At 70.1% G+C, this 54,948-nt stretch carries 48 protein-coding genes; 19 read left to right on the forward strand and 29 right to left on the reverse strand.

What is annotated here, in order from left to right; genetic code table 11:
* Nucleotides 1-168 precede the first annotated feature (168 nt).
* Together AB0H43_RS38075 and AB0H43_RS38080 are read right to left on the reverse strand one after the other, a co-directional pair.
* Nucleotides 169-699 carry an isochorismatase family protein gene (locus AB0H43_RS38075; RefSeq protein WP_360008309.1) on the reverse strand — a complete coding sequence of 177 codons (531 nt, stop codon included), beginning with the start codon at nucleotides 697-699 and terminating at the stop codon, nucleotides 169-171.
* A gap of 18 nt (nucleotides 700-717) precedes the next feature.
* Nucleotides 718-1,554, reverse strand: a complete 837-nt coding sequence (locus AB0H43_RS38080) for an arginine deiminase family protein (protein ID WP_360008312.1) — start codon at nucleotides 1,552-1,554, stop codon at nucleotides 718-720.
* Between the two features lie 59 nt (nucleotides 1,555-1,613).
* Here AB0H43_RS38080 and AB0H43_RS38085 point away from each other — a divergent pair, with 59 nt between their 5' ends.
* Nucleotides 1,614-2,825 (forward strand): MFS transporter, encoded by a 1,212-nt coding sequence (locus tag AB0H43_RS38085; protein ID WP_360008315.1) that lies wholly within the window; start codon nucleotides 1,614-1,616, stop codon nucleotides 2,823-2,825.
* A 284-nt stretch (nucleotides 2,826-3,109) separates the two neighbouring features.
* On the opposite strand, the gene ctaD is transcribed toward AB0H43_RS38085, so the two are convergent.
* The 6 genes from ctaD to AB0H43_RS38115 form a co-directional block, all read right to left on the reverse strand.
* A complete protein-coding gene (gene ctaD, locus AB0H43_RS38090; protein WP_360008317.1) occupies nucleotides 3,110-4,801 on the reverse strand; it encodes a cytochrome c oxidase subunit I in 1,692 nt (563 codons plus the stop codon).
* A 179-nt stretch (nucleotides 4,802-4,980) separates the two neighbouring features.
* Nucleotides 4,981-5,319 (reverse strand): hypothetical protein, encoded by a 339-nt coding sequence (locus AB0H43_RS38095; RefSeq protein ID WP_360008320.1) that lies wholly within the window; start codon nucleotides 5,317-5,319, stop codon nucleotides 4,981-4,983.
* Nucleotides 5,320-5,429: 110 nt separating this feature from the next.
* The gene (locus AB0H43_RS38100; RefSeq protein WP_360008322.1) at nucleotides 5,430-6,431 is read right to left on the reverse strand and encodes a proline racemase family protein; all 1,002 of its coding nucleotides are present in this window, start codon (nucleotides 6,429-6,431) and stop codon (nucleotides 5,430-5,432) included.
* Nucleotides 6,421-7,311 (reverse strand): dihydrodipicolinate synthase family protein, encoded by an 891-nt coding sequence (locus AB0H43_RS38105; RefSeq protein ID WP_360008325.1) that lies wholly within the window; start codon nucleotides 7,309-7,311, stop codon nucleotides 6,421-6,423. The genes AB0H43_RS38100 and AB0H43_RS38105 overlap by 11 nt, the downstream gene beginning before the upstream one ends.
* Nucleotides 7,304-8,677 (reverse strand): NAD(P)/FAD-dependent oxidoreductase, encoded by a 1,374-nt coding sequence (locus tag AB0H43_RS38110; RefSeq protein ID WP_360008328.1) that lies wholly within the window; start codon nucleotides 8,675-8,677, stop codon nucleotides 7,304-7,306. Before AB0H43_RS38110 ends, AB0H43_RS38105 begins: the two co-directional genes overlap by 8 nt.
* Nucleotides 8,678-8,916: 239 nt before the next feature.
* Nucleotides 8,917-9,993 (reverse strand): FAD-dependent oxidoreductase, encoded by a 1,077-nt coding sequence (locus AB0H43_RS38115; RefSeq protein ID WP_360008331.1) that lies wholly within the window; start codon nucleotides 9,991-9,993, stop codon nucleotides 8,917-8,919.
* An 82-nt stretch (nucleotides 9,994-10,075) separates the two neighbouring features.
* Between AB0H43_RS38115 and AB0H43_RS38120 the strand changes: the two genes are divergently transcribed.
* The 5 genes from AB0H43_RS38120 to dtd all read left to right on the forward strand — a co-directional run bounded on the left by AB0H43_RS38120 (nucleotide 10,076) and on the right by dtd (nucleotide 14,197).
* Entirely contained in the window at nucleotides 10,076-11,236 is a 1,161-nt protein-coding gene (locus AB0H43_RS38120) for a helix-turn-helix domain-containing protein (protein ID WP_360008334.1), read from the forward strand.
* Nucleotides 11,237-11,266: 30 nt separating this feature from the next.
* The gene (locus tag AB0H43_RS38125) at nucleotides 11,267-12,472 is read left to right on the forward strand and encodes an MFS transporter (protein ID WP_360008337.1); all 1,206 of its coding nucleotides are present in this window, start codon (nucleotides 11,267-11,269) and stop codon (nucleotides 12,470-12,472) included.
* A 37-nt stretch (nucleotides 12,473-12,509) separates the two neighbouring features.
* Nucleotides 12,510-13,112 carry a TetR/AcrR family transcriptional regulator gene (locus AB0H43_RS38130; protein WP_360008340.1) on the forward strand — a complete coding sequence of 201 codons (603 nt, stop codon included), beginning with the start codon at nucleotides 12,510-12,512 and terminating at the stop codon, nucleotides 13,110-13,112.
* A gap of 138 nt (nucleotides 13,113-13,250) precedes the next feature.
* On the forward strand, nucleotides 13,251-13,721 hold the full coding sequence (locus tag AB0H43_RS38135; protein WP_360008344.1) for a hypothetical protein: 471 nt from the start codon (nucleotides 13,251-13,253) through the stop codon (nucleotides 13,719-13,721).
* 53 nt (nucleotides 13,722-13,774) lie between these two features.
* Nucleotides 13,775-14,197 carry a D-aminoacyl-tRNA deacylase gene (dtd, locus tag AB0H43_RS38140; protein WP_360008345.1) on the forward strand — a complete coding sequence of 141 codons (423 nt, stop codon included), beginning with the start codon at nucleotides 13,775-13,777 and terminating at the stop codon, nucleotides 14,195-14,197.
* On the opposite strand, the gene AB0H43_RS38145 is transcribed toward dtd, so the two are convergent.
* Complete coding sequence (locus AB0H43_RS38145) at nucleotides 14,194-15,690, reverse strand: MFS transporter (protein WP_360008348.1); 1,497 nt, start codon at nucleotides 15,688-15,690, stop codon at nucleotides 14,194-14,196. The genes dtd and AB0H43_RS38145 overlap by 4 nt on opposite strands.
* A gap of 89 nt (nucleotides 15,691-15,779) precedes the next feature.
* On the opposite strand from AB0H43_RS38145, the gene AB0H43_RS38150 reads away from it, so the two are divergent.
* A complete protein-coding gene (locus AB0H43_RS38150) occupies nucleotides 15,780-16,376 on the forward strand; it encodes a TetR family transcriptional regulator (RefSeq protein ID WP_360008430.1) in 597 nt (198 codons plus the stop codon).
* Nucleotides 16,377-16,517: 141 nt separating this feature from the next.
* Nucleotides 16,518-18,488: a peptidoglycan recognition family protein gene (locus AB0H43_RS38155; RefSeq protein ID WP_360008350.1), complete on the forward strand. Its 1,971-nt coding sequence runs from the start codon at nucleotides 16,518-16,520 to the stop codon at nucleotides 18,486-18,488.
* 68 nt (nucleotides 18,489-18,556) lie between these two features.
* Here AB0H43_RS38155 and fabG read toward each other — a convergent pair whose 3' ends face one another.
* From fabG to AB0H43_RS38170, 3 genes are all read right to left on the reverse strand, one after another.
* On the reverse strand, nucleotides 18,557-19,342 hold the full coding sequence (fabG, locus tag AB0H43_RS38160) for a 3-oxoacyl-ACP reductase FabG (RefSeq protein ID WP_360008353.1): 786 nt from the start codon (nucleotides 19,340-19,342) through the stop codon (nucleotides 18,557-18,559).
* 54 nt (nucleotides 19,343-19,396) lie between these two features.
* A complete protein-coding gene (locus tag AB0H43_RS38165) occupies nucleotides 19,397-20,896 on the reverse strand; it encodes a sugar transferase (RefSeq protein ID WP_360008355.1) in 1,500 nt (499 codons plus the stop codon).
* A gap of 368 nt (nucleotides 20,897-21,264) precedes the next feature.
* The gene (locus AB0H43_RS38170; protein ID WP_360008357.1) at nucleotides 21,265-22,938 is read right to left on the reverse strand and encodes a carbohydrate binding domain-containing protein; all 1,674 of its coding nucleotides are present in this window, start codon (nucleotides 22,936-22,938) and stop codon (nucleotides 21,265-21,267) included.
* A 183-nt stretch (nucleotides 22,939-23,121) separates the two neighbouring features.
* Here AB0H43_RS38170 and AB0H43_RS38175 point away from each other — a divergent pair, with 183 nt between their 5' ends.
* The 3 genes from AB0H43_RS38175 to rocD all read left to right on the forward strand — a co-directional run bounded on the left by AB0H43_RS38175 (nucleotide 23,122) and on the right by rocD (nucleotide 26,310).
* Nucleotides 23,122-24,192: an AI-2E family transporter gene (locus AB0H43_RS38175; protein WP_360008359.1), complete on the forward strand. Its 1,071-nt coding sequence runs from the start codon at nucleotides 23,122-23,124 to the stop codon at nucleotides 24,190-24,192.
* 103 nt (nucleotides 24,193-24,295) lie between these two features.
* Nucleotides 24,296-25,108, forward strand: a complete 813-nt coding sequence (gene ddaH, locus AB0H43_RS38180) for a dimethylargininase (RefSeq protein WP_360008362.1) — start codon at nucleotides 24,296-24,298, stop codon at nucleotides 25,106-25,108.
* Entirely contained in the window at nucleotides 25,105-26,310 is a 1,206-nt protein-coding gene (rocD, locus tag AB0H43_RS38185) for an ornithine--oxo-acid transaminase (RefSeq protein WP_360008364.1), read from the forward strand. The genes ddaH and rocD overlap by 4 nt, the downstream gene beginning before the upstream one ends.
* Nucleotides 26,311-26,420: 110 nt before the next feature.
* Here rocD and AB0H43_RS38190 read toward each other — a convergent pair whose 3' ends face one another.
* From AB0H43_RS38190 to AB0H43_RS38205, 4 genes are all read right to left on the reverse strand, one after another.
* Nucleotides 26,421-27,458, reverse strand: coding sequence for an FHA domain-containing protein (locus AB0H43_RS38190; RefSeq protein WP_360008366.1), 1,038 nt, complete (start codon nucleotides 27,456-27,458; stop codon nucleotides 26,421-26,423).
* A 48-nt stretch (nucleotides 27,459-27,506) separates the two neighbouring features.
* Complete coding sequence (locus tag AB0H43_RS38195; protein WP_360008368.1) at nucleotides 27,507-27,905, reverse strand: SHOCT domain-containing protein; 399 nt, start codon at nucleotides 27,903-27,905, stop codon at nucleotides 27,507-27,509.
* Nucleotides 27,906-27,926: 21 nt separating this feature from the next.
* Nucleotides 27,927-31,463 carry a hypothetical protein gene (locus AB0H43_RS38200; protein WP_360008370.1) on the reverse strand — a complete coding sequence of 1,179 codons (3,537 nt, stop codon included), beginning with the start codon at nucleotides 31,461-31,463 and terminating at the stop codon, nucleotides 27,927-27,929.
* 85 nt (nucleotides 31,464-31,548) lie between these two features.
* The gene (locus AB0H43_RS38205; protein ID WP_360008373.1) at nucleotides 31,549-32,001 is read right to left on the reverse strand and encodes a rhodanese-like domain-containing protein; all 453 of its coding nucleotides are present in this window, start codon (nucleotides 31,999-32,001) and stop codon (nucleotides 31,549-31,551) included.
* 94 nt (nucleotides 32,002-32,095) lie between these two features.
* Here AB0H43_RS38205 and AB0H43_RS38210 point away from each other — a divergent pair, with 94 nt between their 5' ends.
* The gene (locus tag AB0H43_RS38210; RefSeq protein WP_360008374.1) at nucleotides 32,096-33,082 is read left to right on the forward strand and encodes a helix-turn-helix domain-containing protein; all 987 of its coding nucleotides are present in this window, start codon (nucleotides 32,096-32,098) and stop codon (nucleotides 33,080-33,082) included.
* Here the strand turns inward: AB0H43_RS38210 and AB0H43_RS38215 are convergent.
* Nucleotides 33,069-33,431 (reverse strand): hypothetical protein, encoded by a 363-nt coding sequence (locus tag AB0H43_RS38215; protein ID WP_360008377.1) that lies wholly within the window; start codon nucleotides 33,429-33,431, stop codon nucleotides 33,069-33,071. The two genes, AB0H43_RS38210 and AB0H43_RS38215, sit on opposite strands and share 14 nt — an antisense overlap.
* A gap of 63 nt (nucleotides 33,432-33,494) precedes the next feature.
* Between AB0H43_RS38215 and AB0H43_RS38220 the strand changes: the two genes are divergently transcribed.
* Entirely contained in the window at nucleotides 33,495-34,088 is a 594-nt protein-coding gene (locus tag AB0H43_RS38220; protein WP_360008380.1) for a DUF308 domain-containing protein, read from the forward strand.
* Here AB0H43_RS38220 and AB0H43_RS38225 read toward each other — a convergent pair.
* A complete protein-coding gene (locus tag AB0H43_RS38225; protein WP_360008382.1) occupies nucleotides 34,069-34,908 on the reverse strand; it encodes a patatin-like phospholipase family protein in 840 nt (279 codons plus the stop codon). The two genes, AB0H43_RS38220 and AB0H43_RS38225, sit on opposite strands and share 20 nt — an antisense overlap.
* A 59-nt stretch (nucleotides 34,909-34,967) precedes the next feature.
* Here AB0H43_RS38225 and AB0H43_RS38230 point away from each other — a divergent pair, with 59 nt between their 5' ends.
* Nucleotides 34,968-35,357: a helix-turn-helix domain-containing protein gene (locus tag AB0H43_RS38230; protein ID WP_360008385.1), complete on the forward strand. Its 390-nt coding sequence runs from the start codon at nucleotides 34,968-34,970 to the stop codon at nucleotides 35,355-35,357.
* Nucleotides 35,354-36,088 carry an extracellular solute-binding protein gene (locus tag AB0H43_RS38235; RefSeq protein ID WP_360008388.1) on the forward strand — a complete coding sequence of 245 codons (735 nt, stop codon included), beginning with the start codon at nucleotides 35,354-35,356 and terminating at the stop codon, nucleotides 36,086-36,088. The genes AB0H43_RS38230 and AB0H43_RS38235 overlap by 4 nt, the downstream gene beginning before the upstream one ends.
* A 1-nt stretch (nucleotide 36,089) precedes the next feature.
* On the opposite strand, the gene AB0H43_RS38240 is transcribed toward AB0H43_RS38235, so the two are convergent.
* The 9 genes from AB0H43_RS38240 to AB0H43_RS38280 all read right to left on the reverse strand — a co-directional run bounded on the left by AB0H43_RS38240 (nucleotide 36,090) and on the right by AB0H43_RS38280 (nucleotide 47,779).
* Complete coding sequence (locus AB0H43_RS38240) at nucleotides 36,090-37,289, reverse strand: ABC transporter ATP-binding protein (RefSeq protein ID WP_360008391.1); 1,200 nt, start codon at nucleotides 37,287-37,289, stop codon at nucleotides 36,090-36,092.
* A gap of 114 nt (nucleotides 37,290-37,403) precedes the next feature.
* Entirely contained in the window at nucleotides 37,404-40,037 is a 2,634-nt protein-coding gene (locus tag AB0H43_RS38245) for a glycosyl hydrolase family 18 protein (RefSeq protein ID WP_360008393.1), read from the reverse strand.
* A gap of 223 nt (nucleotides 40,038-40,260) precedes the next feature.
* Nucleotides 40,261-41,649 carry a trypsin-like peptidase domain-containing protein gene (locus AB0H43_RS38250; RefSeq protein WP_360008396.1) on the reverse strand — a complete coding sequence of 463 codons (1,389 nt, stop codon included), beginning with the start codon at nucleotides 41,647-41,649 and terminating at the stop codon, nucleotides 40,261-40,263.
* A gap of 77 nt (nucleotides 41,650-41,726) precedes the next feature.
* Nucleotides 41,727-43,268 (reverse strand): HAMP domain-containing sensor histidine kinase, encoded by a 1,542-nt coding sequence (locus tag AB0H43_RS38255; protein WP_360008398.1) that lies wholly within the window; start codon nucleotides 43,266-43,268, stop codon nucleotides 41,727-41,729.
* A gap of 19 nt (nucleotides 43,269-43,287) precedes the next feature.
* Nucleotides 43,288-43,986 carry a response regulator transcription factor gene (locus AB0H43_RS38260; protein WP_360008401.1) on the reverse strand — a complete coding sequence of 233 codons (699 nt, stop codon included), beginning with the start codon at nucleotides 43,984-43,986 and terminating at the stop codon, nucleotides 43,288-43,290.
* An 86-nt stretch (nucleotides 43,987-44,072) separates the two neighbouring features.
* Nucleotides 44,073-44,657, reverse strand: a complete 585-nt coding sequence (locus tag AB0H43_RS38265; protein WP_360008403.1) for a PadR family transcriptional regulator — start codon at nucleotides 44,655-44,657, stop codon at nucleotides 44,073-44,075.
* Between the two features lie 3 nt (nucleotides 44,658-44,660).
* On the reverse strand, nucleotides 44,661-45,449 hold the full coding sequence (locus AB0H43_RS38270) for a DUF4097 family beta strand repeat-containing protein (protein ID WP_360008406.1): 789 nt from the start codon (nucleotides 45,447-45,449) through the stop codon (nucleotides 44,661-44,663).
* A gap of 708 nt (nucleotides 45,450-46,157) precedes the next feature.
* Nucleotides 46,158-47,036, reverse strand: a complete 879-nt coding sequence (locus AB0H43_RS38275; RefSeq protein ID WP_360008409.1) for a lysophospholipid acyltransferase family protein — start codon at nucleotides 47,034-47,036, stop codon at nucleotides 46,158-46,160.
* Nucleotides 47,033-47,779 (reverse strand): GNAT family N-acyltransferase, encoded by a 747-nt coding sequence (locus AB0H43_RS38280; protein ID WP_360008411.1) that lies wholly within the window; start codon nucleotides 47,777-47,779, stop codon nucleotides 47,033-47,035. Before AB0H43_RS38280 ends, AB0H43_RS38275 begins: the two co-directional genes overlap by 4 nt.
* A 231-nt stretch (nucleotides 47,780-48,010) precedes the next feature.
* Here AB0H43_RS38280 and AB0H43_RS38285 point away from each other — a divergent pair, with 231 nt between their 5' ends.
* The 3 genes from AB0H43_RS38285 (at nucleotide 48,011) to AB0H43_RS38295 (ending at nucleotide 52,653) form a co-directional block, all read left to right on the forward strand.
* Nucleotides 48,011-48,643 (forward strand): hypothetical protein, encoded by a 633-nt coding sequence (locus tag AB0H43_RS38285; RefSeq protein ID WP_360008414.1) that lies wholly within the window; start codon nucleotides 48,011-48,013, stop codon nucleotides 48,641-48,643.
* 111 nt (nucleotides 48,644-48,754) lie between these two features.
* Nucleotides 48,755-52,474, forward strand: a complete 3,720-nt coding sequence (locus AB0H43_RS38290; protein WP_360008416.1) for a multifunctional oxoglutarate decarboxylase/oxoglutarate dehydrogenase thiamine pyrophosphate-binding subunit/dihydrolipoyllysine-residue succinyltransferase subunit — start codon at nucleotides 48,755-48,757, stop codon at nucleotides 52,472-52,474.
* Nucleotides 52,474-52,653: a DUF6104 family protein gene (locus tag AB0H43_RS38295; protein WP_360008419.1), complete on the forward strand. Its 180-nt coding sequence runs from the start codon at nucleotides 52,474-52,476 to the stop codon at nucleotides 52,651-52,653. The genes AB0H43_RS38290 and AB0H43_RS38295 overlap by 1 nt, the downstream gene beginning before the upstream one ends.
* A gap of 109 nt (nucleotides 52,654-52,762) precedes the next feature.
* On the opposite strand, the gene AB0H43_RS38300 is transcribed toward AB0H43_RS38295, so the two are convergent.
* Nucleotides 52,763-53,017 (reverse strand): WhiB family transcriptional regulator, encoded by a 255-nt coding sequence (locus AB0H43_RS38300; RefSeq protein ID WP_360008422.1) that lies wholly within the window; start codon nucleotides 53,015-53,017, stop codon nucleotides 52,763-52,765.
* Nucleotides 53,018-53,392: 375 nt separating this feature from the next.
* On the reverse strand, nucleotides 53,393-54,307 hold the full coding sequence (locus tag AB0H43_RS38305; protein WP_360008425.1) for a diacylglycerol kinase family protein: 915 nt from the start codon (nucleotides 54,305-54,307) through the stop codon (nucleotides 53,393-53,395).
* 33 nt (nucleotides 54,308-54,340) lie between these two features.
* On the opposite strand from AB0H43_RS38305, the gene AB0H43_RS38310 reads away from it, so the two are divergent.
* The gene (locus tag AB0H43_RS38310) at nucleotides 54,341-54,763 is read left to right on the forward strand and encodes a hypothetical protein (RefSeq protein ID WP_360008428.1); all 423 of its coding nucleotides are present in this window, start codon (nucleotides 54,341-54,343) and stop codon (nucleotides 54,761-54,763) included.
* Nucleotides 54,764-54,948 lie beyond the last annotated feature (185 nt).

Here is a 54,948-nt window from a genome sequence, read left to right on the forward strand (position 1 = left end):
GACCAGCACGCCCTACGACGAAGCCACCGCCTGGACCAGCAACCAGCAAGACCAACAACTCGCCGCTTGACAGTCCAGCCGCATGGGATGTCTAAGCCTGATCATTGCGTCAGCCATGCTGGTTGAACGGACATTTCGCCGCCCGAAACAGCGTGGCTGACGCAATGATCACGAAACGCGGACGCCCGCGGCGGAGAGGTCGGCCAGCGCGGAATCGCGCGAGGAAGGAGCGACGGCAGCGGTGAGCCCGAGCAGCACGGTCGTGTCGAACCCCTCCCGGACGGCGTCCAACGCGGTCGCGCGTACGCAGTAGTCGGTGGCGATGCCGACGACGTCCACGGAGGTCACGTCGCGCATCCGCAGCCAGGCGGCGAGCCCGATGCCGGTGGCGACCCCTTCGAAGCCCGAGTACGCCGCCGCCTGCTGTCCCTTCAGGAAGACCGCCTCGATCTTCTCCGTCTCCAGCTCGGGGTGGAACTCGGCGCCGAACGTCCCGGCGACGCAGTGCACGGGCCACTCCTGGAAGTGCGAGCCCGGGTCGACGTGGTAGTCCTTCGTCGCGACGACGTGGTCGTAGTCGTTCGGCCCGGCCAGGGTCGCCGAGATGTCCCGGGCGACCTGCTCGCCGCCGGTGACGGCCAGCGACCCGCCTTCACAGAAGTCGTTCTGCACGTCCACGATGATCAGCGCACGGCTCATCACCCAATGATCGCACTGTCAGTCGCGCTGCAGCGGACGCGTCAGGCAGGTCGGCCCGCCGTCGCCCTTGGCCAGCTCGCTCGCGTCGATCTCGTGCACCTCGACGCCTTTGGCCCGCAGGGCCGCGGTGACCCGTGGATTACCGGCGAAGATCACCACGACGCCCGGCCGGACGGCGAGGATGTTGCAGCCCAGCGTCTCGTACTCCGCCTCGTCGACCTCGACGGTGGCGACGCCTCGCTCGGCCAGCAGTTGCAGCAGCGGCACCGGCATGATCGGCGGATACACCACGGCCAGGTCGTCGGCGATCGGTGAGATGCCCGACATCAGGTGCAGCACGTGCGCCGGGCCGCGGTCGTGCGGCAGGTCCACGGTCACCAGCTGCTGCCCTTCGGCCGCCAGCCACGCGCGCAGCTGATCGTGGGCCGCCTGGTTCGTGCGATAGCCGCGGGCCGCGACGACCAGGTCGCGGGCGATCCAGCACACGTCGCCGCCGTCCATCACGGAGTCTTCGGCCAGCTTTCCCACGACTGGTACGCCCAACGCGGCGACCAGTTCCGCGCCCTCACGCCGGCGCGCCGGTTTGGCTGAGCGGAACTCGATGACGCCGGAGCCGATGACGAACGCGGGATCGTAGGCGAACACCGCGTCGACCTGCTCCTCCGCCGCGGGCAGGAGATCCACCCGCACCCCGAGGTCGGTCAGGAGCTGCGCGAACGCGTCGTGCTGGCGTACGAGGAGATCCGGGTCGGGAATCCGCCAGCCCGCCCCGGCGAAGTCGCCGGTCGTGGCGGGCCGTCGCAGCGCCGCCCGGCGCAGGTCGGACACGGAGGAGCGTACGCCGAAGTCAGCCATGGACCGGATGGTATTCGGCTTGCGGTCTTGTCACACTCCCCGGGCATGATAGGAGCGCTATGAGTCTCGCACCTTACCGCCACGTCCTCGCCCTGCCCGGCGTACGCCCGATCCTGCTGCTCGGGCTGATCGCGCGCATCCCCATGACGGCGATCGGCATCTCGTTCACCCTGCACACCGTGCTGACGCTGCACCACAGCTACGCCGAGGCCGGTCTGGTGACGACGGTCTACACGATCGCCGCCGCCGTCTCCTCGCCGCTCATGGGCCGGATGCTCGACCGCGGCGGCGTACGCCCCGTGATGGCGATCACCGGTGGTGCGCAGCTCGTGGTCTGGGCGTTCGCCCCCAGCCTCGGCTACGCCGGGCTCCTGGGCGCGGCGGCCTTCGCCGGGCTCTTCGCGATCCCGATCTTCGGCCTGGTCCGCCAGTCGATCTCCGCGCTCGTCCCCGACGAGCAGCGGCGACCCGCGTTCGCCCTCGACTCGATGGGCGTGGAACTGTCCTTCATGGTCGGCCCGGCGGTGGCGGTGGCCGGGGCGACCGCGCTGTCCTCCACGCTCACCATGTACGTCCTCGGCGCCGCGATGGTTCTGGCGGCCGTCGGGGTCTACTGGCTCAACCCGCCTATGCGGTCCGACGCCGAAGAAGCGGCCGCGGAGCAGGTCCGGATCCCGCGCCGGCAGTGGCTGCGGGGGCCGGTGCTCGCCGTGCTCGCCACCGCGGCCGGCATGACGGTCATCCTCAGCGGCACCGACATGGCCGTCGTCGGCATCCTCCGCGAGGCGGGCGCGACCTCGTCGACCGGGCTCGTCATCGCCCTGTGGTGTGCGTACTCGCTGCTCGGCGCGCTGATCTACGGTGCGCTGCACCGGCCGTTCTCGCCGCTGACGCTGGTGGCCGTCATGGGGCTGCTCACCATCCCGATCGGGCTCTCGCCGAACTGGCTGTGGCTGTGCGTCCTGCTCATCCCGGCCGGGCTGCTCTGCGCCCCGTCGATCACGGCGGGCAACGAGGCGATCACCCGCCTGGTGCCGGCGACCTCCCGAGGCGAGGCCATGGGCCTCCAGAGTTCGGCGATGACCGCCGGAGTGAGCCTGGGCGCGCCGTTCGCGGGCTTCGTCGTGGACACGGCCGGACCGGGCTGGGCCTTCGCCGCCGTGGGCGCGGCCGGGATTGTCGTCGTGCTGGCGAGCCTGCCGCTCTACCGGCGGCCGCAGCCGGTGCTGGAGCCCGCCGAGGAGCCCCTCGCCGAGCCCGTCCACGCGTAGTGACGAGCCGGCTAGCCCGTCCACGCGTAGTGACGAGCCGGCTAGCCCGTAGCTCCCGGGCAAGCCGTGTTTAGTGCCTGACCGTGGCGGGTAGTGCGCTGCGGGGGCACAACAAGCGCCGCGCATTCTCCCGAGTGCGCGGCGCTTTGCCGCCCCGCCCGCTGGATCAGGGTTCTCGGTCGACACTCGGCGCACGATCCGACCGGGAGCCCTGATCCAGCGCAGATGCGGCGCATGAAGAAGACCCCGCGCGATGCGCGGGGTCTTCTTGTGGGTGAAGCAGGTCACTCCTCGGGCTGCAGCGCCTTCGGTGTCGTGACCGTCGTGTTGAGCGCCAGGTGCGGGTACCTCGCGTCGAACGCCGGACGCTCCGAGCGGATGCGCGGCATCGTGTCGAAGTTCCGCAGCGGCGGCGGGGACGAGGTCGCCCACTCCAGCGAGTTGCCGTGACCCCACGGGTCGTTCTCGGTCACCACCTCGCCGGCCCGGTAGGACTTCCACACGTTGTAGAGGAACGGCAGCGTGGAGAAGCCCAGGATGTAGGAGCCGATGGTGGAGAACGTGTTCAGCCCGGTGAACCCGTCCGAGGCCAGGTAGTCGGCGTACCGGCGGGGGAAGCCCTCCGCACCCAGCCAGTGCTGGACGAGGAAGGTCCAGTTGAAGCCGATGAAGGTCAGCCAGAAGTGCACCTTGCCGAGCCGCTCGTCGAGCATCCGGCCGAACATCTTCGGGAACCAGAAGTAGACCCCGGAGTACACCGCGAAGACGATGGTGCCGAAGAGCACGTAGTGGAAGTGCGCGACCACGAAGTAGGTGTCGGACACCTGGAAGTCGATCGGCGGGCTGGCCAGCAGAACACCCGACAGACCGCCGAACAGGAAGATCACGAGGAAGCCGATGGCGAATAGCATCGGTGACTCGAAGGTGACCTGGCCTCGCCACATCGTCCCGATCCAGTTGAAGAACTTCATGCCGGTGGGCACCGCGATCATGAAGCTCAGGAACGAGAAGAACGGCAGCAGGACCTGGCCGGTGACGAACATGTGGTGCGCCCACACGCTCATCGACAGCGCGGCGATCGACAGCGTCGCCAGCACCATGCCCTTGTAGCCGAACAGCGGCTTACGGCTGAAGACCGGGATGACCTCGCTGATGATGCCGAAGAACGGCAGCGCGACGATGTACACCTCGGGGTGGCCGAAGAACCAGAACAGGTGCTGCCAGAGCATCGGCCCGTTGGTGGAGGCGTCGAAGACGTGCGCCCCGAGCCGGCGGTCGGCCAGCAGGGCGAACAGCGCGGCGGCCAGCAGCGGGAAGACCATGAGGACCAGCAGCGAGGTCACCAGGATGTTCCAGGTGAAGATCGAGAGCCGGAACATCGTCATACCGGGGGCGCGCAGCGTCAGGATCGTGGTGACCATGTTCACGGCGCCGAGGATGGTGCCGAGACCGGAGATCGCCAGACCGACGATCCACATGTCACCGCCAGGCCCGGGCGAGTTGATCGCGTCGTTCAGCGGGGCGTACGCGAACCAGCCGAAGTCGGCGGCGCCGCCCGGCGTGATGAAGCCCGCCACGGCCAGCGTTCCGCCGAACAGATACAGCCAGTACGCGAACGCGTTCAGCCGCGGGAAGCTGACGTCCGGCGCGCCGATCTGGATCGGGACGATGAAGTTCGCGAACGCGAACACGATCGGCGTCGCGAAGAACAGCAGCATGATCGTGCCGTGCATGGTGAACAGCTGGTTGAACTGCTCCGGCGAGAGGAACTGCAGCCCCGGCCGGGCCAGCTCGGTCCGCATGAGCAGGGCCATCAGGCCACCGATCATGAAGAACGCGAACGCGGTGATCAGGTACATGATCCCGATCTGCTTCGCGTCGGTGGTTCGGATGATCCGCGCGATCGCCGAGCCCTTGATGTTCGGTCGGACCGGCCACTGCCTGGTCTCGATCGGCTTCGGTGCGACGGTTGTCACGAGCGGCCTCCTGTGCTGTTCACCAGCTGGTGTTGTTCGGGCGTCCCGCCATCCGCCAGGGTGTGCGGATCATCGGCGAGGCGTACCACGGACGCAGAATAGTCCCCCACGCGTCACCAGGACGCGTGGGGTGCCCGGACGCGCCGGGCCCGCACCCGCGGGCGGGTGCGCTGACGAGGTCAGCGAATAACGTTCGTGTTGAATGTGCCCAGCTCGAACGCCACTCCGAACCTGATGGCGCCGGCCGCCAGGGCGCCGAGGAAGAGCAGGACCAGACCCCAGGCGATGAGGTGGTCGGCGTCCGGCATCGAGCGGACGGCCTTGAAGACCCGGCGGACGAAGCCGAGGCCCGCCGCCTCGGGCGCGGCGGCCGAGGTGACCGTCGGTTCGGCGCCGAACGAGGTGGCCGGCCGCACCTGACCCCGGGCGTGCAGGAAGATCAGCGTCGCGCCGGCGAGCACCAGGACCGCGCCGAGCAAGGCCATGGTGAAACCGATCCAGTCCGCCATCGTGTTCATCGAGACTTCTCCCTCCCCAAAAGAAACCCCCGCAAATGAAGCACAGGGTAAAGGAAGCGGGCGCGGCCGACCCTCCCGTCGTACCGCGCCCGCCGCTCACCACCCGGGAGTCAGAGTTCGAACCCCGCCGGGAACGGGTCGGTCGGGTCCAGGAGGTACTGGGCGGTGCCGGTGATCCAGGCCCGGCCGGTCACCGTCGGCACGACCGCGGTCCGGTCACCGACGGTGGTCTGCTCCACGAGCCGTCCGGTGAACCGGGTGCCGAGCGGCGACTCGTTCACGAACGGTTGACCCAGCGCCAGGTCGCCGCGGGCGTACAGCTGCGCCATGCGCGCGCTCGTCCCGGTCCCGCACGGCGACCGGTCCACCCACCCGGGGTGGATGAGGGTCGCGGCTCGTGCGTCGGCGCCGTCTTCCCCCAGCTGGTACGCGATGACGTGGCGACAGTCGTCGATAGCGGGGTCGACGGGGTGCGTGGGAGGCGCCTGTTCCATGACGGCGTCCATGATCTTCAGCCCCTTGCCGAGCAGCGCCGGGATGTTCTCCCGGGTCACCGGCAGACCCAGCCGTTCGGCGGGCAACAACGCGTAGAAGTTGCCGCCGAAGGCGATGTCGACGACCACCTCCCCGAGGCCCGGCACCTCTAGGCGTACATCTCGGGAATGCAGGAAGGAGGGGACGTTGCGGATGGTGACCCCGGCAGCGCGACCGTCGCGGACCTCGACCTGGGCCACGACCAGGCCGGCGGGCGTGTCGAGCCGGATGGTGGTGACCGGCTCGACCACCTCGACCATCCCCGTCTCCACCAGGACCGTCGCGACGCCGATCGTGCCGTGGCCGCACATCGGCAGCCAACCCGACACCTCGATGTAGAGGACGCCCCAGTCGGCGTCGGGCCTGGTCGGCGGCTGGAGGATCGCGCCGGACATCGCGGAGTGCCCACGCGGCTCGCACATGAGCAGCTTCCGCAGATCGTCGCGCTCTTTGATGCCGAACAGACGGCGTTCGGCCATGGTCGCGCCGGGGAAGACACCGACGCCGCCGGTGATGACGCGGGTCGGCATGCCCTCGGTGTGCGAGTCGACCGCGTGAAAGACCTTCTTACTGAACATCTGGCTCTCCCAGGGCCTTCTTCATATCGGCTGTCACCTGGGCGTGCAGCTCCGGCGCGAGCGGCAGGCGCGGCGGGCGGCACGGGCCGCCGTAGCGCCCGGCCAGCTCCATGCCGAGCTTGATCGCCTGGACGAACAACGGTCGGGAGTCCCACCGGTACGCCGCGTGCACCTGCCGGTACAACGGGAGCGCCTCGGCGAGGTTGCCTTCGACGCACAGGTTGTAGAGGCGGACGGACTGTTCTGGCAGCGCGTTCGGGAACCCGGCGATCCAGCCGACCGCGCCCTGCGACACGAGTTCCAGGAGAACGTCGTCCGCCCCGGCGAGCACGTCCAGCCCCGGTGCCAGCTCGTGGATGCGGTGGACTCGGCGGACGTCGCCGGAGAACTCCTTGACCGCCTGGATCAGCCCCTGGCCGTGCAGCTCGGCGAGCAGCTCCGGGGTCAAATCGACCTTGGTGTCGAACGGGTTGTTGTACGCCACCACCGGGAGCCCGGCCGCTGCGACGTGCTCATAGTGCGCGACCACCTCGGCCGGGGACGCGGCGTACGCGTTGGGCGGCAGCGACATGACCGCGTCGGCGCCCACCTCGGCGGCCTGCTCGGCCCACCGCCGCGCCTGATGACCCCCGTACGCCCCGACGCCCGGCACCACGCTGACGTCGTCCGGAACGGCCTCGACGACGGCGGTGACGACGCGCGCCCGCTCCTCGTCGGTGAGCGTCTGGTACTCCCCCAGCGACCCGTTCGGCACGATGCCGTGGCACCCGTTCGCGCCCAGCCAGGCGACGTGTTCCTGCAGCCGGTCGTAGTCGATCGACAGGTCCTCCCGGAAGGGTGTGGCGATCGCCACCAGCACCCCGTTCCACGGCTTATTCATGCACTTCCTCCATCTGGTCTTGCGAACCGAGGTCTTCCGCCATCAGCAGGCGCAACGGGACCGGTGTCGCGATCGGGCGATGCGCGTACGCGAGCGGGGCGCAGCCGAGCACGTCGGCGCTGGACAGCCCGCAGAGACGACCCTGGCAGCGGCCCATGCCGGCGCGGGTCAGCAGCTTGACGGCGCGTGGATCGTCGGCGCCGAGCGCCTGGACGGCTCGCACTTCGCCGAAGGTGACGCCCTCACAGCGGCACAAGACGGTGTCGTCGGCGACCCGTGTGCTCCAGCCGGGGGCGAAGCCGTGCACCTCGTGGAGGGCGTCGGCGAAACGGCGTGCGGCGGCGGCCCGCCGACGCCAGGGTTTCGAGGCCACCTGGTACGCCGTTTCGTCGAGGCGCCCCAGGTGGCGTGCGGCGGCGAGCCCCGCCAAAGCGCCGGTGGCGTACGCGGCGTCCGCGCCGCCCACCCCGGTTAGCTCACCCGCCGCGAAGACGCCCGCCCGCGAGGTCCGCAGGTCGGCGTCCACCTGCGCGACCGGGCTGCCATCCCTCGGGTCGACGAGGAGTGCGCAGCCCAGCGCGCTTGCCAGCTCCACCTGTGGGGTGAAGCCGTGGCCGACGGCGATCGCGTCGACGATCTCCGTACGTTCCTTTGTGCCACATCCGAGTTTCGCGATCATGACATCCCGGTCGGAAGTGATCTCTCGCACTTCCCAGCCCGACCACACCGGCACTCGGTGACGCCACAACCGCCCCCGGTACGCGGCCGCCTGCCAGAGCTTGCGCGGTGCGCGTACCACTGTGGAGAAATGACGCAACCAGGCGCGGGGCCGGACCGGATCGGCGACAGCGACCACGTCGACGCCCGCCTCGGCGAGCGAGAGGGCGAGCGAGAGCAGCAGCGGGCCGGTGCCCGTCACCAGCACCCGCCGCCCGACCGTGATCCCCAGTCCCTTGAGTTGGGCTTGTGCTCCGCCGACGGTGACCACGCCGGGCGACTCCCAGCCGGGGAACGGCACGACCCGGTCGTACGCCCCGGTCGCCAGGACGATCGCGCCCGGCAGCAGACTTCTGGTGGTTCGGCCGTCGACGTCGGCGACCTCCAGAGACTGACCGCACTCCTGGCGGCTCAGCCGAGAGCTTCCCCGGCTCGGCGTCGCCCGCCAGATCTCGTGCCGCAGCAGGAAGCGGATGTTCTCGTGCCGCTCGGCCCGCTGAATCAGCTCCGGCGGGGTGTTCTCGCGCACTGTGGACTGACGGAGGTACTGCCCACCCGGCTTCCCGCCCCGATCAACCACCAGCACGTTCACCCCGTGCTCGGCCGCCGCCAGGGCGGCGCTCAGGCCGGCCGGCCCCGCCCCCACCACGACAAGCTCTTCCCGCGTTGGCGCCTCCGCTAACGCCTCCGTTGGCGCCTCCGTTGGCGCCTCCGTTGGCGCCTCCGTTGGCGCTGGATCAGGGATCTCGGTCGAATCTTGGGCCAAGATTCGACCGAGATCCGTGATCTGCTGCGGATCTTGCGAAGAACCGGGCGAGGTCGCGAGGCAGGGGCGTGTCCCGTCCGGTGCCACGCACGCCTGGCACACCCCGATGCCGCAGAACACGCTCATGCGCCCACCCCGTTCGCGACGACGAAGCGCGCGGGCGAGAAAGGCGCGGGATCGAGCGCCGGCGTAGCTCCGGTGAGCAGGTCGGCGATGAGGTCGCCGGTGGCCGGGGCGAGCCCGATGCCGGCCCCTTCGTGCCCGTGCGCGTGCCACAGCCGGTCGGTCGCCGGGTCGGGTCCGATGATCGGCAGGTGATCGGCGGAGTACGGCCGGAACCCGTGATAGCTCCGCATGATTCGGACGTCGGCCAGGAAGGGGAACAGCGCGGCCGCTCCAGCCGCCAGTTTGCGCAACGCCTCCCGGCTGGGAGTGCTGTCGAAGCCGACGCGTTCCCGGGTCGCCCCGATCAGCACCGGGCCGCCGGGGGTGCCCTCGACGACGGTCGAGGTCTGCAGGCCGGCATCGCCACTGGCCACGTTCTCCAGGTACTCGGCCGAGTAGACCTTGTGCCGGATCAGCACCGGTAACGGCTCGGTGACCAGGATGAACCCTCGCCGCGGTTCGACCGGCAGGGCGATGCCGAACTGGGCCGCCCAGGCCCCGGTCGCGTTGATCACGGCGTCGGCGTCCGCGGGCAGGTCGCGTACCTCCGTGCGCAACCGGAGCGTCGCGCCCAGCTCGCGCGCCCCGGCGAGCATGGCCGCCGCCGCCCGCGCGGGCTGGACCTGCATGTCCTGCCGGAAGAACGCGCCGCCCAGGATGTCCGCGGCCAGGAGCGGCTCCAGGTCCCGGACCGCCCGCTCGTCGACCAGCTCGCCCGCCGTCTCGGCCAGGGCCCGCATGCCCCGGCTGGTACGCGTGACGATGAGCCCGCCTTTGCGTTCGAGCTGGATGCCGCCGTCGATGTGGCGGTCGAGGTCGGCTTCCCACTCCCGCCAGAGGGTGTTGGAGCGCAGCGCGAGGTCCAGCTCTGGGCCGGGTTCCTTGTCGGAGACGAGGATGTTGCCCTCGCCGGAGCCGGTGGTGCCCGCGACGAGGCCACCGCGATCGACGACGGTGACGTGCAGCCCCCGCTGGGCGCAGGCGTACGCGCAGGCGGCGCCCACGATGCCGGCCCCGATCACCGTCACTCTCACGCCTTCGACCCTATGCTCGGCCGCTCGCCGGGTCTTCCATCACACGTCGAACAACTGCCACACCTGTTCCTACACTTGTCGTATGCGCGACGAACTGCAGCTGCTCGTGGACCGGATCGCCGACCGGATGGGCCGCCCAGTCCTGGTCGAGGATCGGCGCCAACGGGTGGTCTGCTACTCCGCGCAGGCCGAGCCGCTCGACGACGTACGCCGGAACTCCATCCTGCGCCGGAGCACCACCTCGGAGGTGATCGGGTTCTTCGCGCGCTTCGAGATCACGCGCGCCCGTCACCCCGTACGCACTCCGGCCGAGCCCACGCTGGGGCTGCTGCCCCGGGTGTGCGTACCGGTGTGGCACAGCGACCTGCTGCTGGGCTTCGTCTGGTTCGTCGACTCCCCGGCGCTGTCGGCCGCCGACGTAAGCCGGGCGGTCGGGCTCGCCGAGGATCTGGCGCTCGCGTTGTACCGGGTGAACCTGCTCGGCGAGCTGACCGCTCGGCGCGAGGCCGACGCCGTACGCGGGCTGCTGGCCGACGATCCCGCGGTCCGGGCCGACGCCGCAACCAAGATCGTCGGCGCCGACATGCTGGAGTCGGACGGGCCGTGCACCGCTCTGGTCGTCTCCGTCGACCCCACCGCGGAGTCGGCGGCCGCCGTGGAGCAGGCGCTCGTCGCCACCCGTCGCTACTGCGGCCACCGATACGCCGTCCACCTGGTACGCCCGACCCAGGGTCTGTTGTTGCTGCGGTCGGGCTCGATCTCCCCCGCCGACGCCGCGGCCCATCTCGCCGAGCAGGCCGGCTCGGTCGTCGGCGTCGGCGACTCCGTGGCCCGGCTGGCCGACGTGCACCAGTCCGTCACGCAGGCCGCCGACGCCCGGCAGATCACGGTTACGCAGGCTTCCGGCGGCCCGGATCGGCTGCGTACCCGTGATCCCCAGCATTCGCGGGTGGCGATGTGGTCGCAGCTCGGCGTCTATCGCGTCCTGGCCGCCGCCGGTCTTACCGCGTCGGCGCTGCATCCCGGCGTCGACCGACTGCCGGCCGACCTGGCCGCCACGCTGGAGGCGTACCTGGATCTGGCCGGGGACGCCGCCGCGACCGCGGCGCAGCTGCGCATTCACCGCACGACGTTGTACTACCGGCTGTCCCGGGCGGCCGAACTCTGCGGCGCCGACCTGCGCGACGGGCTGCAGCGCCTCCAGCTCCACCTCGCACTGAAGGCGACGCGTCTCCGAAACTGACTGACGCGTCAGTCAGGGTAGGCTGGCCGGATGTCTGGTCTCGCCGTGGTCACCGCCGCGCGGCGATACCGTGCGCTCTTCGGCGTACCGGGCGTCACCCGGGTCACGATTCCGTCCCTCGTGGGCCGCCTGCCCTATGGGATGTCGACGCTGGTGTTCGTGCTCGCCGTGCACCACGGCACCGGGTCGTACGCCGTCGCCGGCCTGGCGACCGCGGTCAACTCGGCGGCGACCGCGCTGACCGCGCCGTGGCTCGGCCGGCTGGCCGACCGTGGGTACGCCCCGACCGTGCTGGCCGCCGCCGGGATCACCAACGCGCTCCTGCTCGGGGCGTTGATCACGGTGCTGGCCGGAGACGCTCCGGTCGGCGTGATCCTCGCCGTCGCGGCCGCCGCCGGGGCGGCGAACCCACCGGTGTCCGCCGTCACCCGAGTGGTGCTGCCCCGGCTCGCCCCGAACCACGCGAGCACGGCGTACGCCCTCGACGCGGTCTGTTCGGAGCTGACCTACGTCCTCGGACCGGCCCTGATCGCCGTCGTCAGCACGATCGCCGGGCCGTACGCCGCCGTCGCGACGACGGCCACGATGTCGGCCGCCGGTGCCGTCGGCCTCGCCGGGGCGCCTGCCGCCCGATATCGCGTCGACGTGTCCGACGCTGAATCGCGAGTCAGCGAACGACCACGCCTGCTGACGATCGCGCTCACCATCCTGCTCGCCGTGGCGGCCTTGGAGGCGGCGGCCTACGGCCTCATGGAGGTCGCGATCCCCGCGTACGCCGCCGCCCAGGGCAGCCCGGCCGGGGCGGGCGCGGTGATCGCCGCTTGGAGCGCCGGGTCGATTCTGGGCGGCCTCTGGTTCGCCGGGGCGAACCCGACGATGTCCCGCTGGCGTCTGCTCTTGCTGCTCGCCGCCCTGAACACGACGGGATTCGCACTGATCTGCCTCAGCACCGGCCTGCCGAGCCTCGGCGCGATCCTGGCACTGGGCGGATTGGTGATCGCGCCCATGACCGCGGTGGAGATGGGGCTGGTGACGTCGCTCGCTCCGCCCGCCCGGCGTACCGAGGCGTTCACCTGGACGGGGACGGCTGTGTTCGTCGGCTATTCCGCCGGGGCCGGCCTCGCCGGTCTGGTCGCCGCCCGCGGCGGCGGGCTGATCGCCGCCGCCGTCACGGCGACCTCGCTCGTGGCGACCGCGACGGTGCTGGCTGCGACGATGATGCGGCGAACGCGGTGACCCCCACGTCCACTCCGGATGCCATACCGTAGGCACCGTGACACGCCGTTCCGCCGAACTCCGGCTTGACGCCCTGCTGCGCATCGCGGCAGACGTCATCGTGGAACGCGGCTTCGCCCGCACGCGTACGGCTGATGTCGCGGCGGCCGCCGGCGTCAGCCCGTCGCTGGTCTACTACCACTTCCCGAGCAAGGACGCGATGCTCACCCAGGCCTTCGCGTACGTCGCCGAGCAGGATCTGGCCCGGATGCAGGCGGTGATCGAATCCAAGGCCAGCCCGCCGGAGAAGCTCGCCAAACTGCTGCGCCACCTCGCGCCGACCGGCCGCTCGAAGTCCTGGGCGATCTGGATCGACGGCTGGTCCGAGGCGATGCGCGTACCGGAGTTGGAGAAGGTCTCCCGGCGCATGGATCTGCGCTGGAAGGAGGCGTTGACCGCGGTCATCGCGGCGGGCGCCGAAGACGGCTCGTTCACCTGCGACGACCCGGCCGGGGCGGCCTGGCGGATCAACGCCATGGTGGACGGGCTGGCGGTGCAGCTCACCGTCCACGACAAGGTCTTGTCCCGCAAGCAGGCGACCGACTGGGTCCGGATGGCGACTGCGAAAGAGGTGGGCATCGACCCAGCGGTGCTCGGCTGACAAGCCCGAAAACCCCGCAAATTCGGGCATTTCTGGCAGCTTATGCCTCTTGTGGACAGACTGTCAGAAGGTTGACAGAACACTTACGTTTACCTATATAGGGCGTCACGATCAGGTCCGAGTGCCTGTTTCCCGGACATGGTGGAATCGACTTCGCGTCTCCGCCGCGCCATGGGCGCGGCCCTGGCCACGTTCGCCCTGACGGCTCTCGTCAGCGGCATCGCGACCCTCGCCGCCGGCACCGCCGGCGCGGTACCGGCCGTTCAAACCGGCTACACCGGCAGCGGTTACGGGGATCACTCCCATTCGCCGTCGCCGACCCGCAGTAAATCCAAGTCGCCGTCGGCGACTCCGTCCGCCTCGACGTATTCACCTTCGCCGCGGCCTTCGCACAGCAAGTCCGAGTCACCCTCGGCGTCGCCTTCTTCACCGTCGGCCTCGCCGTCGGCGACGTCGGCCTCGCCGACCGCGGCGTCGCCCAGCGCCTCGGCCCTGCCCACCACGGGTACGCGTACCGGCAGCATCATGCTGATCGGGGCGCTCCTGCTCGCCGTCGGGGTGGCGTTGCTCGCCGGCGCACGCGTCCTGCGCCGGGCGACCATTCGCTGAGCGCGCGCCGTCCCGCCGTTTCGTCCCAGCGTGCGTCATGGCACGCTGGGACGATGCGGGCAGTGGTACAGACGGTCTCCCGGGCGAGCGTGACGGTCGAGGGCGAAGTCGTCGGCAAGATCTCCGACGGCCTCCTCGTCCTGCTCGGCGTGACCCACGCCGACACCGGCACGACCGCCGCCACGATGGCGCGCAAGGTGCATGAGCTGCGCATCCTGCCCGACGAGAAGTCCGCCGCCGACCTGGGCGCGCCGCTGCTGGTGGTCAGTCAGTTCACCCTGTACGCCGACACGAGCCGCGGCCGGCGACCGGGCTGGAGCGCGGCCGCGCCCGCCGCCGTCGCCGAGCCGCTGTTCACGGCGTTCGTCGAGGCGCTGCGGGCGCGGGGCGCGACTGTCGAGACTGGACGGTTCCGGACTCACATGCTCGTGGAGAGCGTGAACGTCGGGCCGAACACGGTCATCATCGACCTCTAGGCGGGGACGGGCTCCGAGGCGGGCACCTCGTGCGCCACTGAGTCTTCGGCGGCCGGGATGCGCAGGACGAGCGCGAGGATCACCGTCACCGCCATGCAGCCGGCCGCCACCAGGAAGACGCGGTCCATGCTCGCCACGAAGGCGTCCACGGCGGCGGTGCGTACGGATCCGGTCAGCGTGCCGATCTCCGACGTGGACATCCCCGGCATCCGGGCGGTGAAGCCGCGGCTGAGCAGCGTACCGAACAGCGCCGCGCCCAGCGCTCCACCGAGGTTCTGGAAGAACCGGATCGCGGTCGTGGCCACGCCCAGCTGCGTACGCGGAGCGGCCTGCTGCACGACCCCGATGAGCAGCCCGAGCAGCTGTCCGAAGCCGATGCCGAGGACGAACAGGGCGCCTCGGATGAACCACAGGCTGGTGTCGGCGCCGACGGTGGCGAGCGCCCCGATGGCGAGCGTGCCGAACGCCGTACCCGAGACGCACAGCAGTTTGCTGGAGAACCCCGCCTCGGTCAGTTTGCCGGTCACGATGCCGACGGCGGTGAGCCCCAACGCCATCGGCACGAGATACATGCCGGCCTGGGCGGCCGGAACGCCCCGCACGATCTGCAGGTAGACCATCACGTAGACCATCGAGCCCATCATGGCCAGCCCGATGACGCCCTGGATGGCGAAGCCGACCCGGATCGTGGCGTTGCGGAACAGGCTCAGCGGCAGAATCGGCTCGGCCGCCTTGGCCTGCCGCCACAGGAACGCGGCGAACAACGCGATGGTTCCACCGACGAGACCGAGGATCTGCGGCGAACGCCACGCGTACTCCTTGCCGCCCCACTCGCTGATGAGCAGCAGCCCGACCGCGAACACGGCGGCCAGGCCGGCGCCCAGGAAGTCGATGCGGTGCGGGCGGCCCTTCGGCAGCCGCAGGAGCAGCGCCGACGTGACCAGGACCAGCAGACCGATCGGGATGTTGAGGTAGAAGATCCACCGCCACTGGCCGTGGTCGGCCAGGACGCCGCCGAGGAACGGGCCGGCCGCCATGCCGGCTCCCGCCACGATGCCGCCGAAGTTGCCCACCCGGCCCCGGGCGGACCCCGGACCGCCGGCGAGCTGCACGAGCACCACCATGGTCACGCTCATCAGCCCACCCGCGCCCGCACCCTGGAGCGCCCGGAACGCGATCAGCTGCCCCATGCTCTGGGCCGCTCCGCAGAGCGCCGACCCGGCCAGGAAGGTGAACACCGCGCCGAGGTAGACGATCTTGGCGCCGAACACGTCGCAGAGCTTTCCGTAGAGGGGCAGCATCGCCGTCGCGGCGAGGGCGAACGCGCTGATCAGCCAGGGCAGCCGGTCGACGCCGTGCACCGGGTCGAGTTCGCGCACGATCGGGACGACCGCCGCCGAGACGATGTTGTTGTCGATCACCGCCATGACGATCGTCAGGAGGCCCAGCAGCATCCCGATCTTCTTCTGCTTCTCCGTCATCACCTTCTGCATGGGGTCAGCATGCCCAAGAAACTTTGACCGAGTCAATACTTTTTCTGAGTACATTTTTATATCTGGTACAGTCCAGCCTTGTGGCGGAGATGAGCCTGCGGGAGCGCAAGAAGAAGGAGACCGGCATACGCCTCTGGGTGGCGGCGGTGAAGCTCTTCGCGGAACGCGGCTTCGACGCCGTGTCCACCGCCGAGATCGCAGCCGCGGCCGACGTCTCGAAGATGACCCTCTACAACTACTTCCCCACCAAGGAAGACCTCGTCCTCATGCCGATCGAGGACCACATCGACGAGCCCGCACGCGTCGTCAAGGCCCGCCCGGCCGGGCAGACGCCGGTCGCGGCCCTGCGGGCGCAGTTCCTCGAAGCGCTGGCCGACCGGGATCCGGCCACCGGCCTGAACGACAGCGCTTCCTTCGTCCAGATCCAACGGCTCATCCGGGGGACGCCGTCGCTGCTCGCGCGAGCACTGCACTACGAGATGACCAGGGTGGACACTCTGGCGGAAGCCTTGGCCGAGGCCGGTCCACCGGCCCCGCTCGACCGCGTACGCGCCCGGCAGATCATGGGTGTGATCGGCGGTCTCGTCGAGCACAACGTGGGGCGCGTCCTCGACGGGGAGAAGGCGGACGCCGTCTATCCGGACGCGGTCGAGTTGGCCGAGCGAGGCTTCGATCTCCTCAAATGAGTACGCTCCGTGAGGATTTCTCGTCCGAGGAGTCAGGTACGTAAAGATTTAACAACACGGCACCCCGAAACGATTGACTCTCCCCTCCGGCCGGTCCAGATTGGCCCGAAGAGGATCACTCCATCTTCCGCCGGAGGCACGATGCAACCCCCACAGCGCCGTTTCCGGCTGCTGGCCTCGTTGAGCGCACTCACCCTCGTCGCGAGCGGACTCGCCGCGACCCCGGGTGCGGCCGCCGAGACCACGGCCTCCACCAGACAACAGGTCTACACCGACGCCGCCGCCGAATACGGCGTACCGGCGGACATCCTGCTCGCCGTCTCCTATCTGGAGTCCCGCTGGGACGTCAACGGCGGCCTGCCGAGCACCAGCGCCGGGTTCGGCCCGATGCACCTGACCGACGCCGCGTACGTGACGTCGCTCCCCCGAGAGGTCGAGGCGACCGACGCTCCCGCCGAGGACTCGCGCGGTGACGACTCGCGGACGACGGTCAAGGCCCCGATCGAGCAGCCGGCCGAGGCCGGTGCCGACCCCGCCGCCCTGCAGACCCTGGACGCGGCCGCTGCGGCGACCGGCCTGTCCAAGGAGGAGCTGCGGACCGACGTCGCGGCCAACATCCGTGGCGGCGCCGCCCTGCTCTCGGCGTACCAGCGGGCGTTGAACGCCCCGACCGGCGCGGACAGCGACGTGGCCGAATGGTACGGCGCGGTGGCCCGCTACAGCGGCGCGACCGACGACACCGCCGCGGCTGCCTTCGCGGACGAGGTGTACGCGACCCTGGCCGAGGGCGCGGCCCGGACCACCGACGACGGCCAGGCGCTGGCCATGTCGGCCCGCGCGACCACGCCGAACCGGCAGTGGCTGAACGGCCTGGGCCTGCGGCACCTGGCGCGGCCCGACGGCCTGGAGTGCCCGGTCGGCCTGGACTGCGAGTGGATCCCGGCGCCTTACCAGGAGTTGCCAGGCAACGACTACGGCAACCACGACCTGGGCAACCGCCCGGCCCAGCAGAAGATCGAGTACATCGTCATCCACGACACCGAGGGTTACTACCCGGGCGTCATCAACATGGTGCAGGACCCGACCTACGTGAGCTGGAACTACACGCTCCGCTCGGTCGACGGCCACATCGCGCAGCACGTCAAGGCCAAGGACGTGGCGTGGCACGCCGGTAACTGGTACGTCAACGCGAAGTCGATCGGCCTCGAGCACGAGGGCTTCGCCGCGAACGGCGCCTGGTACACCGAGGCGATGTACCGCACCTCGTCGAAGCTGGTCCGGTACCTGGCCCTGCGCCTGGGCATCCCGCTGGACCGCCAGCACATCATCGGCCACGACAACGTCCCCGGCATCACCCCGGCCAACGTCGGCGGCATGCACTGGGACCCGGGCCCCTACTGGGACTGGGCGCGCTACATGGAGCTGCTCAAGGCTCCGATCCGCGGCATCGCCACCCCGGTCGGCGGCATGGTGACCATCAACCCGAACTACGCCACCAACCAGCCCGCGTTCACCGGCTGCGTGAAGAAGGGCGTGCCCTGCGCGCCGCACGGCTCGGGCTCGGTCGTCCTGCGTACGGCGCCGGACGCCGCCGCCCCGCTGCTGACCGACTTCTACCTGAACGGCACCAAGCCCGCCACGATGCACATCTCCGACCACGGAGCGCGCGTCGAGACCGGCCAGCAGTACGCCATCGCCGACCGGCAGGGCGACTGGGTGGCGATCTGGTACCTCGGCCAGAAGGGCTGGTTCTACAACCCGACGTCGAACCCGGCCGCCGTCTGGTCGACCGGTTTCGTCGTCACCCCGAAGGCGGGCAAGGCCACCATCCCGGTCTACGGCCGGGCGTACCCGGAGGCGGCGGCCTACCCGGCCGGCGTACCGGTGCAGGCCATCGCGCCGCTCACCGGATACACCCTGGCCGCCGGGCAGAAGTACGTCGTGGGCAACATCCTGCCCAGCGAGTACTACCGCGCGGTGACCTTCGACGGGTCCAGCCCCGGTGACTGGACGGTGATCCGTGGCGAGACCATGTACGTCCAGATCCAGTTCGGCCACCGGATCATGTTCGTGAACCTGGCCGACGTGGACATCCGCCCCGCGGTGCTCTAGGTCCCCACCGCTCACAGCGAACGCGGCCCCCGACAACGACGTCGGGGGCCGCGTTCTTCTGCACGGCGCTAGCCGCGCGGGCCGCCGGCGACGTAGATGACCTGGCCGGTGACGAAGCCGGCCCCCTCGCTGACGAGGAAGGAGATCGCGTGCGCGATGTCGGCCGGGTAGCCGACGCGGCGTACCGGGGTCTCGGCGGCCCGGGCCGCCTGGAACTGCTCGAAGTCCACCCCGACCCGGGCGGCGGTGGCCGCCGTCATCTCCGTGACGATGAAGCCCGGCGCGACGGCGTTCGCGGTGACGCCGAACGGGCCGAGTTCGATCGCCAGCGTCTTGGTGAAGCCCTGGAGGCCGGCCTTCGCGGCGGCATAGTTCGCCTGACCGCGATTGCCCAGCGCCGAGGTGCTCGACAGGTTCACGATCCGGCCGTATTTGGCCTGGGTCATGTGCGCCTGCACCGCCCGGGTCATCAGGAACGCGCCCCGCAGGTGGACGGAGATGACGCTGTCCCAGTCGGAGTCGGTCATCTTGAACAGCAGGTTGTCCCGGATGACCCCGGCATTGTTGACCAGCACCGTCGGCGCGCCCAGCTGCTCGGCCACCCGGTCGACCGCCGCCGCCACCGCGTCGGTGTCGCTGACGTCGGCGCCGACGGCAACCGCTTCACCACCGTTCTTCTGAATCTCGCCGACGGTCGTCTGACACGAATCCTCGTCCAGGTCCACGACCGCGACCTTCATCCCGTCGGCGGCCAGCCGCTGAGCCGTCGCCGCACCGATCCCCCGGGCCGCCCCGGTGACGATCGCTACTCGCATGTCTGCCTCCCTCGTCGCAAGCAAAGCTGCCCGCGACATTACCGGCCGGTAGCCCCACTTAACTACCGGCGGTAGTTTAACTATCGGCAGGAGTCAGTACGCACCGCGCGACCGGACGACGGCGCCGACCGTCTTCCACAGGATCGACAGGTCGGAGGTCAGCGACCAGTTCTCGACGTAGTACAGGTCGAGCCGGATCCCGTCCTCCCACGAGAGGTCGGACCGCCCACTGACCTGCCAGAGCCCGGTGATGCCCGGCTTGACCAACAGCCGTCGCGCCACGTCCCCGTCGTACTGGGCGACCTCCCGGGGCAGCGGCGGCCGCGGCCCGACCAGGCTCATGTCGCCCCGGACGACGTTGACCAGCTGCGGCAACTCGTCCAGCGAGTACTTGCGGAGGATCCGGCCGACCCGGGTGACCCGTGGATCGTGACGCATCTTGAAGAGCAGGCCGTTGGTCTCGTTGAGGCCCGACATCTTCTCCACCAGCTGGTCGGCGTCGACGACCATCGTGCGGAACTTGAAGACGTCGAACTCGATGCCGTGCTGGCCGACCCGGCGCTGCCGGAACAGCACCGGCCCTCTGGTGTCGAGCTTGATGGCGATCGCCACGATGACGAGGACCGGAAGGGCGGCCAGCAATCCGCCGATGGCGAGAATGCGCTCCACCACGTTCTTCACGATCTTGGTGCCGCCGGCGAAGTCGGGCTGCTCCACGTGGATCAACGGCAGGCCGGCCACCGGGCGGGTGTGAATCCGCGGCCCGGCCACGTCGACCAGCGCCGGCGCCACCACGAGTTCCATCCCGGAACCCTCCAGCTGCCAGCCCAGGCGGCGCAGCCGGGAGGCGGTCAGCTCGTTCGACCCGGTGATCGCGATGGTGTCGGCCCGGGCCCCGGTCGCCGCCTCCACGATGTTGCGGAAGGAGCCGACCACGGGCACGTCGCCGAGGTGCTGCTGCGGCGCTCCAGCCGCCCGCGGAACGACCAGACCGTCCGGGATGCACGCGCCGACCACCCGGTAGCCCGTATAGGGCTCACGCCGCAATTGGCGTACCAGCTCCAGAACGTGGGCCGCGTCGCCCACCACCAAGACCCGGTGCGACCAGCCGGCGCCGCGGGACCGCGCGCGGTGCAGCCGCTTGCGGGCCACCCAGCGGGCGGTGATCAGCCCGACCGTGCCCATCAGGAACGCGATGGCCAGGAAGCTGCGCGAGACCCCGATGTTGACGATGTAGCCGAGGATGGCCACGGTCCCCGCGAGCCGCGCGCTCGCGCCCGCGACCCGGCGGTACTCGTCGGTGCCGTAGCCGAGGACCCGCTCGTCGTAGCACCGCACCGCCCGCAGCCAGATCAGCCAGGCGGCGCCCAGCGCCACGCCGATCAGTCCATACGGGACGTCGATGCGCGGCGGGCTCGCGGTGGAGAACCGCGCCAGGTAGCCGCCGAAGATCGCGGCCGCGATCACCACGGCGTCGCAGGCGACAAGGGTACGCACATAGATGCGCCGCCGCTCGGCGAGCCGGCGCACCTCGTCCGCGGCTGTCGACGCGGACGCGTCGCGCAATGCGGCGGATACGGAAGCCGTGGTCATCGCACCCCCTCGATGCCTGTCCCCGGTGTGGGGATCATCGTCACCTGCCGCCCACTCGTTACGGCCGATGAGACGGGAACCTGTCAGTTGCCGCCGGACGCCTGATCCCGGTGTGCCCGATCGGACCGTTGCTTATCGGGCGGTACTTCGCATGCGGTGCGCCACCTGCGTTCGCGTACGCTCTGTGCGTCCTATGAGGACGGAGAAGGCGACGGCGGAAGCGGTCCCGTCGTCCGGTTCCGCACCCGCCGTCGCCTTTACAGCAAACAGATTTCACCCGGTGAGCCGATCCACCGCCGCCCGGATGGGCGGGCCGGGAAGCGCTCGAGCTGAGCCGCCAGGAGCGCGGTCAGCCGGCTCCCCGGGCCTCAGCCGGTGAACCCGGCCGTGATGCCGGTGAACGCCCAATCGGACTGCGCGATGCCGGAGCAGGACTCCTGCACGCCGCCGCCGGCACAGCCGCGGTCCCGGTTGACCGACCAGAACGCCAGCCGCGCGATGTGGTTGGTGTTGGCCCAGTTCCGGATGTTGGTCCAGATCGCGGTGGTGGTGATCTCGGACTGGTCGGAGTAGCCGTTCATGCCGGAGATGCCGATGTGCGCGTACGCCTGGGCGTCGGTCCAGCCGAACGCCGTCTTGAGCGCGTTCTTCAGACCGTTGGCCGCGTTGACGGTGTTGTTGTACATGTCGGCCCCGCCGCCGAAGTCGAACGGCATGATGGTGAAGACGTCGATGTTCGCGCCCAGCGCGGCCGCCTGGTTGATCAGCCGCGTGCCGTAGTAGGTCGGGCCGGTCGTCGACGTACCGAAGGTGACGATCGTCTTGATGCCCGGGTTGTTCTGCTTGACGATCTTCAGCGCGCCGAGGATCCGGTCCTGCACCGCCTCGTTCTCGAACTCGTCGCTGTTCTCGATGTCGATGTCGATGTACTTCAGGTTGTACGCCGAGATGACCTGCTGGTACGCCGCCGCCAGGGCGGTCGCGCTGGAGCAGTTCGGGCCGAGCTTGTTGCCCGACCAGCCGCCGAAGGAGATCTCGACGTCGCCGCCGGCCGCGCGGACCGCGTTGATGGTCTGCTGGTCGACGCCGCCGGTCAGCGGGCGGGAGCTGTCCCAGGCCGGGGTGCAGCCGCCACCGGAGAGCATGAACGCCATGGTGAACTGCTTGATCCCGGTCGCCGACATGACGGTGGTGATCGACGGCGGGTTGCCCCAGCCGTTGTAGTAGTACGGGGCGGCCATCGCACCCGTGCTCGTGCAGCCGGTGGTGCTGCCGGTGGTCGAACCCGACTTCGCCGACTCGCCGGAGTTGTTGTACGCCGCCACGGTGTACGTGTGGCTGGCGCACGAGCCGAGGCCGGAGACGGTGGCGGAGGTGCCGGTCACCGTCGCGCGGACCGTGGTGCCCTCGTAGACCCGGTACCCGGTGACGGTGCCGGACGAGGCGTTCCAGGCCAGCGAGATGCTCGACGCGGTCGAGCCGGTCACGTGCAGGTTCCCCGGAGTCCCCGGTACGCCGGGCGGGGCCGACGTCGTCGGGCTCGGCGACGGGTTGCCGCCGGGGCCGTCGAGCGAGAAGTCGTCGGCGTAGTAGCTGCCGGTGCCGTACCAGCCCTGCACGTAGATCTGCAGGGAGGTCTGCGAGGCGCCGGTGGTGTACGCGACGGACAGCTGGACCCAGTTGCTTGCGGCGGAGGGGTTCCAGACCTGGTTACCGCCGGTGACGCCGAGGTAGACGTAGCCGCCGCCGCCGCGCACCCACGCGGTCAGCGTGTACGCGGTGTTGGCCTGGACGGCCACCGTCTGGGTGCACTTGGCGTTGTCCGAGGCGGACGCCGCGCCCTGCAGGGCCCGGCTACCACTGTGGACGGGCGTGGTGACGACCGAGCCGAGATTCCCCGAGCACGACCACGGGCTCAGGGATCCGCTCTCCAGACCGGGGTTGGGCAGGATGTTCGCGGCCGAGGCGGAGGTGGACGCGACTAGCACGGCGGCGCCGGCCAGCAGCGCGGCCCCGGCAACCGCCAGGATGCGTCGGTACATGTGACTCTCCTAGATCAGTTCCGCGCGCCGTTTCCCCCGGCAATGGCCCGCAGAGATCGATGGAACTACGAACGCAGATGAACCTTAAAGGAAAAAGTCCTAACAGTAAATATGGTTAACAGTGCCGAGTCTGCTGCGCGGCGCGTCGGCAGATCTTGGTCACCGACTAGTCGTTGAACGGGTATGCCGGAGACGCCGCCGCCTCACCAGACCCGACCGCTGGCCGCGGCGGCGACAGGTCATCCGTTCAAGATCGGTCTCTGGATAGGACTCGCGCTGCTGCTGGTGGTGGTCGCGGCGAACCTGGTCCAGGCGGCCGGAACCGTGCTCACCATCGTGGCCGCGGCCGGCTTCTTCGCCATCGGCTTCAACCCCGTCGTGAAATGGATGATGCGCCGGGGGATGTCCCGGGGACTCGCCGTGTTCCTGCTGTTCATCGGGTTCGTGCTGCTCGGCTGCGGCTTCCTCGCCCTGCTCATCCCGGTCGCGGTCAGCCAGCTCGGCTCGGTCATCGACGCCGTGCCGGGCTGGATCCAGCAAGTCCTGAACGATCCACGGGTCGAGGAGCTGACCCAGAACGAAGACCTCATCGCGAAGGCCGAACAGCTGATCACCCCGTCGAACATCAGCCTGCTGCTGGGCGGGCTGCTCGGCGGGGCCACCACCATCGCGGCCGGGGTCTTCAACTTCGTGACGGCCTTCATCCTGATGTTCTTCATCCTGGCCGGGTTCGACCGGCTCCGGGACGGCGCGTACCAGCTGATCCCGCTGAGCCGGCGGGACCGCGTCGCGGGCATCGCCGACCAGATCCTCGACAAGGTCGGCGGCTACCTCGTCGGATCGTTGAGCATCGCCTTCGTCGCCGGCACCACGGCACTGATCTACCTGTGGATCGTCAGCGTCCCGTACGCCCTCCTGCTGGCCCTGGTCGTGGCGGTCTGCGACCTCATCCCGCAGATCGGGGCCACCCTGGGCGCGACGGTCGTCACCCTGGTCGCGTTCGGGTCCCGGGGCCTCGGCATCGCGGTCGCCACGATCATCTTCTTCGTCGTCTACCAGCAGCTCGAGAACTGGCTGATCTATCCCCGGGTCATGCGGCAGGCGGTGCAGATCTCCAACCTCGCGGCGATCGTCTCGGTCCTCATCGGGTTCGCGATGTTCGGCGTCATGGGCGTGTTCATCTCCGTCCCCGGGTACGCCGCCATCCAGCTGATCATCCGGCAGGTCGTACACCCCCGGCAGGACTCGCTCTAAGGTTTACGAATCGCCGCGTCCAGTGCGAAGTGCGCAACGTTGTTGCGCCGTACGCAACCTTCGCGCCTGGTTTGCGCTGCTCACCCGGCCTACCTTGGTTCGCATGCCGACACGCCGTTATCTGATGTGCCGACCGACCCACTTCGCGGTCACCTACCGGATCAATCCCTGGATGGACCCGGCGGCCCCCTATGACACCGCCCTGGCGATCTCGCAGTGGACCGAGCTGAAGCGGGTCTACGAGAGCCTCGGCCACCAGATCGAGGAGATCGACCCGCTGCCCGGACTGCCCGACATGGTGTTCGCGGCCAACGGCGGCACCGTCGTCGACGGCAAGGCGCTGGCCGTGCAGTTCCGTGACGCCGAGCGCGCCGACGAGGGCCCGGCGTACGCCGACTGGTTCCGGGGCGCGGGCTTCGAGGTCACCGAGGCGAAGGCGATCAACGAGGGCGAAGGCGACATCCTGCTCGCCGGCGACTACATCCTGGCCGGGACCGGGTTCCGCACCTCGCACGCCGCCCACGCGGAGGTGCAGGAGCTGTTCGGCCGTCCCGTCATCACGCTGCAGCTCGTCGACGCGCGGTTCTACCACCTCGACACCGCTCTCGCGGTGCTGTCGCACGGAGATGACGGCAAGCCGGTGAACGTGGCGTACCTGCCCGAGGCGTTCTCGCCGGGCAGCCAGGCCGTGCTCCGTCAGCTGTTCCCGAACGCCGTCATCGCGACCGTCGCCGATGCCGAGGTGCTCGGCCTCAACGCGGTCAGCGACGGCGAAACCGTCGTCCTCCCGGTGCAGGCGGTGGCACTTACCGCCGCTCTGCAGCAGGCTGGATACAAGACCATCGGTGTCGACGTCAGCGAGCTGCGGCTCGCCGGCGGCGGCCCCAAGTGCTGCACCCTGGAGCTGCGTTCATGAGCAAGACCCCGGAAGCCGTCGCCGCGGCCGAGCGCTGGACCGCGCACAACTACCACCCGCTGCCCGTCGTGATCGCCGACGCCGAGGGCGCCTGGGTGACCGACGTCGACGGCAAGCGCTACCTCGACTGCCTGGCGGGCTACTCCGCGCTGAACTTCGGCCACCGGCATCCGTCGCTGATCGCCGCCGCGCACGCCCAGCTCGACCGCGTCACGCTGACGAGCCGGGCGTTCATCCACGACCAGTTCGCCGAGTTCTGCCAGAAACTGACCGACCTCACCGGCAAGGACCTGATCCTGCCGATGAACACCGGCGCGGAGGCGGTGGAGACCGCGATCAAGGTCGCCCGCAAGTGGGGTTACCTGGCCAAGGGCGTACGCCCGGGGCAGGCGAAGATCATCGCGATGGAGGGCAACTTCCACGGGCGCACCACGACGATCGTGTCGTTCTCGACCGACCCCGACGCCCGCGACGACTTCGGCCCCTACACGCCCGGCTTCCAGCTCGTCCCGTACGGCGACCTCGCGGCGCTGGAGGCGGCGATCGACGAGAACACCGTCGGCGTCCTCGTCGAGCCGATCCAGGGCGAGGCCGGGGTCCTCGTGCCCCCGGCCGGCTTCCTGCCGGGCGTCCGGGAGCTGTGCTCGCGGCACAACGTCCTGATGCTCGCCGACGAGATCCAGAGCGGCCTCGGGCGTACCGGGGACACCTTCGCCTGCGACGCCGAAGCCGTCGTGCCCGACATGTACGTCATGGGCAAGGCGCTGGGCGGCGGCATCGTCCCGGTCAGCGCGGTCGCGGCGAACCAGGACATCCTCGGCGTCCTCAAGCCGGGCGAGCACGGATCCACCTTCGGCGGAAACCCGCTGGCCTGTGCGGTCGGCATCGCCGTGATCGACCTGCTGCGTACCGGGGAGTTCCAGGAGCGCAGCCGCGAGCTGGGCGAGCGGTTGCACACCGGGCTCGCCAAGCTCATCGGCGACGGAGTCACCGAAGTACGCGGCCGCGGTCTGTGGGCCGGCGTCGACATCGATCCCGCGCTGATGACCGGGCGGCAGGCTTCGGTGCAGCTGATGGAGCGCGGCGTCCTCGCCAAGGACACGCACGGCTCGACGATCCGGCTCGCGCCGCCGCTGACCATCACGGCCGACGAGGTCGACTGGGCGCTGGAGCAGTTCCACTCCGTCGTCGCCCCGTCATGATCGTGTAGACGAAATGTAGGGAGCCTGGATACGGGCTCCCTACATTTCGCTGTGCACCCGGGGCATCAGCTGGTGGCCGGACCGGGCCAGGCGGCGCGGGGAGGACGGGGTCAGGACGGGGGGAGGCGGAAGGACATCGTCGGGGCGTCGACCAGGACGGAGCCGACGGCGCCGTTGCTGCCGGCCAGGCTGCCCGGCCGCCCGATCTCCACGCCCGGGTACAGCTCGATGTATTCGGCCGGCCCCAGCGGCCGGGGCTGCCGTGGCGCGATCTTGTCGCCGCCCGGGTAGACCCAGGCCCCGTTCATGCTGACGTCCTTGACCGACAGCCCCGAGTGGTCGAACGCCACCACGAGGTGGTTGCGGCTGACCGCCTTGACGCCGCCTTCGTCCAGCCACGGGCCGAGGACGATCGACCGGCTGTCGCTGTCCCAGTTGCCCTCGGGGGCGCGCCCGACCGTCACCGGTCCGGCCCCGGTCACCAGGAAACGTTGCTTGATCACGCCGTTCACGCGTACCGCCAGGACGTCCTGAGCCGGCGCGGGCCCGGTGTCGGCCAGCGGCAGGTCGTGGCGCGGGCAGAGAGGGTTGCCCCGGAGCTTGGGCAGCGGCTGGCCCACGGCCACGCGCATGCCCGCGAACAGCGCGCACTCGGGGTCGGGGCAGCGCCAACGCCGGGACATCAGGCGGCGGCCCAGGTCGGACGGGGCGGTCGGGACCGGGCCGCGAACCGTGATGACGGCGCCGCCGGCCCCGGGCAGCGCGGCGAATCCGGGCAGGTTGCGGGAGATGATCGGCAGACCCGCGACCTCGTTGAGCTCACGGACCCGCATCTGCGCGCCTTGCACGACCTCCACGTGCCCGTCGTCGGCCCAGCGCCGGATGACCATCCGCTCGCTCGAGGGCTGATCGAGGTCGGAGAGCATCTGCTTGTCGACCACGCAGTAGACCTGGACGCCTTCCTCGGCGAGGTGACGGGTCAGCGCGTCGACCACCATGCCCAGCCGGAGCAGGGTCGCCGGGCGGCCGCCGTCGAGATCCACGTAGCGGACGATTTCCGCCAGGTCCAGCACGCCTCGGGCGAGCGCCGGCTCGGTGGTGAGGCGGCGCTCGATCGCGTCCAGGACGTGGCTTACCTCAAACCGCATGCTGGAACCCTACTGGCCAGCGCGAGCAGCGGCCAGATGCGGTACTTGTCAAGAAGAGGCCGACTGGTGCTGCCCTTGGTATTTCGGGTCGTGCGCCAGCACACGGGTCTTCTCGGCGGCGAACTCCTCGTCGTTCAGTTTGCCCCGGTCGTGCAGGTCCGACAGCAGGGCGAGCTGCTGGGTCGAGTCGGTCGGGGCGTACTTCTCGACGAAGTCCCGGCTCGCCTGGTCCATCGCCCGGCGCTCGTCGGGCGTCGCGCCGGGCGGGCGGAAGATCAGGTAGATCAGGGTGCCGAAGAACGGCGCGATGACCACCACGACCACCCACAGTGCCTTCAGCCAGCCCGCCAGGTCGTCGCGCCGGAAGATGTCCACCAGCGCGAAGCCCCAGACCAGCAGGAGCGGGATGAAGATCAGCAAAAGCCAAAACGTATCCCAGAAGTCCATGACATTCATTTTGCAGACTTTTCATCGGAATGATGCCAGCTTCAGGCGAAGCGCCCGAAGATCCCGGAGCCGCCGTTCGTAGGTGATCGCCAGCGTCAGCAAGATGGCGCCGCCCACCCCGATCGGCAACCAGAGCGGCAGCCGAGTCCAGTACAGGGTCAGCTCGTGCAAGGCGAGGACGACCAGCACGCCGCCGCCGACCACGACCGGCGCCTGCCGCCGCCGGATCGCCCCCACGAGCACCACGACCAGCCCGGCCACGCCGAGCGCCAGCCGCCGCACCGGGTCGCCCTCCCCCGGCAACACCGCCAGCAGGCTGGGCCCGAACCCGGCCGCCAGCGCCGGGCCGTACCCGAGCCAGCTCGACAGACTCGGGTCACGGCGCGTCGCTAGCAGGCCCACAGCCACCGCGACCAGCGCGAGTGGCAGCGAATAGGCCTCCACCGCCTTGATGTCGTACGCCCAGAGCAGCGACCAGAGCGCGAGAAGTTCGAGCGCAGCGGCCGCCGCCCCACGCCATCGATCGCGCCGGACGGCGGCGGTCACCCCGACGACGAGCCCCCACCCGAGGTAGACCTTCGCGACGTGGATCGCCGGACTCGGCAGGGTGTACGCCGACAGCAGCAGGAAAGCGGCGACCGTGTGGGCCAGCGGTTCCAGCGCCCGGGCTTCCCGACTGCCCGGCAGGTAGCTGGCCGCGACCAGCACAGCGGCCGCGGCCAGAACCACCAACCCGGTCGGGCGCGGCGGCAGATGCGCCGCGTTCGCACTGACGGCGGCAAGCCCGGTCCAGGCGATCCCGGCGAGCGGCCAGGCGACCCAGCGGACCCCGGACACGCCGCCGCGTACGCCGATCGCGCCGAAGGCGGCCGTCACCAGGGACAGGCCGAGAATCGACGACCAGCTCGCGGCGGACAACCCGGCCAGCCCCGAACCCGCGATGACCGCGGCGTACGCACCGATGAGGCCGTCGACCGGGCGCAGGCGTCTCGCCAGTCCGGTCCACACGAGCCGGGCCAAACCGGCGAGCAGCATGATCAGCGGTACGCCCGGCCAGCGTACGTCGAGCCAGACGAGCGCGAGGACGGCCGGGATCGGGGCGGCCGACACCGCCGCCCGGAACCCGAGCTGCAGCCCGAGCGCGAACGCGAGCACCGCGAAGGCGAGCACGTCGCCGCCCGTGACGACGGTCCCGCCAGCGGGGGCGAGACCGGAGCCGGTGGGCGTCGACGCCCAACCCTCCCCGAGCCAGCCATACGACTCGACGAGTACGCCCAACGGCGGCCGGGCCAGGAGCAACGCCAACGCCAGCACCGCCCAGCCGGCGATGCGCTCGACGGTGACTCCCCGTGTCGCTCCCCACACCGCTCCGCGCGCCTGCGCCTCCGTAGGCGCTGGATCAGGGATCTCGGTCGAATCTTGGACCATGATTCGACCGAGATCCCTGATCTGGTGGGAATCATCGGCGGCCGGAGCGGGAGCAGCGGGAGCGGGAGCGGCGGCGGAGACACGGGGCAGCAGCGCGAGCGCCAGCAAACCGAAGGAGACGTACAGCGACTTGCTCCACCCGTCGTCGGAGACGGCGACCACCGCACCGAGGACGGTCGCCAGGACCGTCCCGAAGACGGCCCACGACAGCACGATCGCGTACGCGTCGACGCGGCGCAGCAGCCAGACGAAGCCGGGCAGGACGAGGGCGGCGAGCGCGGCGGCGTGGAGCACGGTGGCGTCGGTGGCGCCGGACGCGTTCGCGACCGCGGCGGCGAGGAGGACGAGCAGCGGCGGAGCCGTCGCGAGGGCCACCGCTCCCGGGGGACGGTCACCGGGCCGGGCCACGATCGCGGCGGCGAGCGCCAGCACGAGCACGGCGCCCAAGGTCCACGCCGTCTGCGCCGGTTGCCCCAGCGAACTGAGCACCGCATGTGCCGACAGTCCGAAGGCGCCGACAGCGGCGACGATCCGGGTCGCGAGGTGACGCCGAGCGAGGATGAGCGCGAGCAGCACCGCGACGGCCGTGAGGTCGACGACGGGCGGCAGCCAGTCGGTGACCGGCGGGCGGCCTGGGGCGGCGAGCGCCAGCGGCACCACGCCGGCCGCTGCGATCGCGGTGGCGATGGAGAACCGCGGCAGAATCGCAACGACCGCCGCCGCTGTGAGCAGCGCGACCGTCACCGGCAGCGCCCAGTCGTACGCGCCCGGCCGAGCCTCGACGCCGAGCGACACCAGCCCGGTCCACGCCGCGAAGGTGACGGCGAACAGGGCGGCCACGCCCCCGCCGGTCGCAGCGCCGATGACCACCCCCAACGCCGCCGCCCGGGACACCAACCGGACCAGGTGAGCGGCCGCCGCCAGCACCAGCACGCACACCGAAGTCCACAGCAGAATCCGGCCGGAGTCGACGACGGCGACGACGCGAGCCTGAGCGATCAGGGCGAGCACGACGAACCAGGCGACCCCGGCGACGGTCAGCGGGCGCAGGCGCGCCACCGGTCCGGCGGCCACCGCGACGGCCCCGACGAGGAGCAGCAACGCCGCTCCGGCGAGGACAGAACCGATCGGGGAGTCGACGGCGAGCCGGACGAACGCGAAGGCGTGCGCCAGCAACAGGCTGACGGCGTACCCGATCCAGGCGAGGACCTGGAGGACCACGGCGAGCGAGCGACCCGCGAACCGCCGCAGACTGCCCACGGCCAGCAGGTTGCCCACCGCGACCGTCGCGAAGACCAGCGCGAATCCCCCCGTACGCCCAGCGGCCACGTCGACGAAGAGCAACGGAAGCGCGGGCTGGGCCAAGATGAGGCCGCCGACGGCCGGACCGGCGAGCCGGGTGATCCCGGCGTAGCCGAGCGAGATCGAGGCGGTCGCCGCGGCGACCAGCCCGGTGTAGGTCCAGCCGGAGAAGTAGTCGTGGACGTCGAGGAGGTTGACGTTCCAGACCGAGTAGCCGTCGAGGACGACCAGTAGCAACCCGATCGCGGCGAAGGTCTCGGCGGTGCCCCGCAGGCCCCGGCGCTGGGCGAGCAGCGGGACGGCCAGCGCGACGCCGGTGAAGACGGCGAGGATGGCCGCCTTGCCCGCCATGCCGAAGGTGCCCCAGGCGAACGCGGTGAACACGATCGCCGCGATGCCGATCAGGATCCCGCCCAGGACGAAAAGGATGTTCTTGACCGTCTGGGTCGACGTCTCCGGCGCGATCCCGGAAGGCACACCCGAAGGCCCGACGCCCGAAGGCCCGATACCCGAAGGCCCCACACCCGAAGGCCCCACACCGGAAGGCACAGCCACCGGCCCGGCCGGTCGCGCCGGGACCGGGGCGGGCCGGGCCGAGGCCCAGACCTGGGCCGCGAGCCGAGCCCGCCGCTGCCGGGCCACCTGAAGCTGGGTCGACACGTCGGCGTACGCCAGCCGGGCGCGCTCGGCCTGGCCGGTCAGCTCCACGATCTGCGCGTCGAGCTGGATGACCTCGGCCGCCACCGGGTCCGGCGGTCGGCCGCAGCCGGGGCAGCCGGACTCCAGCGAGGCTTCGGTCAGGCAGGCCGGGCACGGATAGGACGTCATGCCAGCGATGGTCGCAACATCGGCGTACTCGGGTCTTGAGCGAAACAGCTCATTCGCGATGCGCGTTCAGCTTTTCCCGAGGTACTCAGCAGGCGCAGGAAACGCCGGTCACGGGCGCGGTGAGCGGGTCGATGCCGTTGGTCTGCCGGCCGAGGAGCGACTCGGTGTCGAACCCCTCCCGCACCCAGTACTCGTACCCGCCGATCATCTCCTTGACCCGGTAGCCGAGCCGGGCGAAGGCGAGCGCGGCCCGGGTGGCGCCGTTGCAGCCCGGTCCCCAGCAGTAGGTCACGACGACCTTGTCCCGGTCGATCAGGCCCTCCGCCTGCGTCGCGATGGACGCGGTCGGCAGGTGCACCGCGCCCGGGATGTGCCCCTGCTCCCAGGCGTCGATCGAGCGCGAGTCCACCAGCACGAACGTGCCCAGCGTCAGGTCGGCGTGGACGTCGGAGACGTCGGCCTCGAAGGTCAGGCGGGCGGCGAAGTGGGCGGCGGCGACGTCGGGGGCGGCGGGCGGGGTGTTCAGCACTGCACTCATGCCGAGAATCCTGCCGATGATCTTCGCGGACCAGAAGTGGCGGTATCGCCGCTGTCCGCTAACATTCCGCCATGAGCATCCGGAGGGTGATCGCATGCTGATCGAGGTGGCCCCGCCCGACGACCGCCCCCGGCACCAGGTGGCCGTCCTGGCCTTCGCCGGCATGGCTCCGTTCGAGTTGAGCTGCGTGGTCGAGGTCTTCGGCCTGCCGCGCCCCGAACTCGACATCGACTGGTACGAGCTGTCCGTCTGCGCCGAGCACGCGGCTCCGCTCCCGGTCGTGGGGGGTTTCAGCATCGTGGCCGCGCATGGTCTCGCCACGCTGGCGGCTGCCGACACCGTGATCATTCCGGGTGTTCCAGATGTACGCGCAGAGCCGTCTCCCGCGCTGACCAGTGCCCTGCGGGCGGCGTACGCACGGGGCGCCCGGCTGGTGTCGATCTGCTCGGGTGCGTTCGCCCTGGCCGGGGCCGGTCTGCTGGACGGACGGCAGGCCACCACCCATTGGCGGTACGCCGGGCTCCTGGCGGAGCGGTATCCGGAGGTCGACGTGACGCCGGACGTGCTCTATGTGGACAACGGACCGGTGCTGACCAGCGCAGGCAGCGCCGCCGGACTGGATCTGCTGCTGCACATCGTCCGGCGCGATCATGGGGCGGCCGTCGCCAACACGGTCGCCCGGCGACTGGTGCTCCCGCCGCACCGCGACGGCGGCCAGGCCCAGTTCATCGAGGTCGGCGTACGCGACGTGACCGACGACGACGGGATCGCCCGCGCGATGACCTGGACGCTGGACCACCTGGCCGAGCCGATCACGGTCGGCACGATGGCGCAGCAGGCCCACATGTCTGAGCGCAGCTTCCTGCGCAACTTCGCCCGTCAGACCGGCACCAGCCCGATCCGGTGGCTGATCGACCGGCGGGTGCAGGCCAGCCTGCCCCTGCTGGAGGCCGGCGACGCCCCGATCGAGCAGGTCTCGGTGGCGGTCGGTTTCGACAGTCTGGTGACCTTCCGGCACCACTTCGCCCGGTCGATGCGGACATCGCCGTCGGCGTACCGGCGGGCTTTCACGCGCCGCTGACGAGACGGCCGGCGGCCGAGGCGGGCAACCGTTCGGCCAGCACGACGCGGCCGCCCGCTTCGCGCAGCGCGGTACGCGTACCGACCCGCCAGGAGTGGGCGAGCAACAGCAGCGCGGCGCTCGTGCCCGGCACCACATCGGCGACCACGTCATCCACGTCGACATCGCGGATCAGTTCGGCGCCGGGCTCTTCCAGCAGGGTGACCTCCCCGGTGATCGCCTTCGCCACGACGAGCACGTCCACGACCCGGAATCCCTGCTCGGCCGCGATCCGGCGCAGCCGGGCGGTGAAGTCCCCGCCGGGCTGGGGATCGGCGAACTCCAGAACGACGAACTCGACCGACTCCATCCCGGAATCGTAAATACCGCAGAATGTCCACTTAGCGGGAATTCAGCGATATATCTTCGCCTTATGAACGAGCGCAGCGCGATCCTGTCCACCTGGCGGCAGATGAGCCTGATCGGCGGCGTGGTCGCCATCCTGCTCGGCATCGTGTTGCTCATCTGGCCCGACCGGACCCTGCTGGTCCTGGCCGCCCTGCTGGGCATCTGGCTCGTGATCCTGGGCATCGTGCGGCTCGCCGACGCGCTCACCGGCCGGGAGCTCGGCGGAGCCAGTCGCGGGTTCAGCGCCCTCGCCGGGGCGATCTACGTCATCGCCGGCATCGTCGTGCTGGCCAACCTGCACGCTTCACTGAAGTTCATCGCGCTGCTGATCGGCCTCATCTGGATCTTCAGCGGCGTCTCGGAGATCATCTCCGGGTTCACCCGCGTCCGCGGTCGGGGCGCCAAGATCGGCGCGATCCTGCTCGGCCTGATCAACGTGGCGCTCGGTGTCGTCGTGCTGTTCTGGCCCGGCATCACCCTGATCGTCCTGGTCTGGATCACCGCGATCTGGCTGATCATCATCGGGCTGGTGCAGCTCTACATCGCCTGGCAGGCCGGGAAGGCGGCCAAGGCGGCCGACGACGACCCGGCGTACCACGTCATCGAGGAGGGTTTCTGACCCCGTCCCGCTGCGCGGCGAGGTAGTCCCGGCTCGCCGCATACGCGGCACTGACCCGTCGGCGCAGGCCCGCCGCGTCCCGGTACGCCCACGGGTTGTCGTCCCGGTCGTTGCCCTCCCCCACCGGCAGGACGTGCACCGAGACCCCTTCCGGCAACGACGCCAGATCCCGCGCCAGCCGGGCCCGCCGGCCGATCTCCATTGCGGTCTGCGCGACCTCCCACGGCCGCTGTGGCGGCGAGAGCGGCTTGTCCAACCGGCCCACGTGCAGGGCGTAGATGTCCTGCGCGCCCAGCTCGACCGCCCGCGCGATCGGCAGCGAGTTCACGATGCCGCCGTCGACGTAGTGCTCCCCGTCGAGATCCACCGGCGGCAGCAGCCCAGGGACGGCGGCCGCCGCCATCACCGCCGGCAGCAGCGGGCCGGTCGAGAACCAGGACTCGGCGGCTCGCTCGACGCACACCGAGCCCAGATGCAGCGGTATGCCCAGATCCTCGAACTTGCCCGGCAACGCCTTCTCCAACAGCCGCCGCAACGGCAGCGGCGAGTGCAGGTGCGTACGCGTGGCGAACCGGCGCAGTTGCCGCGGGATGGACTCCCCGTAGACCTCCCCCATCTCGGGCGCCGCCCAGAGGCGTACCAGCTGGTCGGTGACGGCCGGGGTGGGATCGGCGGCGACCATCGCGCCGTTGATGGCCCCGATGGAGGTGGCGACGATCAGATCGGGCGTGATGTCGGCGCGGGCCAGGGCACGCAGCATGCCGACCTCCACCGCGCCCAGCACACCACCACCGCCCAGGACGAACGCCGTGCACGCCATAAAGATCACCGTACACGCAGGTAAGCGGCGCAAAGGTGAGCCCGGTAGAGTCGCCCGACGTGACCGACTTCCGCATCGGCGAGGCGGCCGAACTGCTCGGCGTGAGCGCCGACACGGTCCGCCGCTGGGTCGACGCCGGTCGCCTCCCGGCGACCCGCGATCCGCAGGGCCACCGGATGATCCCCGGCCGGAGCCTGGCGGAGTTCGCCCGGTCGCTCGGCGGCGACCCGGACGAGCGCGCCGGGCAGTCGTCGGCCCGCAACCGTCTGCGGGGCATCGTGACGTCGATCGTGAAGGACGCGGTGATGGCTCAAGTCGACATCCAGGCCGGCCCGTTCCGGGTGGTCTCCCTGATGAGCCGGGAGGCCGTCGACGAGCTGGGCCTCGAGATCGGCTCCCTGGCGGTCGCGGTGGTCAAGTCCACCACGGTCGTGGTGGAGCGCGCGTGAAGCGGGCTGTCGCGGTCGTCGCCGCCCTGCTGACCGCGGCGAGCCTCGTGACGGGCTGCGGCAAACCCGCCACCCCCGACCGGGACAACGGCGGCAAGATCACTGTCGTCGCCGATCCCGCGTTGGCGCCGATCCTCCAGGCCCTGGAGACGACCTTCGAGCAGGCTCATCCCGGCACCGACGTGGTGATCGGGTACGCCGCCGGCAAGCGCGCGACGTCGCAGCTGACCTCCGTCGACGTGCTCGTCGCACCCGCCGTCACGGTCGCCACGGTCGCGAAGGCGAGCCCGCGGTCGTTGGGGCGTACGCCGCTCGTGGTGGCCGTCGGCCCGGCCAATCCGCTGAAGATCGCCAAGCTGGCCGATCTGGCGACGGTGAAGGTGGCCGTCTGCCAGGCGGCGGTACCCTGCGGCGCGGCGACGCAGCAGGTGCTCACCCAGGCCGGCGTCACCCTGGCCAAGCCGGTCGAGGTGGCCGACATCAAGGAAGCCCTCGACAAGCTGACCCTCGGCGACGTAGACGCGGCCGTCGTCTACCGCACCGACGCGCTGGCCGCGATCGGCCAGGTCGACTCGGTGGACTTCCCGGAAGCCGCCGCAGCGGCCCAGGAATTCCAGGTCACGGCGCTGCCCGGCAGCCCGAACCCGGCCGGCGCCACCGCCTTCGTCGACCTGCTCACCAGCGCAGACGGGCGTACGCAGTTCACCGACCTCGGCTTCACCCAGCCCTGACTCAGGCCTGGGCCTCGGCCCGGATCCGGCCGCCACCGCGGTCGAAGAGGAAGACGCGGTCGAGGTCCACCTCGACGGCGAACGCCTCGCCCACCTGCGGCCGGGTGCCCGCCGGGGCACGGACGACCAGTTCGCCGAAGGGCTCTTCGAGATCGTCCAGCGGCGTTCTCTGGTGCGGCACGATCCGGCCGCCCGACCGCTGCGCGTCCGGCGAGGCGTACGCGGCCGGCACGCCGACCAAGCCGGTCGCGACGTGGACGAGCAGCTCCGCGCCGAGATCCTCGACGAAGGACACCGTGCCCCGCAGCACCGGGCCCTCGGCGTCCACCGGCACCGGCCGTAACGCGTCGGTTCGCAGGGCGACGGTCACCCGGTCGGTGTGGTGCCCGGGCAGCACCCGGCCCGAGTCCAGCGCCTGCTCACCGAGGTCCAGCACGGAGGTCCCGCGGCGATCGGTGTAGACCGCGCCCTGGACCAAGGTCGTCCGCGCCGCTCCGACGAACCCGGCCACGAAGACGTCGGCGGGATCGGAGCTGATCTCGTGAGGCGTGCCGATCTGGCGTACGCGACCGCTCTCCAGCACGACGATCCGGTCGGCGAGGGCGAGCGCCTCCTGCTGGTCGTGCGTGACGTAGAGGGTGGTGACCCGCAACCGGCGCGCCAGCCGGGCGATCTCCCGCCGCAGTTGCAGCCGCAAATGGGCGTCCACCTGCGACAAGGGCTCGTCGAGCAGGAAGGCGCGGGGATCCCGGACGATGGCGCGAGCCACCGCGACCCGCTGCCGTTGGCCACCCGACAGCTGCCCCGGCTTGCGATCGAGCAGGTCGGCCACGCCGAAGTAGCCGGCGACCTGCTCCACCCGGCGCATGTCGTCGGCCAGCGACCGGGACCCGCTGTGCGCGATCCGCAGCGGCATCGCGATGTTCTCGCGGGCGGTCAGATGCGGGTAGAGCGCGAAGTCCTGGAAGACCATGGCCACCCCGCGATCCCGGGCGGACAGGTCGTTGGCGACCCGATTGTCGAGGATGACCTGACCGCTGGTGGGATCCTCCAACCCGGCGATCATCCGCAGGATGGTCGACTTGCCGCAGCCGGACGGTCCTAACACGACCATGAACTCACCGGGGCCGACCGCCATCGACACCGCGTCCACGACCACGCGGCGCCCGTAGGCCTTCGTCAGCTCCCGAGTCTCGATCACAGCCAGCTCACCGTCTGATTGCCGGACTATTAACGCAGCAACATCGTGAACCCGCCGACGGCCCGGGTGCAAGGGGACTTGGCACCCGGGCCGAGAACTATTTGTCTGTCCTCACTAGACGGCCTGCCAGAGGGCCGGAACGTTGGGCGGTTCCCAGCCGACGAGCGCGGTGTGCGTCTGCCGGCATTGATAGACCTTGCCGCCGTAGGTCACACGGACCCCCGCGGTGTAGAGGGTTCCCGCCGTCCACGCCGGGTAGCTGCCGGTCGCCGTCGGCGAGACGCTCGCGCTCGGCGAGGTCGACGGCGACGTGCTCGGCGAGGTGGACGGCGACCGGGACGGTGAGGCCGAGGGCGACACCGACGGCGACGCGGACGTCGACGGACCGCCCGAGCAGGCCCCGTTGTCGGTCCACGGCTTGCCGTCCCCGGTGTTCAGGTCCGGCTGGTTGCCCTGCGTCCACCACTTGGCGGTGTACTGGTGGCCGTTGTAGGAGACCACCGCGCCCCCGTTGTACGCCTGCGTCGCGACCCACGCCGCCGCCGTGCACGTGCCGGTCGACGTCGACGGGCTCGCACTCGTGCTCGCCGACGGGCTGACCGAGGTGCTCACGGAGGTGCTGGCCGTAGGTGAGGCCGGTGTGCCGCCCCGGGCCCGGTCAACGCTCAGGGCGTACGTGGTGGTGCCGATCGTCAGCTTGTAGTTGGACGGCGACGCGATCGGCAGGACGTAGTTCAAGGTGAACTCGGCCGACGCGCCCGGTGCGATCGAGAGGTAACTCGGGATCGTGACGGTGGCGTGGTGGAAGTCGCCCTTCAGCCCGCCGATGTTGCTGCCGGTGTGCCCGGCCGTCACCGACATGCTCCAGCCGGACTGCTGCGACATGTTGCCCGGCGCGGAGGTGCCGTAGTCGAACTCCAGCTTCGACCCGCCCGCGATGGTCACCGTCGAGTTGTTCTTGATGACCACCTCGGGGTTGATCGGGTAGTTCGCGTCGCCGAGGGCGAAGCCGGTCAGCGACACGTCGACGGCCAGCGTGGTCGTCGGCATCGCGGAGTTGGCCCGGGACGCCCCGTACGCCGAAGCCGACTTGAACTTGTCGTAGGCCAGGTTGGTCAGGGTGTTGCCCATGAAGTACTCGCCCTTGGCCGAGTCGTACGCGTAGTCCCCGGCGAGTTCCCAGATCATCATCCCGCCGATGCCCTTGTTCACGATGTAGTCCGCCTTGGTGCCGATGGACTGCTCGTCCTCGGTCGACAGGAAGACCTTCTTCGTGTTGTTCCACAGCCAGGGCGCGACCAGGGCCGACGAGTAGTTGCGCGCGTAGGTGCCGGTGATGGTGTCGTCGGGGTCGGTCGCCGGGGTCAGCCCGTACGCCGTGAGGTAGTCCCCGGTGATCCCGTTCTCCAAGTTCTTCGCGTGCCACATCGGATTCGAGCCGGCCGGTTCCTCGTTGCCACTGGTGTCGAGATCGTGCCAGAGGTTGTCGATGCCGACCGCGCCGTCGCCGCAGGGGCTCTGCGTACCCGCCGGGCAGTTGGCCGTCTTCGCCGCCGTGCCCCACAGACCGTTGGTGCCGCCGGTCACGTTACGGAAGCCCCGTGTGTAATACGGGACGCCGATGTTGATCCGTCCGGATTGGACCGCGCCGCGGAAGTAGTGGTACGCCCAGTCGGTGTTGAGGTACCCGATGTTCTGGTACGCCCCGTAGACCCCGGCCGCCGCCAGCTCGCCGTCGTCGCCGTTGTCGTACAGCGCCGCGTTCGGGCCGACGAACTTGTTCCACGCGCCGTGCAGGTCGTAGGACATGATGTTGATGTAGTCCAGGTACTGCGTGGTCTGGTACGCCTCCTCGCCGCGCAGCAGCCAGCCGGAGGCGGGCGCCGCGACGGTGAGCATGTAGTACTTGCCGTCGGCCGCCGCGGCGGCGTCGAGCTTCTCGCGCAGCGTCTTCATCAGCGTCTGGTAGGACCGGTTGAGTCCGGCCCGCCGCGCGTTGGCCTGCGTGAAGTCGAGCGGGTTACCCGCGTCGTTGTTGGACGTCGGGTACTCGTAGTCGATGTCGACGCCGTTGAAGCCGTAGGTCCGCAGGAAGGTCACGACCGAGTCGGCGAAGGTGGTGATGCCGGCGGTGTTGATCGACCCGTCCGCGTTGGTGGTCATCCGGTAGAAGCCGCCGGAGTCGACGCGGTTGCCGTTGTCGTCGAAGTAGCCGCCGGTCTCGGCCCAGCCGCCGACGCTGATCAGCGTCTTGACGTTCGGGTTGGCCTTCTTGTACTTGTTCAGCAGGTTGAAGTGACCGGTGTAGGAGTAGGCGGAGTCCATCTCGGCTCCGGCGACGCCCGGCCAGGTCATGTTGGTGGCGGCGTTGTTGGCCGCGGTCGGCGTGCCGACGGAGATCTTGTTCGTGCCGTCGACGTGCGCGAACGCGTAGTTGATGTGGGTGATCTTCGTCCACGGGATCTGGTTCACCAGATACGCGGGCGTCCCGTCCTTGCCCGTACGCCAGCCGGTGAAGTAGCCGATGATGCGGCGCGGGTGGTCGGTGCCCATCGTCTCGCGCCCGTTGATGTCGTACGCCGCGCAGTACGGCACCGCCACCCCGGGCGTGGTGTAGAGGCCGTCCGGACGACAGGCGGCGTGGTCGGTGGCGGAGTGCGCGGTGCCCACGGCCGCGAGGGCGAGGCCGGTCGCGGCCACCCCCGTGGCGAGCGCCGTGATCAGGTGGAACAGGGGTCTTCTACGCATGAGGAGGCCTCCTGGGGGAGCCAGCAGCGGTTAACTGTTAGCAAACTTTGCTAAGAGTAGACACGCTGTGGCACCGGTCACGCAAGAGACGTTCTCAGATATGGAAAAGAGAGAGCGGCGGGTGACGGCGGGCCAACCCCCTCGGCCTCACCGTCACCCGCCGCCACATGGGGAGGAGGAGTAACGCGCTGTGCGAACCGCGCTCGTGACGCGGCGCTTGATGTTAAGACGTCGAACCCAGCGTCACGGTTGTCGTCTTGGTGGCTCCATCCCGGAGGTACGTCACGGTGATCTGCTCGCCCGGGTTGTGCGAGCCGACCGCGTTCACCAGGTCGTCGGCGTCGTTGACCACCGACTCGCCGAACCTGGTGACCACGTCGCCCGCCTTCAGCCCGGCCTTCTCGGCCGCGCCGCCCGAGACGACCTCGGTCAGCTTGGCGCCGCCCGTCTCGTTGTCGGAGGCCTTCACGCCCAGGTACGGATGGTCGACCTTCTGGCCCTTGATGAGCTGGTTGGCGACGGCCGACACGCGGTCGCTCGAGATGGCGAACCCGATGCCGATGTTGCCTTCGCTGGATCCGTCGGTCGCGATCGACGAGTTGATCCCGACGACCTCGCCGTTGGTGTTGACCAGCGCACCGCCGGAGTTGCCGGGGTTGATCGGGGCGTCGGTCTGCAGCAGACCGGACATGGTCGAGTTCTGTACCGTGATGGTGCGGTCCTTGGCGCTGATGATGCCCTCGGTGACCGAGCCCTCCAGGCCCAGCGGACTGCCGATGGCCAGCACGGTGTCGCCGACGCGGACGTCGGTGGACTTGCCGAACTTCGCCGCGGTCAGGCCGGTCTTGTCGACCTTCACGACGGCCAGGTCGTACCGGGCGTCGGTGCCGACGATGGTGCCGGTGGTCTTGGTGCCGTCGGAGAAACTGACCGTCACGGTCTTGCCGGACGCGGTCGCGACGACGTGATTGTTCGTCACGATGTAGCCGTCGGCGGTGAACACCACGCCGGAGCCCTCACCGGAGCCGGTCTTGATGGAGACCACGCTCGGCGTCACGTTCGCCGCGATGTCGGCCAGCGACGACCGGTCGATCGCCGGAGCGGCGTTGACCGTGGTGGTGCTGACCGGGTTCTTGTCGACGACGGCTGCGCCGACGACGCCACCGGCCACCGCCGAGCAGAGCGCGATCACACCGGCCGCAGCGACACCCGCCACGACCTTCAGGAACGGACGCGACTTCGACGGCGTCGGAGCGGGACTGAACGGCGAGCCGGGCGGCAGGTTCGAGCCGGGCGGCATCCACACCGGCCCGCTCGCCGGCGCGCCCTCCCGCCGCAGCGGGTCGGGGCCGTACGAGCCGACCGGGGCGCCCGACGACGCCGGTACGCCGGACACCGCCGGCTGCGGCGCGGTCGGGTAGTTCGACTGGTAGCTGTAGGTAGGTGGCGCGTAAGCCGGTTGCCCTGCGGGCGCGGCGGCCGGCGAGGCCGTCGCGGCCTGTTCCGCAGAGGGCTGCTCAGGCGTCGCCGGGCGCTCGGCCGACGCATCGGCGGCGAACGGATTCGGGATCTGCCGGTCAGCCGGCTCGGGGTTGCTCTGCGGGTCGCTCATGTCAATGATTCTTCCGGATATTTCTTACCTCTAACTTGGCCGAACCTGAAACTCAACTGTGAACCTGTCTGACGGGTTTACGAGTCTTCTTCGGGTTCGTCCTCTTCGTGACCGGTGTCGTCCGTCTCCACCAGCGGCAGGCGTACGCGGAACGTCGCCCCGACACCCGGCTGGGACTCCACCTCCACCACACCCTCGTGCGCGGCGACCAGGGCGGCGACGATGGCCAGCCCCAGCCCGGTGCTGACCGTCCCGTCCGCCCGCCGCGTCCGGGCCGGATCGGCTCGGTAGAACCGTTCGAACACCCGCTCCTGCTGCTCGGACGTCAACCCCGGACCCCGGTCGTGGATCTCCACGATCGCGGTCCCGGTCGGCCCGTCGTCCAAGTCGGCGGCCAGCCGCACGATGACCGGCGTACCCGCCGGGGTGTGGGTCAAAGCGTTGCTCAGCAGGTTGCCGATCACCTGCCGCAGCCGCGCGTCGTCCCCGCGTACCACTAGATGCCCGGAATCGGGCGCCGTGACCAGCGTGACCTGCCGCTCCGGCGCGACCACCCGCGCGGCCTCGACCGCCTCGGCGGCGAGCACGCGCAGCTCGACCGGGGTGAGCTTGAGCGGCCGCTCGCGATCGAGCCGCGCTAGCAGCAGCAGGTCCTCCACCAGCAGACCCATCCGCGCGGCCTCGTTCTCGATCCGCTGCACCACCTCGGCGGTCTGCTCGCGGGTGCTCACCGCACCCTGGCGGTACAGCTCCGCGAACCCACGGATCGTGGTCAGCGGCGTGCGCAGCTCGTGCGAGGCGTCCGCGACGAACCGCCGCATCCGCTCCTCGGAATGCCGCGCGCTCTGCTCGGCCGCCCGCGCCGCCGCCTCGGAGGCGGCCTGCGCGGTGAACGCGGCCTCGATCTGCGCGAGCATCGTGTTCAACGACCGCGCCAACGACCCCACCTCGGTCACCGGCCGCGGATTCTCCGGCTCCGGATCCGGTACGCGTTGCGACAGATCCCCGGCGGCGATGGCGCTGGCCGTCTTCTCGATCTGCGACAGCGGCCGCATACTCCGCCGGATCAGCTCCGCCCCGATCGTGGCGGCGAACAGCAGGACGGAGATCCCGCCGAAAAGGTTGATCGTGATCAGCCGCTGCACCGCGTGATCCGCCTCGTACTGCGAGGCGGCCACCAGCCCGTACTGACCGGTGGGCAGCTTGGTGATCAGCACCCGCCACCGCTTGGGCTCGGCGCGCGAGCCGACCGTGTACGGGTCGTCCGCCAGCCCGGCCGCCTCCTCCACCGAGGGCAAGGTCGGCAGCTGGCCGTCGGCGAAGATGTCGGACACCCCGGTCGCCGGCACCCACTGACCGCTCTGGTCGGTGGTGGCACCGTAGTAGTAAGGCGGCAGCGTGTACTGCGGGCGGCCGTTCTTGAAGCTCTCGACGGCCTGGCGCGACGTTTCCGCCAGGCTCGTGTCGAGGTCGGACAGCAGATAGCGGCGCAGTGCCGTCACGCTGGCCACCGCGATCAGCGACATCGCGGCGACGAGCAAGGCGAGCACCGTCGCCATGAGCTTGACGCGCAACGGCTTGGTGCGGATGGGGTGGCGCAGCCCAGCGGCGAGTTTCATGAAACGGTCACGGACCCGATCACATGGCCGGTTTACGCAGCACGTAGCCGACGCCCCGCAGGGTCTGGATCAGCCGCGGCTGCACAGTGTCGATCTTGCGCCGCAGGTAGGAGATGTAGGACTCGACGATGTTGTCGTCGCCCCGGAAGTCGTAGTTCCAGACGTGATCGAGGATCTGCGCCTTGGACAGCACCCGGTTGGGGTTGAGCATCAGGTAGCGCAGCAGCTTGAACTCGGTCGGCGAAAGCTGGACGAGCTTGCCCGCCCGGTAGACCTCGTGCGTCTCCTCGTCGAGGGTGAGGTCGGCGAAGGTCAGCTTCGGCGACGCGGGCTCGCCCGCCGTACGCCGGAGCACCGCCCGGATGCGCGCGGTCAGCTCCTCCAGGCTGAAGGGCTTGGTCACGTAGTCGTCGCCGCCCAGCGTCAGACCGCGTACCTTGTCCTCGGTCGCGTCCCGGGCGGTCAGGAACACCACCGGCGTACGCACGCCGTCCGAGCGCATCTGCCGGATCACCTCGAAGCCGTCGAGGTCGGGCAGCATGACGTCGAGCACCACGAGGTCCGGGCGCGACTCCTTGAACGCCGCGACACCGGCGCTCCCGCTGGTCGCCGTACGCACCTCGAACCCGGCGAACCGCAGGCTCGCGCTGAGCAGTTCCACGATGTTGGGGTCGTCCTCGACGACGAGCAGCTTGGCCTCGACCTGGGCGGAGTTCATGACCCCATTCAACCCAGGGACGCTGCGCAGTGCCTGCGCTTTGGCTGAGAGAAATCTGTAAGAATCTGAGAACCCGCTGTGCGGCGTCAGCGCAGCAGCTCGCGGAGGGTGCGAAGGGTCGCGTCGAGGGTGGCCGACACCGCCTTCGCCTGGGCCGTCCCCGGCTGCGCCCGGGTGATGAGCGTACGCGCCTCGGCGGTGAACCCCTCCAGCTTGCGCAGCAGCGCCTCGTTCTCCGGGGCCGGCTCCTTCTTCGGCGTCACGCGTACGCCCGACTTCATCTGCCGGGTCTGCTCCTGCAACTGCCGGCGGATGTCCTTCAGGCCGCCGCTGATCTGCGCCTGAATCTGATCGGCCAGCCCGGACAGGTCCTCCACCGAGGACTCGATCTCCCGATCGATCGCGGCGATCTCGCCGGCCCGCTGGTCCAGCTCGGCCCGGCCGCTCCCCGTCAGGGTGTACGCCATCCGATTGCCCTCGGCGACCCGGCTGACGAGACCCTCCTCCTCCAGCTTGGCCAGCCGGGGATAGATCGACCCGGCGCTGGGCGCGTACAGGCCCTGGAACCGCTCCTGGAGCAGCCGCATCAGCTCGTAGCCGTGCTTCGGCCCGTCATCGAGCAGTTTGAGCAGGTAGAGCCGCAACCGGCCGTGCGAGAAGATCGGCGGCATTCCTCACTCCCCCGCCAGCAGAGCGATGCTGCCGCTCGTCGTCGTCGCACTCAGTCTTCCACTGCCGCTGCCGAGCGTTCCCCGGGCACTGCCGGCCCAGTGCTTGCCCTGGCGATCCAAGGGGAAGACGGTGGTGATCGAGCCCGCCGTCGTGTCGAGGCGGACGTCGAGGTCGGCCTCGGCCGGAATGCGAATCGTGATCGAGCCCGAGGTCGTGGTCAGCCGGACATCGGCAGGCGTGGTGGAGTCGAGGTCACAGGTGATCGATCCCGAGACCGTCGTCGCCTGTACGCGATCGGCGCCCGACTGGGCGAGCGTGAGCGAGCCCGACACCGCCTCCATCACCAGGTCACCGGCGACCCCGAGCGCCTCCACCGGACCGGAGACGAGCTTGGCCTTCGTCCGGCCGGCCAGCCCGAGCAGGCTCACCCGGCCCGAGGTGACATCGACATCCGTGCTGGTCAGCAGACCCGCCACCGACACCTTGCCGGAGGCCACCGTCACCGACGCGATCGCCTCAGGCGGCACGGCGACGGTGATCTCGCAGTTGTACTGGCGATGGAACAGCCACCAGTAGACCGACCAGCGCCGGCGCCACTCGTGCCGGATCTTGAGCCGACCGGCGTCGTGCTCGACATACACCGGCTTCTTGCCGGCGACCTTGATCTCCATGCGAGCGGCGCCCGGTACGCCGACGACGCTGACCTTGCCCACGACGAGGCTGACGTCGATGCGGTCGACCTCGCCGTCCAACTGGATCCGCTGTGGATCCTGCACCGTCCACTGCGCCACCGCGGCCCCCTTCGCCCGTAACCCACCGCCACCCTAGCCGAACTCGCGATATATCGCGACTCCTTTCGCTCGCGCCCATCCCCCCGGCCCCCCGCCCTTTCCGCGCGATCACGGACTATCAGTCGTGATCGACCGGCGTGTCGCGTCCCCGGCGTTCTGATCAATCCCCTAACTCGATGATCAACTTGGCTGCAGGATGGGCCCCACAAGACCCCCGACCCGCATGCCCGAGCTTGATCAAGTGCCGTACGTCAGCGATTTACCGGCCGATTCGATGATCATGTTCCCGTGGTCAGCGCTGGAGGGGCCGAAATCGCATATCACCGGCACTTGATCGCGGAGAGGACCCGTCGATCGCTGACGAAGGGCACTTGATCATGGATTGGCAACAGCCCGACGTACAGCCCCCGCTCCCCCCGCGATCGATCATGGAGGTTCGCCCACGACACGCCGGGTCGATCACGACCGATAGTTCATGATCGGCGGGCAGGGCCTGGGGCCGGGACGAGACCGGCGGAGCAAGGGCGGGACCGGCGGAGCAAGGGCGGGACCGGCGGAGCAAGGGGCGGCACCAGCGGAGCAAGGCAGGGGCAGGACGGGGCAAGGCAGGGGCAGGGCGGGGCAGGGCGGGACCGGCGGGGCAGGGCGGGACCGGCGGGGCAGGGCGGACGTGGGAAAGGGCGGAAGCGGGATAGGCCGGAAGAGGGGTCAGCGGGAGACGGGCACCGGGGTGACGGCAGCTGGTGGGACCGTTACCGGGCGGGGAGAAGGGGTCGTCCGGGAAGACGGGGTGGTCCGGGGAGACGGGGTCGTTCGCGGCAGGCGGGTGAGGATCGGGGTCGCGGCGATCGTCGCGGCAGCGGCCCGGGCCAGCGCCCGGCGGTCCGCGCCCGGTTCCGGGAACAGCGGTGCGGCTGCCGTGGCCGTGAGCGTCAGGCCCTTCGCGCGGGCGAGACGGCGTACTGAGGCGAGCAGGGTGTCGTCGCCGACGAAGGCCGCCGCCGCGCTGCGCTCCCCCGCGACGGAGAAGGTCAGCGTCACCGGGGTCACCGGAGCACCCGCGTCGATCGCCGCCTGGAAGAACGCCGACCGCATCGGCACCCGGCAGCCACCGCAGGTGGTGGTCGCCTCGGGGAACACCGCCACGGTCGCGCCTTCGCGCAGCCCGGCCGCCGCCTCGGCGACGGTCGCGGGCAGCCGCCGGGGCTGCGACCGGTCCACGAAGACGGCCCGCTGCCGCCGGGCGAGCCGCCCGATGACCGGCCAGCCGCCGACCTCCTTCTTGGCGACCAGACGCGTCTTACCGTCCAGCGCCAGCAGGACGACGATGTCCACCCAGGACACATGGTTGGCCACCAGCAGACCCGGGCGGTGCTTTCCGCGTACGAGCAGATCGAGACCGAGCACCTTGAGCAGTGCCCGGGCCACCGCCTGGACCACCGCGGGCCGGGCCGGGGCGACCGCGGCGAAGAGCAGTACGCCCGCCGCGCCGACCATCCGGGCGGCGTAGCGGAGGGGACCTACGCGAGGGGTGCCCGACGGCAGGCAGTGCGGCCCGCAGCCGGCCTCGGGACGCCAGAAGTTCATGCCGCACCACCCGAATCGGCCGAACCGCCGAGGAAGTGCTTGAGGTACCGCGGGTCGACGCGGTCGAGGCTGAGCAGCACGTAGAAGTCGGCGACCTCGAAGTCCGGGTCGTACGCGGGCTCGCCGCAGACCCAGGCGCCCAGCCGGAGGTAGCCCCGGAGCAGCGGAGGGATGTTCGCGCGGCCCACCGGAACCTCGTCCGCCGGGATCGGCACCCGCGGGTCGACCCGCAGCTGCGGTGGCGACAGGTGCTTCTGCACGGCCTCGCGGACGGCCGGGGCGTCGGCGATCGGGACCGAGGCGCAGCCGCCGAGCCAGGTGTACTTGTTGGCGGCGAGGTAGCGGGCGATCCCCGCCCACATCAGATTGATCACCGCGCCGGTGCGGTGCTCGGGGTCGACACACGACCGGCCCGCCTCGACCAGCCGATCCCGAAGGACGATCAGCCGGCTCAGATCGAACTCGGTCTCGCTGTAGCGGCGGCCCAGCCAGACCGCGCGCTGCGGCGGGAGCAGCCGGTAGGTGCCGACGACCTCGCCGCTGCGGTCGTGCCGCACCACGAGGTGATCGCAGTACGCGTCGAACTCGTCGACGTCGAGGCCGGGCGTCGTGGAGTGGAGGGTCGCACCGCACTCCTCGGCGAACACCCGGTACCGCAACCGCTGCGCGGCCTCGACGGTGGCGGCGTCCGTCGCGATCAGCGCCGAGTATCCCGTCGGCGCAACGGTGAGGATCTGTGTCATGCGCTCTGTGTAAGTGCCCGGAACTGCGCAGACGTGTCGATGTGACCCCGGCGGCGTGACATCCGGATGAACGCTGGACGCGTCCTGTACGCGGCGGCACTGCCCGCGTTCGCCGGCCGCGTAAGCGGCGGATCACGGATGCGGGTCGAATCTTGGCCCATTGATTCGACTTGGATCCGTGATCCAGCGCTAACCCACGCGGCGTGTATGCGGGTGTGGCAGGCTCAGGCGGTGATCGTCGCAGCTCGCTTCAACGGCCCGCCCACCTCCGGCAACGGCGGGTACACCGCCGGAATGCTTGCCGCCGGGCTGGGGATCAGCAGACCGGTGACGGTGACCTTGCGGCAGCCGCCGCCGCTGGAGACGCCGCTCACGGTGACCTCCGACGGGCAGCTGCTGGACGGCGACCGCCTGATCGCCACCGCGACGCCGGGTACGCCGCCGACCGGACCGGACTGGGGCGATCCGGCCGAAGCCGCCGCGTACGCCGGATTCGCGGATCATCCGTTCCCGACCTGCTACGTCTGCGGACCTCTGCGCGAGGACGGGTTGCGGATCTTCCCCGGGCGGCTGCCCGACGGGCGTACGGCGGCATCCTGGACCGTGCCGGATTCCGTCGGGATTCCGACGATCTGGGCGGCCCTGGACTGCCCCGGTGGCTGGGCGATCATCGCTCCCGGTCGTCCGTACGTGCTGGGCCGGATCACTGTCGAGATCGGGACGATCCCGGCCGAGGGTGAAGACTGTGTGATCGTCGGCGAGTGCACCGGAACGGATGGCCGCAAGGGATTCGTCCGTACCGGACTGTTCGGGCCGGACCGGCGACTGCTGGCCGCGGCCGAGGCGACCTGGCTCACCGTGTGAACCGCGACACCCCTTGACCTCCGGGTGAACGCCCGCTAGGGCAGCGCGTAGCCTTGTAAGCCGACTTGAGGATTTCCCTACCAACCCGCGTGGAAGAGGGCGAGAGCGACCGTGTCGACGCAACACAGCTCGCAGGAAAACCCACTGGCAGACTTCGGTCCCAACGAGTGGATCGTCGAGGACATGTACCAGCGGTATCTGACCGATCCGGCGAGCGTGGATCCCGCCTGGCACGACTTCTTCGCGGACTACAAGCCGGGCGCGCCTGCCGCGACCGCGGCCGCTGAGAAGAAGGCCGCTCCGGCTCAGGCCGCGGCATCGGCTCCCGCCAAGGCCACGGCCGCACCGGCCGCCACTTCCGCCGCGCCGAAGGCGGCCGCCCCCGCCGCGCCGGCGAAGCCGGCTGCCGCCGCTGAGCGCTCGCGTGAAGCGCCAGGAGTGCAGTCAGCTCCGGTGAAGGCGGCCGGCGTACCGGAGAAGAAGGAAGCCACAGTCGTTCCGCTGCGTGGCGTGGCCGCGAAGATCGTCCAGAACATGGACCAGTCGCTGACCGTGCCCACCGCGACCAGCGTGCGGGCGGTGCCGGCCAAGCTCCTCGCGGACAACCGGATCGTCATCAACAACGCCCTCGCGCGCGGGCGCGGCGGCAAGGTCTCGTTCACGCACCTCATCGGGTACGCGTTGGTCAAGGCCCTCGCCGCGCACCCCGAGATGAACAACTCGTACGCGGAGACCAACGGCAAGCCGACGATGGTCGTGCCGCCGCAGGTGAACCTGGGCATCGCCATCGACCTGCAGAAGCCGGACGGCTCGCGGAACCTGGTCGTGCCGAGCATCAAGGGTTGCGAGCGGCTGGACTTCCGGCAGTTCTGGCAGGCCTACGAGGACATCGTCCGCCGGGCCCGCCGCAACGAGCTGACCATGGAGGACTACGCCGGCACCACGATCTCGCTGACCAACCCGGGCGGCATCGGCACCGTCCACTCGCAGCCGCGGCTGATGGCCGGGCAGGGCACCATCATCGGCGTCGGCGCGATGGAGTACCCGGCGCCGTTCTCCGGGATGAGCGACGCCCAGCTGGCCGACCTGGCGGTCAGCAAGATCATCACGCTGACCAGCACCTACGACCACCGGATCATCCAGGGCGCGCAGTCCGGCGAGTTCCTGAAGGTCATGCACGAGCTGCTGATCGGCGACGAGTTCTACGACGAGATCTTCACCTCGCTGCGCATCCCGTACGAGCCGGTGCGGTGGGTCCGCGACATCGCGCACACCTCCGAAGGCCAGATCGACAAGGCCGCCCGGGTCATCGAGCTGATCCGCGAATACCGCGTACGCGGGCACCTGATGGCCGACACCAACCCGCTGGAGTACGAGATCCGCCGTCACCCGGACCTCGACATCCGCGAGCACGGCCTGACCCTCTGGGATCTGGACCGGACGTTCGCCGTCGGTGGCTTCGCCGGCAAGGACAAGATGAAGCTGCGCGACGTGCTGGGCGTGCTGCGCGACTCCTACTGCCGGCGGACCGGCGTGGAGTACATGCACATCCAGAGCCCGGAGGAGCGCAACTGGATCGCCTCCCGGGTGGAGCGCAAGTACGCCAAGCCCACCAAGGAAGAGCAGGCGCACGTCCTCAACCGGCTCAACGCCGCCGAGGCCTTCGAGACCTTCCTGGCCACCAAGTACGTCGGCCAGAAGCGGTTCTCGCTGGAGGGCGGCGAGTCGCTGATCCCGCTGCTGGACGAGGTCCTGCAGGCGTCCTCCGAGGACGGCCTGGACGAGGTCGTCATCGGCATGGCCCACCGCGGCCGGCTGAACGTGCTCGCCAACATCGTCGGCAAGCCGTACGAGAAGATCTTCAACGAGTTCGAGGGCTTCATCGACCCGAAGACCACGCAGGGCTCCGGCGACGTGAAGTACCACCTGGGCATGACCGGGAAGTTCACCTCGCCCGACGGCCAGCACGGCATCACGGTGTCGGTGACCGCCAACCCGTCGCACCTGGAGACGGTCGACCCGGTCCTGGAGGGCATCGTCCGGGCCAAGCAGGACCGCCTCGACCTGGGCAACGAGGGCTTCACCGTGCTGCCGGTCCTGGTGCACGGCGACGCCGCGTTCGCCGGTCAGGGCGTGGTGGCCGAGACGCTGAACCTGTCGCAGCTGCGGGGCTACCGGACCGGCGGCACCGTCCACATCGTCGTCAACAACCAGGTCGGCTTCACCACCGCCCCCGAGTACAGCCGGTCCTCGCTCTACAGCACCGACGTCGCCCGGATGATCCAGGCGCCGATCTTCCACGTGAACGGCGACGACCCCGAGGCCGTCGTACGCGTCGCCCGGCTCGCCTTCGAGTACCGCCAGGCGTTCCGCAAGGACGTCGTCATCGACCTCGTCTGCTACCGCCGTCGCGGGCACAACGAGGGCGACGACCCGTCGATGACCAACCCGCTGATGTACCAGATCATCGACGCCAAGCGCTCGGTCCGGAAGCTGTACACGGAGGAGCTCATCGGCCGGGGCGACATCACGGTCGAGGAGGCCGAGGAGGCGCTCCGGGACTACCAGAACCAGCTGGAGACGGTCTTCAAGGCCACCCGGGACGCGCAGACCACCTCGTCGGCCCGGCCGACCCGGGTCCGCGAGCCGGAGCCGGAGCCGCTGGTCACCACCGCGATCAGCACCGAGGTCGTCGCCGCGATCGGCGAGGCGCACACGACCCTGCCCGAGGGACTGGTCCCGCACAAGCGGGTGCAGCAGTTGCTGGAGCGGCGGGCGAAGATGTCGGTCGCCGGCGACATCGACTGGGCGTTCGGCGAGATCCTGGCCTTCGGCTCGCTCCTGAACGAGGGCGTCACCGTACGCCTGGCCGGGCAGGACTCGCGCCGCGGCACCTTCGTCCAGCGGCACGCCGCGGTGGTCGACTCCCACGGCGGCGAGGACTATCTGCCGATCACCCGGGTCGCCAAGGACAACGCGAAGCTCTACGTGCACGACTCCCTGCTCTCGGAGTACGCGGCCATGGGCTTCGAGTACGGCTACTCGGTGGAGAACCCGGACGCGCTGGTCATGTGGGAGGCGCAGTTCGGCGACTTCGTCAACGGCGCCCAGTCGGTGATCGACGAGTTCGTGTCCTCGGGCGAGGCCAAGTGGGGCCAGAAGTCCTCCGTCGCGCTGCTGCTGCCGCACGGCCACGAGGGCCAGGGGCCGGACCACACGTCGGGCCGGCCGGAGCGGTTCCTCCAGCTGTGCGCCGAGGACAACATGCGGGTGGTCATCGCCTCGACCCCGGCGAACTACTTCCACGCGCTGCGGCGGCAGGCGCTGTCGCCGAAGCGGAAGCCGCTGGTGGCCTTCACCCCGAAGTCGCTGCTACGCAACAAGCTCTGCATCTCGCAGATCGCCGACTTCACCACCGGGACGTTCCAGCCGGTCATCGGTGAGACGGGCGACCTGCGGCCGGAGACCGTACGCCGGGTGCTGTTCTGCTCGGGCAAGGTCTACTACGACCTGGTCCAGGCTCGGGCCGAGCGCGGCGTCACGGACACCGCGATCGTCCGGCTGGAGCAGCTCTACCCGCTGCCCGTCGACGAAGTCAAGGCGGAGCTGGCCAAGTACCCGAACGCCGTCGACTTCGCCTGGGTCCAGGAGGAGCCGGCCAACCAGGGTGCCTGGTCGTTCGTCGCGCTGAACCTGCTGGAGCACCTCGACGGGGTCAGCCTGCGGCGGATCTCCCGTCCGGCGGCGGCCGCCCCGGCGGTGGGCTCCACCAAGATGCACGACGTGGAGCAGGCCGCGCTGCTGGAAGCGGCGCTGCCGAAGGCGGCCTGATGTACTTCACCGATCGCGGCATCGAAGAACTGGTCGAACGCCGGGGCGACGAGCAGGTGGCCGTCGAATGGCTCGCCGAGCGGCTGCGGGACTTCGTCGACGCCAACCCGGAGTTCGAGACCGCCGTCGAACGGCTAGCCACGTATCTAGCCCGCTACGACGAGGACGACGACCTCTAGCGCTAGGGCCCGGCCTTCCGCCGGGCCCTTCGCTTTCCTGCAGATACGGCGAACGCCCCGGGAGAATTCCCGGGGCGTCGTCAGTTCGCGGTTTCGGCGGGTGCTCCGCTCAGAGGGCGCTGGCGCGTACGCGCAGCCCACCGCGGCGCTTCAGAGCGCGCCGCTCCTCTTCGCTCATCCCGCCCCAGACGCCGGCGTCCTGGCCCGAATCCATTGCCCACGACAGGCACTGGTCGGTCACGGGACACCGCCGGCAGACCGCCTTCGCCTGCTCGACTTGAAGCAGCGCCGGGCCAGACGTCCCGATCGGGAAGAACAGCTCCGGGTCCTCATCGCGGCAGATCGCATGGTGGCGCCAGTCCATGGCGGCAACACTCCTTGTTCCTGAAGTGGGTGTGGGTATCCCTGTATGCGTCCCGCGTACACGGCAGGTTAAACATGACCGTCAGTGACGGTCAGTTACCGAATCCGTGAGCGGTGAGCAGGCAGCGAGCGCTTGACTCGATACGCTTGTGAATACTTTCACGAACTCCCGCCATGTCAAGGGGGGTGAAGCGAAAAAAACCGGTCGGGTGAGCAAGCTCACGACCCATTTGTCCGGATCACCAGGAGTTACCCTGACCCCCGCGCACGACAGTCATCTGTGAATGTAGTACTCTCCACGCCTCATTACTAGTATTTCCGACTCGTGTCATATGTGTGGACTGCCACGGATGGGCGTTTGAGCCGTAGTGTCCGGTCAGCAGATCACGCGGAGTGCTTCCGGCACCGCGGCGAACCGAACTTGCTCGCGTTCTCCGAGGTAGTCCCCGTCAAGTTGAAACGCCTGTGGCGTATCGGAAGTGACGGTGAACGCTGCAAGGTCGTGATAACGGACGACCTGACGGCCGCGCGGTTCGCCGTCGGTCGCGAGAATCTGAGCCACGGTACGCATCGTCGACGGCACCCGCAGCACCCGCAGTGCCATGACGTCCAGGCCGAGATCGAACGAGGCGTCGGGGTTCGGGTGGACCGGCCGGTCGCCCAGGAACGTCCAGGGTGCGGTGTTCTGCACGATGATCGAGGCGAGCCGTTCCTCGTCCGCGTCGTCCGGCAGCTCCAGCGTCAGGTCCGCCGGATGCCGTTCGAGGAAGTACTCGCCCAGGGTCGAGCGGAGGTAGAGCCCCGGGGTGGCGCGGCGGCCCTTGCGACGCGCCCGTTCCACCCGGCGGGTGACGGCCGCATCGAGCCCCAGACCGGCGCAGAAGGTGAAGTACCGGTCGTCGGCCAGACCGAGCCCGATCGTCCGGCTGCGGCCCTCTCGGAGCGCCTGCAGCAGTACGCCAGTCGCCTCGGACCATTCCTTCGGCAGTCCCAGCGCCCGGACGAAGACGTTGGTCGACCCACCCGGCACGACCGCGAGCGCGGGCCGGGTCTCGGCGGGTCCGGCCATCAAGCCGTTGACCACCTCGTTCACCGTACCGTCTCCGCCGAGCGCCACGACCAGCTCGACGCCGGCCTCGGCAGCCTGACGTGCCAGGTGCCCGGCGTGCCCGCGCCGCCGGGTGTAGCCCAGCTCCAGATCCAGCGCGCTGCGCAGCGCGCCGGCCAGCACGTCGCGGCTCCGCGCGCTGGTGGTCGTCGCCTTCGGGTTCACGATGAGGAGGGCCCGCATGGGGCGCAATCTACCGGGCCTACCCTTGAGGCCATGACCACACCGGCCGTCACAGACACGGGTACGCCCACCGCGACGCCGCCGACCGTGCGGGCCGCGGTCGCGCTGCTGTCGGCACAAGCGGTCGCCGCCGCCGCGATCACGATCTTCCTCGTCTACGAGGACCTCACCGTCGGCGGGGCGAACCAGCGCCTGGCGTGGGCCGTCACCGGCGTGGCGGTGCTGATCGGCGCCCTGCTCGCGCTGCTGGCCCGGTCCGTCGGCAAGCACCGCCGCTGGGCTCGGGACATCGCCGTCGCGCTGGACCTGACCTTCCTGGCCCCGGCGTACTACATGATCGTCGGCGAGCTGGCCTGGCTCGGCGTGATCGTCGGGCTCATCTGCCTCGCGACGATCGCGACCCTGGTGGCGCCGCCGACCAACCGCGCCGTCGGCGAAGCCGGCCTGTCGCTCTGACCCCCACCCGTCCGCTCCGGGCTCACCGCGCGCTCCCCCAAGGCGCTCTCCCAAGGCACTCTCCCAAGGCGCTCTCCCGAGGCGCTGGATCAGGGATCTCGGTCGAATCTTGGGCCAAGATTCGACCGAGATCCCTGATCCGGAGGTGGTGGAGGGAAGACGTGGAGGGGAGTGGTTGGGAACCC

This window comes from Hamadaea sp. NPDC050747, assembly GCF_040654195.1.
In the GTDB taxonomy this organism is placed as follows: domain Bacteria; phylum Actinomycetota; class Actinomycetes; order Mycobacteriales; family Micromonosporaceae; genus Hamadaea.

Coding starts and splice junctions, on each gene's coding strand:
- AB0H43_RS38075 (WP_360008309.1), bottom strand. CDS start 699: ATGAGCCGTGCGCTGATCATCGTGGACGTGCAGAACGACTTCTGTGAA.
- AB0H43_RS38080 (WP_360008312.1), bottom strand. CDS start 1,554: ATGGCTGACTTCGGCGTACGCTCCTCCGTGTCCGACCTGCGCCGGGCG.
- AB0H43_RS38085 (WP_360008315.1), top strand. CDS start 1,614: ATGAGTCTCGCACCTTACCGCCACGTCCTCGCCCTGCCCGGCGTACGC.
- AB0H43_RS38095 (WP_360008320.1), bottom strand. CDS start 5,319: ATGAACACGATGGCGGACTGGATCGGTTTCACCATGGCCTTGCTCGGC.
- AB0H43_RS38100 (WP_360008322.1), bottom strand. CDS start 6,431: ATGTTCAGTAAGAAGGTCTTTCACGCGGTCGACTCGCACACCGAGGGC.
- AB0H43_RS38105 (WP_360008325.1), bottom strand. CDS start 7,311: ATGAATAAGCCGTGGAACGGGGTGCTGGTGGCGATCGCCACACCCTTC.
- AB0H43_RS38120 (WP_360008334.1), top strand. CDS start 10,076: ATGCGCGACGAACTGCAGCTGCTCGTGGACCGGATCGCCGACCGGATG.
- AB0H43_RS38125 (WP_360008337.1), top strand. CDS start 11,267: ATGTCTGGTCTCGCCGTGGTCACCGCCGCGCGGCGATACCGTGCGCTC.
- AB0H43_RS38135 (WP_360008344.1), top strand. CDS start 13,251: ATGGTGGAATCGACTTCGCGTCTCCGCCGCGCCATGGGCGCGGCCCTG.
- dtd (WP_360008345.1), top strand. CDS start 13,775: ATGCGGGCAGTGGTACAGACGGTCTCCCGGGCGAGCGTGACGGTCGAG.
- AB0H43_RS38145 (WP_360008348.1), bottom strand. CDS start 15,690: ATGCAGAAGGTGATGACGGAGAAGCAGAAGAAGATCGGGATGCTGCTG.
- AB0H43_RS38150 (WP_360008430.1), top strand. CDS start 15,780: ATGAGCCTGCGGGAGCGCAAGAAGAAGGAGACCGGCATACGCCTCTGG.
- AB0H43_RS38155 (WP_360008350.1), top strand. CDS start 16,518: ATGCAACCCCCACAGCGCCGTTTCCGGCTGCTGGCCTCGTTGAGCGCA.
- fabG (WP_360008353.1), bottom strand. CDS start 19,342: ATGTCGCGGGCAGCTTTGCTTGCGACGAGGGAGGCAGACATGCGAGTA.
- AB0H43_RS38165 (WP_360008355.1), bottom strand. CDS start 20,896: ATGACCACGGCTTCCGTATCCGCCGCATTGCGCGACGCGTCCGCGTCG.
- AB0H43_RS38170 (WP_360008357.1), bottom strand. CDS start 22,938: ATGTACCGACGCATCCTGGCGGTTGCCGGGGCCGCGCTGCTGGCCGGC.
- AB0H43_RS38175 (WP_360008359.1), top strand. CDS start 23,122: ATGCCGGAGACGCCGCCGCCTCACCAGACCCGACCGCTGGCCGCGGCG.
- ddaH (WP_360008362.1), top strand. CDS start 24,296: ATGCCGACACGCCGTTATCTGATGTGCCGACCGACCCACTTCGCGGTC.
- rocD (WP_360008364.1), top strand. CDS start 25,105: ATGAGCAAGACCCCGGAAGCCGTCGCCGCGGCCGAGCGCTGGACCGCG.
- AB0H43_RS38190 (WP_360008366.1), bottom strand. CDS start 27,458: ATGCGGTTTGAGGTAAGCCACGTCCTGGACGCGATCGAGCGCCGCCTC.
- AB0H43_RS38195 (WP_360008368.1), bottom strand. CDS start 27,905: ATGGACTTCTGGGATACGTTTTGGCTTTTGCTGATCTTCATCCCGCTC.
- AB0H43_RS38200 (WP_360008370.1), bottom strand. CDS start 31,463: ATGACGTCCTATCCGTGCCCGGCCTGCCTGACCGAAGCCTCGCTGGAG.
- AB0H43_RS38205 (WP_360008373.1), bottom strand. CDS start 32,001: ATGAGTGCAGTGCTGAACACCCCGCCCGCCGCCCCCGACGTCGCCGCC.
- AB0H43_RS38210 (WP_360008374.1), top strand. CDS start 32,096: ATGCTGATCGAGGTGGCCCCGCCCGACGACCGCCCCCGGCACCAGGTG.
- AB0H43_RS38215 (WP_360008377.1), bottom strand. CDS start 33,431: ATGGAGTCGGTCGAGTTCGTCGTTCTGGAGTTCGCCGATCCCCAGCCC.
- AB0H43_RS38220 (WP_360008380.1), top strand. CDS start 33,495: ATGAACGAGCGCAGCGCGATCCTGTCCACCTGGCGGCAGATGAGCCTG.
- AB0H43_RS38225 (WP_360008382.1), bottom strand. CDS start 34,908: ATGGCGTGCACGGCGTTCGTCCTGGGCGGTGGTGGTGTGCTGGGCGCG.
- AB0H43_RS38245 (WP_360008393.1), bottom strand. CDS start 40,037: ATGCGTAGAAGACCCCTGTTCCACCTGATCACGGCGCTCGCCACGGGG.
- AB0H43_RS38250 (WP_360008396.1), bottom strand. CDS start 41,649: ATGAGCGACCCGCAGAGCAACCCCGAGCCGGCTGACCGGCAGATCCCG.
- AB0H43_RS38255 (WP_360008398.1), bottom strand. CDS start 43,268: ATGAAACTCGCCGCTGGGCTGCGCCACCCCATCCGCACCAAGCCGTTG.
- AB0H43_RS38260 (WP_360008401.1), bottom strand. CDS start 43,986: ATGAACTCCGCCCAGGTCGAGGCCAAGCTGCTCGTCGTCGAGGACGAC.
- AB0H43_RS38265 (WP_360008403.1), bottom strand. CDS start 44,657: ATGCCGCCGATCTTCTCGCACGGCCGGTTGCGGCTCTACCTGCTCAAA.
- AB0H43_RS38275 (WP_360008409.1), bottom strand. CDS start 47,036: ATGAACTTCTGGCGTCCCGAGGCCGGCTGCGGGCCGCACTGCCTGCCG.
- AB0H43_RS38280 (WP_360008411.1), bottom strand. CDS start 47,779: ATGACACAGATCCTCACCGTTGCGCCGACGGGATACTCGGCGCTGATC.
- AB0H43_RS38295 (WP_360008419.1), top strand. CDS start 52,474: ATGTACTTCACCGATCGCGGCATCGAAGAACTGGTCGAACGCCGGGGC.
- AB0H43_RS38300 (WP_360008422.1), bottom strand. CDS start 53,017: ATGGACTGGCGCCACCATGCGATCTGCCGCGATGAGGACCCGGAGCTG.
- AB0H43_RS38305 (WP_360008425.1), bottom strand. CDS start 54,307: ATGCGGGCCCTCCTCATCGTGAACCCGAAGGCGACGACCACCAGCGCG.
- AB0H43_RS38310 (WP_360008428.1), top strand. CDS start 54,341: ATGACCACACCGGCCGTCACAGACACGGGTACGCCCACCGCGACGCCG.